This window comes from Streptomyces sp. NPDC005485 (genome assembly GCF_040606085.1).
Taxonomy (GTDB): domain Bacteria; phylum Actinomycetota; class Actinomycetes; order Streptomycetales; family Streptomycetaceae; genus Streptomyces.
This window is the reverse complement of the sequence record NZ_JBEXDZ010000057.1, coordinates 1-51,073: the sequence shown is the minus strand read 5'-3', so window position 1 is coordinate 51,073 and position 51,073 is coordinate 1. Positions and strand designations below refer to the sequence as shown.

At 70.4% G+C, this 51,073-nt stretch carries 55 protein-coding genes and 2 pseudogenes; 39 read left to right on the top strand and 18 right to left on the bottom strand.

What is annotated here, in order from left to right; translation table 11 throughout:
* Positions 1-261: 261 nt before the first annotated feature.
* Positions 262-1,071, top strand: a pseudogene (locus tag ABZS97_RS20680) (IS200/IS605 family accessory protein TnpB-related protein); the annotation flags it as partial.
* 65 nt (positions 1,072-1,136) lie between these two features.
* Positions 1,137-1,397: a DUF3099 domain-containing protein gene (locus ABZS97_RS20675; RefSeq protein ID WP_356139733.1), complete on the top strand. Its 261-nt coding sequence runs from the start codon at positions 1,137-1,139 to the stop codon at positions 1,395-1,397.
* A gap of 57 nt (positions 1,398-1,454) precedes the next feature.
* Here ABZS97_RS20675 and ABZS97_RS20670 read toward each other — a convergent pair whose 3' ends face one another.
* Complete coding sequence (locus tag ABZS97_RS20670) at positions 1,455-1,817, bottom strand: DsrE family protein (RefSeq protein ID WP_356139732.1); 363 nt, start codon at positions 1,815-1,817, stop codon at positions 1,455-1,457.
* Positions 1,818-2,041: 224 nt separating this feature from the next.
* Between ABZS97_RS20670 and ABZS97_RS20665 the strand changes: the two genes are divergently transcribed.
* From ABZS97_RS20665 to ABZS97_RS20635, 7 genes are all read left to right on the top strand, one after another.
* Positions 2,042-2,779 carry a hypothetical protein gene (locus ABZS97_RS20665; protein ID WP_356139731.1) on the top strand — a complete coding sequence of 246 codons (738 nt, stop codon included), beginning with the start codon at positions 2,042-2,044 and terminating at the stop codon, positions 2,777-2,779.
* Positions 2,780-2,856: 77 nt separating this feature from the next.
* Positions 2,857-3,630, top strand: a complete 774-nt coding sequence (locus ABZS97_RS20660) for a hypothetical protein (protein WP_356139730.1) — start codon at positions 2,857-2,859, stop codon at positions 3,628-3,630.
* Positions 3,627-4,484: a hypothetical protein gene (locus ABZS97_RS20655; protein WP_356139729.1), complete on the top strand. Its 858-nt coding sequence runs from the start codon at positions 3,627-3,629 to the stop codon at positions 4,482-4,484. Before ABZS97_RS20660 ends, ABZS97_RS20655 begins: the two co-directional genes overlap by 4 nt.
* Positions 4,485-4,709: 225 nt before the next feature.
* Positions 4,710-5,285, top strand: coding sequence for an FABP family protein (locus ABZS97_RS20650; protein ID WP_356139728.1), 576 nt, complete (start codon positions 4,710-4,712; stop codon positions 5,283-5,285).
* A 101-nt stretch (positions 5,286-5,386) separates the two neighbouring features.
* The gene (locus ABZS97_RS20645; protein WP_356139727.1) at positions 5,387-5,707 is read left to right on the top strand and encodes a response regulator; all 321 of its coding nucleotides are present in this window, start codon (positions 5,387-5,389) and stop codon (positions 5,705-5,707) included.
* 10 nt (positions 5,708-5,717) lie between these two features.
* Positions 5,718-6,167 carry a Fur family transcriptional regulator gene (locus ABZS97_RS20640; RefSeq protein ID WP_356139726.1) on the top strand — a complete coding sequence of 150 codons (450 nt, stop codon included), beginning with the start codon at positions 5,718-5,720 and terminating at the stop codon, positions 6,165-6,167.
* A gap of 10 nt (positions 6,168-6,177) precedes the next feature.
* The gene (locus tag ABZS97_RS20635) at positions 6,178-7,143 is read left to right on the top strand and encodes a folate-binding protein (protein WP_356139725.1); all 966 of its coding nucleotides are present in this window, start codon (positions 6,178-6,180) and stop codon (positions 7,141-7,143) included.
* A gap of 26 nt (positions 7,144-7,169) precedes the next feature.
* Here ABZS97_RS20635 and dtd read toward each other — a convergent pair whose 3' ends face one another.
* The gene (dtd, locus tag ABZS97_RS20630; RefSeq protein ID WP_356139724.1) at positions 7,170-7,595 is read right to left on the bottom strand and encodes a D-aminoacyl-tRNA deacylase; all 426 of its coding nucleotides are present in this window, start codon (positions 7,593-7,595) and stop codon (positions 7,170-7,172) included.
* A 195-nt stretch (positions 7,596-7,790) separates the two neighbouring features.
* Between dtd and ABZS97_RS20625 the strand changes: the two genes are divergently transcribed.
* From ABZS97_RS20625 to ABZS97_RS20615, 3 genes are all read left to right on the top strand, one after another.
* Complete coding sequence (locus ABZS97_RS20625; protein WP_356139723.1) at positions 7,791-8,444, top strand: AmfC protein; 654 nt, start codon at positions 7,791-7,793, stop codon at positions 8,442-8,444.
* Between the two features lie 193 nt (positions 8,445-8,637).
* Positions 8,638-9,621, top strand: coding sequence for an asparaginase (locus ABZS97_RS20620; RefSeq protein ID WP_356139722.1), 984 nt, complete (start codon positions 8,638-8,640; stop codon positions 9,619-9,621).
* Positions 9,622-9,672: 51 nt separating this feature from the next.
* Positions 9,673-10,944 carry a GNAT family N-acetyltransferase gene (locus tag ABZS97_RS20615; RefSeq protein ID WP_356139721.1) on the top strand — a complete coding sequence of 424 codons (1,272 nt, stop codon included), beginning with the start codon at positions 9,673-9,675 and terminating at the stop codon, positions 10,942-10,944.
* Positions 10,945-11,098: 154 nt separating this feature from the next.
* Here the strand turns inward: ABZS97_RS20615 and ABZS97_RS20610 are convergent, their stop codons facing one another.
* Complete coding sequence (locus tag ABZS97_RS20610) at positions 11,099-11,284, bottom strand: hypothetical protein (protein ID WP_356139720.1); 186 nt, start codon at positions 11,282-11,284, stop codon at positions 11,099-11,101.
* A gap of 207 nt (positions 11,285-11,491) precedes the next feature.
* On the opposite strand from ABZS97_RS20610, the gene ABZS97_RS20605 reads away from it, so the two are divergent.
* On the top strand, positions 11,492-12,400 hold the full coding sequence (locus ABZS97_RS20605) for a GntR family transcriptional regulator (RefSeq protein WP_356139719.1): 909 nt from the start codon (positions 11,492-11,494) through the stop codon (positions 12,398-12,400).
* Between the two features lie 78 nt (positions 12,401-12,478).
* On the opposite strand, the gene ABZS97_RS20600 is transcribed toward ABZS97_RS20605, so the two are convergent.
* Complete coding sequence (locus ABZS97_RS20600; protein ID WP_356139718.1) at positions 12,479-12,667, bottom strand: hypothetical protein; 189 nt, start codon at positions 12,665-12,667, stop codon at positions 12,479-12,481.
* Between the two features lie 171 nt (positions 12,668-12,838).
* Between ABZS97_RS20600 and ABZS97_RS20595 the strand changes: the two genes are divergently transcribed.
* Positions 12,839-13,717 (top strand): winged helix-turn-helix domain-containing protein, encoded by an 879-nt coding sequence (locus tag ABZS97_RS20595; RefSeq protein WP_356139717.1) that lies wholly within the window; start codon positions 12,839-12,841, stop codon positions 13,715-13,717.
* A complete protein-coding gene (locus ABZS97_RS20590; RefSeq protein ID WP_356139716.1) occupies positions 13,717-14,469 on the top strand; it encodes an HAD-IA family hydrolase in 753 nt (250 codons plus the stop codon). The genes ABZS97_RS20595 and ABZS97_RS20590 overlap by 1 nt, the downstream gene beginning before the upstream one ends.
* On the opposite strand, the gene ABZS97_RS20585 is transcribed toward ABZS97_RS20590, so the two are convergent.
* On the bottom strand, positions 14,460-14,594 hold the full coding sequence (locus ABZS97_RS20585; RefSeq protein ID WP_356139715.1) for a hypothetical protein: 135 nt from the start codon (positions 14,592-14,594) through the stop codon (positions 14,460-14,462). The genes ABZS97_RS20590 and ABZS97_RS20585 overlap by 10 nt on opposite strands.
* Before the next feature lie 245 nt (positions 14,595-14,839).
* On the opposite strand from ABZS97_RS20585, the gene ABZS97_RS20580 reads away from it, so the two are divergent.
* The 3 genes from ABZS97_RS20580 to ABZS97_RS20570 all read left to right on the top strand — a co-directional run bounded on the left by ABZS97_RS20580 (position 14,840) and on the right by ABZS97_RS20570 (position 19,210).
* Positions 14,840-15,757, top strand: a complete 918-nt coding sequence (locus tag ABZS97_RS20580) for a GntR family transcriptional regulator (RefSeq protein WP_356139714.1) — start codon at positions 14,840-14,842, stop codon at positions 15,755-15,757.
* Between the two features lie 307 nt (positions 15,758-16,064).
* On the top strand, positions 16,065-18,161 hold the full coding sequence (locus ABZS97_RS20575) for an aminoglycoside phosphotransferase family protein (protein WP_356139735.1): 2,097 nt from the start codon (positions 16,065-16,067) through the stop codon (positions 18,159-18,161).
* A 41-nt stretch (positions 18,162-18,202) separates the two neighbouring features.
* On the top strand, positions 18,203-19,210 hold the full coding sequence (locus tag ABZS97_RS20570) for a hypothetical protein (protein WP_356139713.1): 1,008 nt from the start codon (positions 18,203-18,205) through the stop codon (positions 19,208-19,210).
* A gap of 130 nt (positions 19,211-19,340) precedes the next feature.
* Here the strand turns inward: ABZS97_RS20570 and ABZS97_RS20565 are convergent, their stop codons facing one another.
* A complete protein-coding gene (locus ABZS97_RS20565) occupies positions 19,341-20,303 on the bottom strand; it encodes a zinc-binding dehydrogenase (RefSeq protein WP_356139712.1) in 963 nt (320 codons plus the stop codon).
* A 141-nt stretch (positions 20,304-20,444) separates the two neighbouring features.
* On the opposite strand from ABZS97_RS20565, the gene ABZS97_RS20560 reads away from it, so the two are divergent.
* Both ABZS97_RS20560 and ABZS97_RS20555 read left to right on the top strand, forming a co-directional pair.
* A complete protein-coding gene (locus ABZS97_RS20560) occupies positions 20,445-21,050 on the top strand; it encodes a TetR family transcriptional regulator (RefSeq protein ID WP_356139711.1) in 606 nt (201 codons plus the stop codon).
* Between the two features lie 126 nt (positions 21,051-21,176).
* Positions 21,177-23,228, top strand: coding sequence for an AAA family ATPase (locus ABZS97_RS20555; protein WP_356139710.1), 2,052 nt, complete (start codon positions 21,177-21,179; stop codon positions 23,226-23,228).
* A gap of 106 nt (positions 23,229-23,334) precedes the next feature.
* On the opposite strand, the gene ABZS97_RS20550 is transcribed toward ABZS97_RS20555, so the two are convergent.
* Positions 23,335-24,102, bottom strand: coding sequence for an NAD(P)H-binding protein (locus ABZS97_RS20550; RefSeq protein ID WP_356139734.1), 768 nt, complete (start codon positions 24,100-24,102; stop codon positions 23,335-23,337).
* Positions 24,103-24,261: 159 nt separating this feature from the next.
* Here ABZS97_RS20550 and ABZS97_RS20545 point away from each other — a divergent pair, with 159 nt between their 5' ends.
* The 3 genes from ABZS97_RS20545 (at position 24,262) to ABZS97_RS20535 (ending at position 25,962) form a co-directional block, all read left to right on the top strand.
* Positions 24,262-24,759, top strand: a complete 498-nt coding sequence (locus ABZS97_RS20545; protein ID WP_356139709.1) for a helix-turn-helix transcriptional regulator — start codon at positions 24,262-24,264, stop codon at positions 24,757-24,759.
* A gap of 145 nt (positions 24,760-24,904) precedes the next feature.
* Positions 24,905-25,492: a hypothetical protein gene (locus tag ABZS97_RS20540; protein ID WP_356139708.1), complete on the top strand. Its 588-nt coding sequence runs from the start codon at positions 24,905-24,907 to the stop codon at positions 25,490-25,492.
* Between the two features lie 128 nt (positions 25,493-25,620).
* Entirely contained in the window at positions 25,621-25,962 is a 342-nt protein-coding gene (locus ABZS97_RS20535; protein WP_356139707.1) for a DUF2516 family protein, read from the top strand.
* 77 nt (positions 25,963-26,039) lie between these two features.
* On the opposite strand, the gene ABZS97_RS20530 is transcribed toward ABZS97_RS20535, so the two are convergent.
* From ABZS97_RS20530 to ABZS97_RS20520, 3 genes are all read right to left on the bottom strand, one after another.
* Positions 26,040-27,347 carry a SpoIIE family protein phosphatase gene (locus tag ABZS97_RS20530; RefSeq protein ID WP_356139706.1) on the bottom strand — a complete coding sequence of 436 codons (1,308 nt, stop codon included), beginning with the start codon at positions 27,345-27,347 and terminating at the stop codon, positions 26,040-26,042.
* 294 nt (positions 27,348-27,641) lie between these two features.
* On the bottom strand, positions 27,642-28,757 hold the full coding sequence (locus tag ABZS97_RS20525; protein WP_356139705.1) for an NlpC/P60 family protein: 1,116 nt from the start codon (positions 28,755-28,757) through the stop codon (positions 27,642-27,644).
* Between the two features lie 186 nt (positions 28,758-28,943).
* Positions 28,944-29,756 carry a class I SAM-dependent methyltransferase gene (locus ABZS97_RS20520; protein ID WP_356139704.1) on the bottom strand — a complete coding sequence of 271 codons (813 nt, stop codon included), beginning with the start codon at positions 29,754-29,756 and terminating at the stop codon, positions 28,944-28,946.
* Between the two features lie 254 nt (positions 29,757-30,010).
* Between ABZS97_RS20520 and mshA the strand changes: the two genes are divergently transcribed.
* The 3 genes from mshA (at position 30,011) to ABZS97_RS20505 (ending at position 33,785) form a co-directional block, all read left to right on the top strand.
* A complete protein-coding gene (gene mshA, locus ABZS97_RS20515; protein ID WP_356139703.1) occupies positions 30,011-31,357 on the top strand; it encodes a D-inositol-3-phosphate glycosyltransferase in 1,347 nt (448 codons plus the stop codon).
* 62 nt (positions 31,358-31,419) lie between these two features.
* Positions 31,420-31,920 (top strand): YbjN domain-containing protein, encoded by a 501-nt coding sequence (locus ABZS97_RS20510; protein ID WP_356139702.1) that lies wholly within the window; start codon positions 31,420-31,422, stop codon positions 31,918-31,920.
* A 146-nt stretch (positions 31,921-32,066) separates the two neighbouring features.
* Entirely contained in the window at positions 32,067-33,785 is a 1,719-nt protein-coding gene (locus ABZS97_RS20505; RefSeq protein ID WP_356139701.1) for a glycosyl hydrolase family 28-related protein, read from the top strand.
* Here the strand turns inward: ABZS97_RS20505 and ABZS97_RS20500 are convergent.
* Positions 33,764-34,561, bottom strand: coding sequence for an AraC family transcriptional regulator (locus tag ABZS97_RS20500; protein ID WP_356139700.1), 798 nt, complete (start codon positions 34,559-34,561; stop codon positions 33,764-33,766). The two genes, ABZS97_RS20505 and ABZS97_RS20500, sit on opposite strands and share 22 nt — an antisense overlap.
* 49 nt (positions 34,562-34,610) lie before the next feature.
* Here ABZS97_RS20500 and ABZS97_RS20495 point away from each other — a divergent pair, with 49 nt between their 5' ends.
* Positions 34,611-35,045, top strand: a complete 435-nt coding sequence (locus ABZS97_RS20495) for a DUF2000 domain-containing protein (RefSeq protein WP_356139699.1) — start codon at positions 34,611-34,613, stop codon at positions 35,043-35,045.
* Between the two features lie 5 nt (positions 35,046-35,050).
* On the opposite strand, the gene ABZS97_RS20490 is transcribed toward ABZS97_RS20495, so the two are convergent.
* Complete coding sequence (locus tag ABZS97_RS20490; protein ID WP_356139698.1) at positions 35,051-36,304, bottom strand: MFS transporter; 1,254 nt, start codon at positions 36,302-36,304, stop codon at positions 35,051-35,053.
* 161 nt (positions 36,305-36,465) lie between these two features.
* Here ABZS97_RS20490 and ABZS97_RS20485 point away from each other — a divergent pair, with 161 nt between their 5' ends.
* On the top strand, positions 36,466-37,227 hold the full coding sequence (locus ABZS97_RS20485) for a phosphoglyceromutase (protein ID WP_356139697.1): 762 nt from the start codon (positions 36,466-36,468) through the stop codon (positions 37,225-37,227).
* A 59-nt stretch (positions 37,228-37,286) separates the two neighbouring features.
* On the opposite strand, the gene ABZS97_RS20480 is transcribed toward ABZS97_RS20485, so the two are convergent.
* Complete coding sequence (locus tag ABZS97_RS20480; RefSeq protein ID WP_356139696.1) at positions 37,287-37,700, bottom strand: hypothetical protein; 414 nt, start codon at positions 37,698-37,700, stop codon at positions 37,287-37,289.
* A 168-nt stretch (positions 37,701-37,868) separates the two neighbouring features.
* Between ABZS97_RS20480 and ABZS97_RS20475 the strand changes: the two genes are divergently transcribed.
* Positions 37,869-38,201 carry an NIPSNAP family protein gene (locus ABZS97_RS20475; protein WP_356139695.1) on the top strand — a complete coding sequence of 111 codons (333 nt, stop codon included), beginning with the start codon at positions 37,869-37,871 and terminating at the stop codon, positions 38,199-38,201.
* Between the two features lie 90 nt (positions 38,202-38,291).
* Here ABZS97_RS20475 and ABZS97_RS20470 read toward each other — a convergent pair whose 3' ends face one another.
* Complete coding sequence (locus tag ABZS97_RS20470; RefSeq protein WP_356139694.1) at positions 38,292-39,131, bottom strand: patatin-like phospholipase family protein; 840 nt, start codon at positions 39,129-39,131, stop codon at positions 38,292-38,294.
* 94 nt (positions 39,132-39,225) lie between these two features.
* Positions 39,226-39,474 carry an SCO4226 family nickel-binding protein gene (locus tag ABZS97_RS20465; protein ID WP_356139693.1) on the bottom strand — a complete coding sequence of 83 codons (249 nt, stop codon included), beginning with the start codon at positions 39,472-39,474 and terminating at the stop codon, positions 39,226-39,228.
* Between the two features lie 47 nt (positions 39,475-39,521).
* On the opposite strand from ABZS97_RS20465, the gene ABZS97_RS20460 reads away from it, so the two are divergent.
* Positions 39,522-39,680: a hypothetical protein gene (locus ABZS97_RS20460; protein ID WP_356139692.1), complete on the top strand. Its 159-nt coding sequence runs from the start codon at positions 39,522-39,524 to the stop codon at positions 39,678-39,680.
* A 28-nt stretch (positions 39,681-39,708) separates the two neighbouring features.
* Here ABZS97_RS20460 and ABZS97_RS20455 read toward each other — a convergent pair whose 3' ends face one another.
* Positions 39,709-39,861 carry a hypothetical protein gene (locus ABZS97_RS20455; protein WP_356139691.1) on the bottom strand — a complete coding sequence of 51 codons (153 nt, stop codon included), beginning with the start codon at positions 39,859-39,861 and terminating at the stop codon, positions 39,709-39,711.
* Positions 39,862-39,963: 102 nt separating this feature from the next.
* Positions 39,964-40,653 carry a phosphate signaling complex protein PhoU gene (gene phoU, locus ABZS97_RS20450; RefSeq protein WP_356139690.1) on the bottom strand — a complete coding sequence of 230 codons (690 nt, stop codon included), beginning with the start codon at positions 40,651-40,653 and terminating at the stop codon, positions 39,964-39,966.
* 226 nt (positions 40,654-40,879) lie between these two features.
* Here phoU and ABZS97_RS20445 point away from each other — a divergent pair, with 226 nt between their 5' ends.
* Together ABZS97_RS20445 and ABZS97_RS20440 are read left to right on the top strand one after the other, a co-directional pair.
* Positions 40,880-42,166: an ATP-binding protein gene (locus ABZS97_RS20445; RefSeq protein WP_356139689.1), complete on the top strand. Its 1,287-nt coding sequence runs from the start codon at positions 40,880-40,882 to the stop codon at positions 42,164-42,166.
* On the top strand, positions 42,163-42,843 hold the full coding sequence (locus tag ABZS97_RS20440) for a response regulator transcription factor (RefSeq protein WP_009340348.1): 681 nt from the start codon (positions 42,163-42,165) through the stop codon (positions 42,841-42,843). Before ABZS97_RS20445 ends, ABZS97_RS20440 begins: the two co-directional genes overlap by 4 nt.
* A gap of 115 nt (positions 42,844-42,958) precedes the next feature.
* On the opposite strand, the gene ABZS97_RS20435 is transcribed toward ABZS97_RS20440, so the two are convergent.
* The gene (locus ABZS97_RS20435; RefSeq protein WP_356139688.1) at positions 42,959-43,615 is read right to left on the bottom strand and encodes a DUF461 domain-containing protein; all 657 of its coding nucleotides are present in this window, start codon (positions 43,613-43,615) and stop codon (positions 42,959-42,961) included.
* Positions 43,616-44,469: 854 nt separating this feature from the next.
* Between ABZS97_RS20435 and ABZS97_RS20430 the strand changes: the two genes are divergently transcribed.
* The 7 genes and pseudogenes from ABZS97_RS20430 to ABZS97_RS20400 all read left to right on the top strand — a co-directional run bounded on the left by ABZS97_RS20430 (position 44,470) and on the right by ABZS97_RS20400 (position 50,984).
* Positions 44,470-44,952, top strand: coding sequence for a CarD family transcriptional regulator (locus tag ABZS97_RS20430; RefSeq protein WP_003953493.1), 483 nt, complete (start codon positions 44,470-44,472; stop codon positions 44,950-44,952).
* A gap of 277 nt (positions 44,953-45,229) precedes the next feature.
* Positions 45,230-45,982 (top strand): 2-C-methyl-D-erythritol 4-phosphate cytidylyltransferase, encoded by a 753-nt coding sequence (ispD, locus tag ABZS97_RS20425; RefSeq protein WP_356139687.1) that lies wholly within the window; start codon positions 45,230-45,232, stop codon positions 45,980-45,982.
* A complete protein-coding gene (ispF, locus tag ABZS97_RS20420) occupies positions 45,972-46,469 on the top strand; it encodes a 2-C-methyl-D-erythritol 2,4-cyclodiphosphate synthase (RefSeq protein WP_356139686.1) in 498 nt (165 codons plus the stop codon). The genes ispD and ispF overlap by 11 nt, the downstream gene beginning before the upstream one ends.
* 113 nt (positions 46,470-46,582) lie before the next feature.
* Positions 46,583-47,980: a cysteine--tRNA ligase gene (gene cysS / locus ABZS97_RS20415; RefSeq protein ID WP_356139685.1), complete on the top strand. Its 1,398-nt coding sequence runs from the start codon at positions 46,583-46,585 to the stop codon at positions 47,978-47,980.
* 117 nt (positions 47,981-48,097) lie between these two features.
* The gene (gene rlmB / locus ABZS97_RS20410) at positions 48,098-49,039 is read left to right on the top strand and encodes a 23S rRNA (guanosine(2251)-2'-O)-methyltransferase RlmB (RefSeq protein ID WP_356139684.1); all 942 of its coding nucleotides are present in this window, start codon (positions 48,098-48,100) and stop codon (positions 49,037-49,039) included.
* Positions 49,040-49,134: 95 nt separating this feature from the next.
* Positions 49,135-49,239 (top strand): annotated as a pseudogene (locus ABZS97_RS20405) (TrmH family RNA methyltransferase); the annotation flags it as partial.
* A 125-nt stretch (positions 49,240-49,364) separates the two neighbouring features.
* Entirely contained in the window at positions 49,365-50,984 is a 1,620-nt protein-coding gene (locus ABZS97_RS20400) for a DoxX family membrane protein (RefSeq protein WP_356139683.1), read from the top strand.
* Positions 50,985-51,073: the final 89 nt, after the last annotated feature.

Below are 51,073 nucleotides of genomic sequence, written 5' to 3'. Positions count from 1 at the left end.
CGAAGGGCCGCACCCCCGGGGGTGCGGCCCTTCGGCCGATCATGACGATTGAGCGCGTTGTGGGGTGCATGAGTGAGTGCCCCGGCTGCGGCGGGCCCGGGCCGTGGAAGGGAACGGGAGTTCTTGCGTCGAATGCGTGACCTTGCGTGCGGTCGTCGTTGAGCGCGGTGACGGTTCTTCGCGCCGAGTGGGGGTGACGGGGTGGGCGGGTTGCGGGAGGTGGCGGCGCCGTTCGTGGTGCCCGGCCCATCCGGGGTGGCGATCCACGAAGACACCGACCGCGGGCGCTGGTACCTGACCGCTTCCTGGACCATGCTCCCGGTCCAGACCGTGGTGCTGTCCGCCGCCCGCGCGAGCGGTCTGGTCGGCGTGGATACGAACGCGGATCATCTGGCGGCCTGGCGGCTGGATGCGCACGGCAACCCGGTCGGCTCCCCGCGCCGGTTCGACTACGACCTGTCCGGCACCGCCGCGCACCGGGACGCGCAGGTGCGCCACGCCCTGACCCGCCTCCTGCACTGGTCCAGGAGGCACGGCCTGGCGATCGCGGTCGAGGACCTGGACTTCACCTCCGAGACCACCCGAGAAAAGCACGGCCGCCGCAAACGGTTCCGCCACCTCATCTCCGGCATGCCCGTCGCCCGGCTGCGCGCGAGGCTGCTTTCCATGGCCGCCGAATTCGGCATCCCGCTGGTCGCCGTCGACCCGGCCTACACCTCCCGCTGGGGCGCCCAGCACTGGCAAAAGCCCCTGAAGAGCAAGACCAGAAAGACCAGCCGTCACGACGCAGCCGCCGTGGCGATCGGCAGGCGCGCCCTGGGGCACCCGATCCGGCGACGGACGGCACCGCCCCCGCACGACCAGAGTGATCGTGCGGGGCATCGGACCGTCCAGGCGGGATCAGATACCCCGGGACGTGAGGGAAACCGCCCGCGTGTTGTCGGACCACGGACCCGATCCGTGCCGCCCGGACACAGCGAGAACGCGGTGGACCAGAATGCCCAACACCGTTCGGGGCGTTCGGCTGAGCGGGGGTTCTGGCATCAGGACTCACCCCCGCTCAGCCCCTAGGAACGGTTGGACGCTTACCGGATCGGGGTGCGGCCCTTCGGCTGCGTCCGGCATACGCTGGACGTATGTACGCGCGAAGACGACACGTTTACTTCGCCATGATGGGGACGTGCATCGGGCTCTTCGTCCTGGCCTGGGGAGTCGTGCGCATCTGGTCGATTCCGGCGGCCGTCGGGATGTGCGTGGTGGCGATGGTGATTCCGCCGCTCGCAGCGATGGTCGCCAACCGGCGCGGCCCCGAGGACCGCTGGTGGGACGACCCGTCCGGCGACCCGAAGTCCGACGACTGGTGGGACGAGCTGGACGGGAAGAAGCGCCGCCAGTAGGTCTGGGCCGGTGACCAGATCGGTCGTCCGGCCGGGGCTCGGTACCAGTGGACGAGATCAGTAGACGAGTGCCTGCGTCTCGTCCGCCATCGCCTCCTGGACGAACACCTGCGCGCCCGCGATGCGTACGCCGTCGAGGACGTCCTTCTCCGTGATGTCGCGGCGGGCCGCGCACTGCGTGCACAGGGTGACGCGGCCGGCGGCCAGGACCGAATCGATCAGGTCGGGTAGCGGGGCCGCGTGCGGCAGCTCGAACTCGGCGGCGCGGTCCGGCAGCGCGAACCAGGCGGACTCGCCGGTCAGCCAGAGGGAGACGTCGACACCGCTGGCCACGGCGACCGCCGCGACCGTGAACGCCTGGGAGCACCTCTCGGGGGCGTCGGCCCCCGCCGTCACCTTGATCACGAGCTTCTTCGCCATGCCCGAATCGTATGCCCCGAACGGTAGTCCGAATCGTAACCAACGCGCGCGCAACCCCGTGTGTCACCCGTGGGTCTCCTGTGCGCGCGAATACGGAATCCGCGCTTCACGTTCTGTGGGGGGACGTCTTGGAAGTGCCAGAAGTGCCAGAAGTGCCAGAAGTGCAGAAAGTCGCGGAAGTCACGGAAGTCACGGAAAGACCCGAGGCGTCGGAGGCCCCCGGAGTGGCCGAAGTCGCGGCAGGTGCTCCGCGGGTCCGTCGGCGCGGCCGTACGACGCTGCTGATCGCCGGCGCCGCCGTGCTGGGGCTGGTCGCCGGCACGTGCGCCGGCTATCTCGTCCAGGCCGACCGCGAGCCCACCGAGCTGCCGTACCTCTCGCAGCCCGTGGTCAAGCAGGCCAAGGGCGACGGCCCCGAGCCGCTGTCGGCCGCGCAGGACCGCAAGGTGAAGGTCGACGGCGACCTGCGCAGGCTGCTGGTCAAGCGGCCGAAGGGGACGCAGGCGTCCAAGTACCTCATGGGCAAGGACGGCTGGATGGACGTGGCCGACTACGCGGAGTCGTTCAAGAAGCCGGACGTCGGCTTCAAGAACCTCGTCCAGGACGAGTTCCGCCGGGCCGCCGTCACCGGCTGGCAGAGGGGCAGCACGTACAGCGTCGAGATCCGTCTCGTGCAGTACCGCCAGGAGGAGGGCATCGGCGCCTCCGACGAGTTCGACAACGCGCTCTTCTGGGCGGAGAAGGACAGCGGCACCGACAGCTGGTCCATCCCCGGCACGGGGGACGGCATGGCGTACGTCCACGCCGACCCCGACACCAGGCCGGGCTATCTGCCGCTGTACGAGGCCGAAGCGCACGCCTACCGCGGCGACATCGCCATGGAGATCTGGGTCTACGACAGCAAGCCGATCCCCAAGAAGACGATCATGGACCTGGCCGAGCGGCAGATGGGGCGGCTGTGAACGAGAACCCGACCGCGCCCATGGAACCGACGACACCCGTGGAGCCCGTACAGGAAACCCCTGTTCAGGAACCGCCAGTGCGGGCCCCTGTACAGGATCCCGAGCAGGCACCGAAGAAGAAGCGCCTGCGGCCCGGCCGTATCGCCGCCGTCGCCGGTGCCGTCCTCCTGCTGGGAGCCGTCATCGGCGGCGTCGGCTACACCGTCGTGACCGTCCAGGATGCCGACCGTGACGCGGGCGCGCCGCGTTGGCGCCTCCCTGCGGCCGAGCACGGCGTCGTGAAGGTGAAGGAGGGCTCCGGACTGGCAGGCATGCTCGTGCCGTTCGGTCCCGACGGCTGGAACCGGGGCCCGGACATCGCCGAGTTCGGCTCCGACGCCGAGCTGAGTGGACGTCAGGCCACCGCCCTGCGCAAGGAGTCGCTGCGCGACCTGCCCCGCTCCACGCGGCGGCAGCTGGAGAAGGAGATCGACAAGGAGCGCATCAAGGGCATGGCGATGCGCAGCTACTACGACTCGATAAACATCGATCCCCCCACGGTGAGCATCGTGCTCTCCCAGATGGAGAACAAGGCAGCCATACGGGACAGCGTGAGGTTCCAGAACGAGTTTCTCAGCGCCCTCAAGATCTTCCGCAAGGGCCCGGAGATCAAGGGCTACAAGAACGCCCACTGCTTCCTGCCGCCCAAGATCGCGGGCGAGAAGCTCGACACGATGGTCTGCTCCGCCTACCAGGGCGACGTGCTGGTCAGCCTCACCGCGCATGCGGTCAAGTCGATGGACACCACTCTCGTCGCGACGCTGCTGCGCGAACAGCTCGACCGCATCGCAGAACCCGGGGAGGCGGTATGACCGAGCAGATGGAACAGGCCGAGCAGCACCCGCAGACAGTGGTGGTGGCTCCCGACGCGCAGCTCGTGGACGTGGCTCCCGTCAAGGTCAGGAAGGACCGCCGGGTCCTGCGTGCCGTCCTGCGGTGGACCGCCGCCGTCGTGGTCTTCGGGGCAGTCGGTACGTCGGCCGCGTATGGCATCACGCGGATGGAGCGGACGGACGTACCCGGTCTGGCGACCGAGTCGGACGGGCGCTGGGACTACCCGACGATCAGCAAGCCGCCGCTGCCCGCCGGCAGCCCCGGTCCCTTCGCCGACGAGAACGTGGCGGGTGCCCACTACGCGGACCTGCGGAAACTCGTCCTGCCCGCGCCCAAGGGCGCAAAGGCCGACCAGGCGCTGCGCGGCGAGGACGGCTGGCTGAGGACGAAGGACTTCCTGGCGGAGTACGCGGTGTCGGAGGACCGCGAGGAGCTCGGCGGGTTGCTGACCGACAACGGCCTGCGGCACGTCGCGGCGCGTGGCTGGACCACCGGGGACGGCACGCACACGCGGATCTATCTGCTCCAGTTCAATACGGCGGCCGTCGTGGACAGCATCCAGGAGGATGTGTTCGGCTTCGACAGTCCGCGGTACATGGTGCGGGGCGCCTCCGAGGTGCACACCGACGAGGGCTTCCCGGAGAAGGCGACGATCGAGGACGTGCAGCACTACGTGTACGCCGAGGCGAAGCCGTACGGAGCCACGAACGAGCGGCAGGCGTATCTCAAGGCCGGCGACACCCTCGCCCTGATCGTGCAGTCCCGCAAGGGCACCGCGCAGGCCGTGCCGTTCCAGCAGACGGTGGTGCTGCAGAGCCAGCTGCTGAGCTGAGCCTGCATGGCGTACCTCATGGAGAGGGCCGGGCCCCGGGCGACTAGGATTGGGGCTCGGTCCTGTGTACATACGCGCACCCGCTCATCCGAGGAGCACCCGTGGAGATCTTCTTCGAAACCCTGCTGGTCCTGGTCTGCGTCGGCGTTCTCGCCTTCGCCGGTCTGACCGTGAAGAAGCTGTACCAGGGCCAGCGCTGACCCCCATCAAGGAACTGCCGACCTCATGATCGAGATCCCGTCCGACCTCCACAAGGGCCTGGTCCCCCTCGCCTTCCTGCTCGGCGACTGGGCCGGTGCCGGCGTGCACGACTTCCCGGGTTCCGAGAAGTGCAACTTCGGTCAGGAGGTCACCTTCAGCCACGACGGCCGGGACTTCCTGGAGTACCACTCGCGCACCTGGGTGCTCGACGCCGAGGGGAACAAGGTCAGCCCGCTGGAGACCGAGTCCGGCTTCTGGCGCATCGACGACAACCGCAAGGTCGAGGTCGTCATGACCCGCGACGACGGTGTCGTGGAGATCTGGTACGGCGACCTGGCGGACAAGAAGCCGCAGATCGACCTGGTCACGGACGCCGTCGCACGCACGGCGGCCTCGGGCCCGTACACCGGAGGCAAGCGGCTTTACGGGTACGTGAAGAGCGACCTCATGTGGGTCGGCGAGAAGCAGACCCCCGAGGTCGAGCTGCGCCCCTACATGTCGGCGCACCTGAAGAAGGTCGTCACCCCGGAGGATGTCGAGCGCTGGGCCAAGCACCTGCCCGACGACATGCCGGACGACGGGATCGCGTTCTTCAAGTAGGACGCGCACCCCGGACGCCCGCCGTTCGCGTACGGCATCTCTCAAGCCGTATCAAGCGAACGTTCACGCTCCTCTGATGTGGGGCCGGTAACTCTGCTGGAGTGACCGGTCCCACACGTGTTTCCGCCGCCAGCGTCCTCGTCGTCGACGACGAGCCCGCCGTCCGCGAGCTGCTCGCACAGACCTTCGGCCTGGCCGGCTTCGAGGTCATCACCGTCGCCGGCGGGGTCGCCGCGCTGAACACCGTCTACAGCCGGGCCCCGGACGTCGTCGTCCTGGACATGCGGCTCCCGGACCTCGACAGCCGCCAGGTGGTCCGCATCCTGCGCGAGGACGGCCACGACGTCCCGGTCGTCCTCCTCCCCAAGCCCTTCGACCTGGAGAACGTCGTCACGCGCGTGCGACAGATCCTGGGGTCCTAGACTGGGCGGCGTGGTGAGCACCGACTGGAAGAGTGATCTGCGGCAGCGCGGTTACCGGCTGACTCCGCAGCGGCAGCTTGTGCTCGAAGCCGTGGACACGCTGGAGCACGCGACCCCGGACGACATCCTGGTCGAAGTGCGCAGGACGGCGTCGGGCGTGAACATCTCGACGGTCTACCGGACGCTGGAGCTCCTGGAGGAGCTCGGCCTGGTCAGCCATGCCCACCTCGGGCACGGGGCGCCGACGTACCACCTGGCCGACCGGCACCACCACATCCACCTGGTGTGCCGGGACTGCACCAACGTCATCGAGGCCGACGTCGAGGTCGCCGACGACTTCCGGGCGCGGCTGCGCGAGTCGTTCGGCTTCGACACCGACATGAAGCACTTCGCGATCTTCGGGCGGTGCAAGGACTGCACGCGCAAGAGCTCGCTGAAGAATTCAACTACCGAGTCGTAGGCTTAGGCACATGAAGAGCCCCCTGCTGTCCCTGCCCGGCGCCGTCCCCGCCGAGGGCGTGGACGAAGGCGTCGCCGCCCACTACGGCGACCTGTTCCGCGAACAGCGTGCCCTCGCCGACGGAACCGGATTCGTGGACCTCTCGCACCGCGGGGTCCTCACCGTCACCGGCGACGACCGGCTGAGCTGGCTGCACCTGCTGCTCACCCAGCACGTCACCGACCTCCCGGCGGGCCACGCCACCGAGGCGCTGATCCTCTCCGCGCACGGCCACATCGAGCACGCCCTGTACCTCGTCGACGACGGCGCCACGGTGTGGATGCACACCGAACCCGGCACCCAGGACGCGCTGATCGCCTACCTGGAGTCGATGAAGTTCTTCTACCGCGTCGAAGTCGCCGACCGGACGGACGAGTTCGCGGTCGTGCATCTGCCGGCCGGTTCGATCGCCGAGGTCCCGGGCGACGCCGTCGTCCGCGAGACGGCGTACGGGCGTGATCTCTTCCTGCCGCGCGCCGACCTGGAGTCGTACGCGCAGAAGGCCGGTCCCGCGGCCGGGCTCCTCGCCTTCGAGGCGCTGCGCGTCGAGAACCACCAGCCGCGCCTCGGCTTCGAGACCGACCACCGCACCATCCCGCACGAACTGGGCTGGATCGGCACGGCCGTTCACCTCCAGAAGGGCTGCTACCGCGGGCAGGAGACCGTCGCCCGCGTGCAGAACCTCGGCAAGCCGCCGCGTCGTCTCGTCTTCCTCCACCTGGACGGCAGCGAGGTCCATCTCCCGCCGCACGGCACGGAACTGCGCCGCGCGGACGAGGGGCCCGACGGCCGGAAGATCGGCTTCATCACCACGTCCGTACGCCACCACGAACTCGGCCCGATCGCGCTGGCCCTGGTCAAGCGGAACGTGCCCGTGGACGCGCCGCTGCTGGCCGACACGACGGCCGCCGCGCAGGAGACGGTGGTCGAGCCCTAGGGCTCAGCGGCTCAGTGGCTCGGGGCTCACATCTCCAGCAGGACCGTGAACGGGCCGTCGTTCGTCAGCGAGACGCGCATCTGCGCGCCGAACCGTCCCGTCGCCACCGTCGCACCCAGCGAGCGGAGTTGGGCGACCACCTCGTCGACGAGGGGCTCGGCGACATCGCCTGGAGCCGCCGCGTTCCACGTGGGGCGGCGGCCCTTGCGGGCGTCACCGTAGAGGGTGAACTGGCTGATGACCAGCAGCGGGGCGTCGATGTCGCTGCACGACCTCTCGTCGCTCAGCATGCGGATCGACCAGAGCTTGCGGGCCAGTTGGACCGCCTTCTCCTTGGTGTCCTCGTGCGTCACCCCGACGAGGACGCACAGGCCCTCGCCGTCGATCTCGCCGACCGTCGCACCCTCGACGACGACGCTCGCGCCGTCCACTCTCTGCACCACCGCACGCATGACGACCATCATGCCGTGCCCGTCCGGTCCACCCGCCGTGCGGGCCCTTCGCGTGATTTCCGGGGTCTCGAACCCCCCATCTGGGGCCGATCGGGGGCACTCGGTCACATAGCGACCACTTGGGGTGGCACGATGCGGGGTGTTGCGGTGCATCCGCGGGGTGGACCGCGCCGGTCGAGGGGACGGTAGAGGCACATGAGCACACCGAGGTACGGGCAGCAGCCGCCCGGGACCGTGTCACTGACCCGGGCGACTCCACGGGAGCGGAACGGGGGCGCCGCGGGCACCGGCGGGCGGCCGGGCGGCGTCGTGATCCGGCCGCCGGCGCAGCGCACCGACAGCACGCTGCTCGCGCCGCAGCCGCCCGTCCACGACCTCGCCGTGCTGCGGCTGGCCGAGCTGCGCACGCTGCGCCGCGACGCCCAGCGCGACGAGGCCGACCTCAGCTACGTGCGACGGCTCCTCCAGGGGCGCATCGACATCCTGCGGGCCGAGCTGGCGCGCCGCGGCGGCCTGGCGGCGCCTGCCGGGGTCATGGAGCGGCTTTCGGAGATCCTCACGGACGCGCCGGCCCGGCACCGCTCCTCGGCCCGCCATGTGACGGTGGGCACGCCGTACGGCGAGGAGTACCGGCGGCTGGCCGCGGACATGCTCGGCGAGGTCGAGCTGTCGGACCTGGAGGCGCGTACGGACGACGAGCTCGGCGCCGGGATGGGGCGACTGGTCCGCTACGAGCAGCAGGTGTCCCGCAGGCGGCAGGTGCTGCAGCGCACGGCCGACGATTGCAGCGCGGAGATCGCGCGCAGGTACCGTGAAGGGGAAGCACAAGTGGACGACCTCCTCATGTGACGCGGTGGCCCCCGGTGATCCCGGGCGCCCGACGGCCGGCGTGATCCGGGGCCCCGACCGGGGCGCCTTGCGGATGGCGGTTTCGGTCCGTCGCCGCGGACGGGGGTCCCCCGCCGCTCGGCGAAGTCGGGAGTGGGGGTGGTCGTCACCCGCCCGCGTTCCCGCACCGCCCCGTCCCGGAAGGCCACCGCCGATGTCCGCCGCCCTCGCTGACCCCGTCATATCCCCCGTGCCCGCCGCGGCACCCGTTCTTGCCGAGGTCGTACGGTCCGGCTTCGTCGAGGGCCGTCACCGGGGCAGCCTGGTGCTGCTGGCCGCCGACGGATCGGTCGAGCTGGCGCTCGGGGACGTGAGCGCACCGGTGTTCCCGCGCTCCTCCAACAAGCCCATGCAGGCGGCGGGCATCCTGCGGGCCGGGCTGGAGCTGAGCGGGGAGCGGCTGGCCCTCGCCGCCGCCAGCCACTCCGGTGAGACCTTCCACCGCGACCTCGTACAGAAGATGCTGACCGAGCACGGGCTGACGGCCGCGCAGCTCCAGTGCCCGCCCGATCTGCCGCTGGACCCGGTGGAGGCCGAGACGTACCTCGCCGCGGGCGGTGTGCGCGACCGGGTGACCATGAACTGCTCCGGCAAGCACACGGCGATGCTCGCGGTGTGCGCGCAGCGGGGATGGCCGCTGGACTCCTACCTCGACCCCGGGCACCCGCTTCAGCAGCTGATCCGCACCGTGGTCGAGGAGGCGGCGGGGGAGCAGGTCGCGGCGGTCGGTACGGACGGCTGCGGCGCCCCGCTGATGGCGATCACCCTGACGGGCCTGGCCCGCGCCTTCCGCTCCTTCGTCCTGGCCGAGGACGGCTCCGCCGAGCGCCGCGTCGCCGACGCGATGCGCACCCACCCCGAGTACGTCGCCGGCACCCGGCGCCCCGACACCTGGCTCATGCACGAGGTGCCGGGCGCCCTGTCCAAGATGGGCGCGGAGGCCGTCCAGGCCGTCGCCCTCCCCGACGGCCGCGCCCTCGCCTTCAAGATCGACGACGGCGCGGGACGGGCCCTGGGCCCCGTACTGGCCCGCGGCCTCGCCCTGCTGGGCGTGCAGGCACCGGTGGTGACGCGCATCGGACGGGCGCCGTTGGTGGGCGGGGCGCTTGAGGTGGGGGAGATCAGGGCGGCGTTCTGAGGCGGGGAAAACCCCGCGACGCCCCCGTCCCCGTACGCCTAGCGTGGTCCCATGAGCCGCCGCGAGGACGTCAAGGACATCGACGTACGCCCGATCACCGAGGCCGAGATCCCGGACTGGATCAGAGCGCTGAACACCGGGTTCCTGAGGCCCCCCACGGTGTCGGACCGGGAGATCGAGGACCGGAGTTCGTACATCCTGCCGTCACGGACCCTCGGTGCCTTCGACGGCACCCGCTGCGTGGCGACCTTCCGTTCGTTCCCGCAGGAGCTCACCGCGGTCGGCGGCCGCCCCGTCCCCGCGGACGCCATCTCGAACGTCACGGTCACCGCCACGCACCGCCGCCGTGGCCTCCTCAGCCGCATGATGGGCCAGGACCTGGCCGCGGCGAAGGCACGCGGCGACGTCGTCGCGACGCTGATCGCCGCCGAGTACCCGATCTACGGCCGCTTCGGCTTCGGCCCCGTCACGCACGCCACGGAGTGGACCGTCGACGTACCGCGTACGGGCCTGGACCCCCGTTGGTCGGGCCCCGCGGACGGCGGCCGTGTCGACCTCGTGGACGCCGCGGACGTCCGCAAGGTCGGCCCCGAACTGCACGAGCGGCTGCGGAGCGCGCAGCCGGGCGTGGTCAGCCGGGACGAGCGCTGGTGGCAGGTCAGCACGGGTGCGCTGAGGCTGGACCGCGCCCCGTGGGCGGAGCCCTTCTACGCGGTGTACCGCTCGGCGGGCGGAGAGGTGGACGGCCTGGTCGCGTACACGTGCGACGACAACTGGGGCGACGCCAAGCAGCCGTTGAACACGGCGACCGTGAAGGGGCTCATCGCGGTGACCCCGGCTGCCGAACGGGCCCTGTGGCAGTACCTGTGCTCGATCGACTGGATCGTCCGCCTCAAGTCGGGCCGGCGCGCCCCCGACGATCTGCTGCCGCACCTCCTGCCCGATCCGCGCGCCGCCCGGATCACCTCGCAGGCGGACTGGCTGTGGGTGCGGATCCTGGACGTCGTACGGGCGATGGAAGCGCGTACGTACGAGGGGTCGGGGAGTCTCGTCCTGGAGGTGACCGACCGGGACGGGCTGTCCGCCGGGCGGTACCGGCTCGACGCGGCGGGGCCGGACGGTGCCCGGTGTGTGCCGAACACGCAGGACGCCGCCGAACTCAGCCTCGATGTGGGCGAGTTGGCGGCGCTGTGGCTGGGCGACGAGTCGGCGGTGCGGCTTGCGGCGCTCGGCCGGGTGCGGGAAGAACGAGCGGGCGCCGCCTCCGTTGCCGACGCCCTGCTGCGCACGTCCAGGCGGCCTTGGTGCCCGGACATCTTCTGATCTCCTGAACTCTCCTGAGCGGTGCTCCCTCCGTGCGGGTGGGTGGTGCCGTATCCGTAGCGATGAAGTTGTTGTGCGGTGGTGCGGACTGGCCGAGCTCCCGGCTCCCCTCCGGAGGGGAGCCCGGCCAGCCGGACTGCCAGGCGGTGCCCGGTCAGCCGGACTGGGCGAGCAGCATCACGAGGATCACAGCCCCGATGCCGCTGATCACGGTGTTCTTGGCCTTGAGTCCGATGGACAGCGCGACGAACGCGATGATGCCCATCGGCCCGTACTTCCACTGGATGAGCTGCTCGAACCCAATGGCGAGGGCTGCGACGGCGATGGCAATGAGCGGCATGCGGTCCCTCCTTCGGGACGGGGAGGCGGGCCCCCGCTGGGGGCTTGGCTCACCTGGTCGACAAAGTTGTCTACGGTGGCCAACCCCCTTGAAGTTTGACCATGTTGCTGAAGTTGGCGACCAACTTACTCTTACTTATCTCCGCGTTGGGACGACTCATAACCACCTATCCATCAAGTCCCCAAAGATGGCGGGAAGTTGTAGTGTTTGGTTGTGGAGCCGGAACATGCCGCCGTCAACGGGCGGAACAGGTCACCACGGCCGCCGCGGTCGCACCACGAGGTGGCCGACGAGCTGCGCAGCCGTATCAGGTCCGGGCAGCTGCGGCCGGGCGAGCGCATGCCCACGCAGGCCAAGCTGGCCGACGAGTTCGGTGTCGAGCGCGGCGCGGTGCGCCAGGCGCTGCGCATCCTGCAGTCGGAGCATCTGCTCGTGAACGTCTCCAAGGGCAGCCCGGCCACCGTCGCGCAGAGCTGGGGAAGGGCCCTGACCGGGCCGGAAGCCCCGCCGCAGCCCACCACGGTGGCGCTCGGCCCGCGGATCACCGCAGCCTTCGCGAAGCCTCATGTGGAGATCGACGCCCTGTGCCTGACGTGTGTCTCGCTCACGCTCGCGATGGGTGAGCCGTTGCGCCAGATCCACTCGGGGCGAATAAAACCGGCCAGGATCGACGTCCGGGTGCTGCTGCCCAGCCGGGACATCGACCTCGCCTTCCCGGCGCGGGTGGACGACACCGACGACGACCGGCTGCAGCGCCGCTGGCTGGCCCAGCGCAACGCCCAGGGGCAGGTCCTGCAGCACAACCTGCTGGCGCTGCGCTCCACGCACGGCGTCGACGTACGGGTGACGTTCCGCGCGCTGCCGTTCACGCCGCCGGTGAAGTTGTACCTGCTGGGCGAGGCCGAGGCGCTCTTCGCGTACTACACGCTCACGCGGCGGGGCGAGGAGATCGACCACGAGTATCTGGAGATGTACGACGCGGAGGGCACGCAGTCGATGCTGTTCCCCTTCGCGCAGGGGACCGGGCTGCGGGACACCACGTTCGTCGAGCAGTCCCATCTGTGGTTCAACGCACTGTGGGAGACCATCAGCTCGGACCTTGTCCTGACGAGCTGAGGCCTCCCGGGCCGTTCGTGCGCGTGCGGGCGGTTGTGCGACCGTGTCGTTGTGCGGCGGCGTGTGGATCCGTGCAGGTCACAGGGTGGGGCCGGTGACCGTCAGGGCGAGGACGACTGCCCCGATGGAGCTGCACGCGGGGCTCTTGGCCTTGATGCCGATGCTGAGCAGCAGCAGTCCGACGATGCCCGAGGGCCCGTACTGCCATTGGACGATCTGCTCGAAGCCGACGACGAAGACGGCGGAGAGGAGGGCGATGACGGGCATGGTGGTTCCTCCTGCTTCTTCTGTTACATGGGTGGCGTGGTACCTCCGGAGGCAAAACTTCCGCCAACTTGGCTAAGTTGGTAACCAACTCTGATTAAGTTGTCCCCACTTGGCTACCAGTCATAAACAACTTTCAAGCAACTCCCCATAGATGGATGGAAGTTGTAGCGTTTGGTCGTGACCCAGGAGAACGTTGCAGTGAACGGCAGCAGAAGGCTCTCGCCGCAGGAGATCGCCGACGTCCTGCGGGACCGGATCCGGACCGGGGACCTCAGGGCGGGGGACCGCCTGCCCACCCAGGCCGAACTGGCCGACGAGTTCGGCGTGGAACGCGGCACCGTCCGCCAGGCCCTGCGCGCCCTCCAGGACGACGGGCTGCTGAGCAACGTGAGCAAGGGAAGCCCGCCGCGCATCGCCGAGGTGGCGCCCACGCGGGGCGAGCCGCAGCCGACGATGGTCGCGCTGGCGCCCCGGCTGGCCGAGGCGTTCGCGTCCCCGGACGTCCGCGTCGATGCCGCCTGCCTCACCGCCGAGACACTGATGCTGGCCCTCGGCGAGCCGGTCCGCCTGATCCACGAGGGCCGGATCCGCCCCGACTCGATCGACGTACGCATCCTGCTGCCCAGCCGCGAGATCGACCTCGCCTTCCCGGCGCCGGTGGACACCACCGGCGCGGGCGACCCGGTCCACAAACGCTGGCTCGACCAGCGCAACGCCCAGGGGCACGTCCTGCGCCACAACCTCCAGGCGCTGCGCCGCTCGCACGGCATCGACGTCCGCGTGACGTTCCGCGCGCTGCCGTTCACCCCGCCCATGAAGCTGTACCTGCTCAACGAGGCGGAGGCCCTCTTCGCGTACTACATGGTCACGAAGCGCGAGGAGGAGGTGGGCGACGGGACGCTGGAGATGTACGACGCGCTCGGTGGCAAGTCCCTGCTGTTCTCCTTCGAGAAGCGGGCCGGCCAGCGGGACGCCGCGTTTGTGGAGGAATCTCAGAAGTGGTTCAACGCCCTCTGGGAAACCATCACCACTGACCTGACACTCTCCTAGTGACTTCTGATACGGCGCAGACCGAACAGGTGGCTACCGAACAAGTGGCAGCGGAGACAGAGAACCTGCGGAAAGTGATCGAACGCGCTCGCTTCGTGCTCTTCGACTTCGACGGGCCGATCTGCCGGTTGTTCGCGGGGCACTCGGCGGAGGACGTGGCGAAGGATCTGGTGGAGTGGCTCGGGCGGCAGGGACTGCGCGGACTGCTGACCGAGGAGGAGCGCGTCCACCCGGACCCGATGGCCGTCCTGTACGCGGTCAACCGGCGCCATCCGCACAGCGATCTGGTGACCGAGCTGGAGGAGCGGCTCACCCAGCAGGAGCTGAAGGCGGTGCCCTCCGCCTGGCCCACCGCGTACGCGGACCCGCTGATACGAACCTGGAGCGCCGTCGGAGCCCGGCTGGCCATCGCCACCAACAACTCGGCGGGCACCGCTGCCCGTTACCTCGCGACCCGCGGCCTCACCGACTGCTTCGCCCCCAACATCTACGGCCGCACCCAGGAACTGGAACACCTCAAGCCCCACCCCCACTGCCTCAACCGCGCCCTGAACGCCCTGGGTGCCGCCCCCTCCACCGCACTCATGATCGGCGACGCCCCCTCGGACCTGGCCGCGGCCCGGCGCGCCGGCGTTCCGTTCCTCGGCTACGCGCGTAACGCCGATAAGGAGAAGTGGCTGCGGGACGCGGGCGCCGAGGATGTGGTGGGGTCGTTGGAGCCGGTGTTGCGGGTGTTGCGGGGTCAGGCCTGAAGCTGAAGGATCAGCAGCAGGAGCGCGAAGGCCGTCCAGCCGACCAGGCGAGGGTGGCCCGCCCGGATGCCCACCAGCAGCAGGGTCAGCAGGACCAGGCCCACGAGTCCGAGCCTCGTCTGCACCAATTGCGTGGCTGAGAATTCGACAGCCGCACCTAAGAGTTGAAAGAAAACCATGTCCCCCACCTGTCCACTTCAGTGATTCGATCAACTACCCGTCCAATTGGACTGATTGACTTGAGGTTGGTCTGCCCTGCCTGCTAGATCCCTTAACTTCCAGGCCGCTTAGGAATGTGCCGACCGGCAGATCCAGCCACCAATGTGACTGGAAGCGTTTGCCCGAAGGCAGAGCGCGGTACGGTCGCGATGTGAGCGAAGAGCGCGGCGACGGAGGCGGTGGCGGCAGCGGCACGGAGTTCGAGCGTGTCCTGGATGTGCTGCGCACCCGTATCGCCGACGGCACGTACGCGGAGGGCACTCAACTGCCACCGCAACGTGAACTCGCCGATGAGTTGGGGGTGTCGCGCGACACCGTGCAGCGCGTCATGCGCGAGATGAACAGCGAGGGCTGGATCAAGTCCCGTCAGGGCAGCGGATCACGGGTGGTGAAGAGCCCCATTCACCTGCGGGCCTCGGAGCCGGAGGCACCTCGGGTGCGGGCGGCCCTGGGCACCTTCATCGCGCGAGCCTTCGCTCAGCCGACCGTCCAATTGGACGTCTTCACCCTTACGTCCGAGTCCCTGGACGCCCACATCCGGCTGCAGGCGGAGCGGATCCGTCTCGGAGAGATCGCGCCCCAACGTGTGTCGCTGCGCATGCTGTTGCCCTCGGAGTCGTTCGATCACCCGTATCCCCGCGCGCAGCAGCCGAACGGTGAGGAGGGGCCGCGGCAGGACCCCGACCAGCCCAATCGGTTGCAGGAGCGGCTGCGGGGCATCACCCGCCGGCACACGACCTCGTTGCGTACCGCACTGCGCGACCTTCAGGCGGAAGGTCTGGTGCCCCATGCGAGCGTGGAGATCCGGCACGTCCGGCTGACCCCGACGTTCAAGCTGTATCTGCGTCCGGGGGTCGAGGCCCTGTTCGGCCCGTACAAAGTGATCGAGCGCCCCATCCTGCTGGACGACGGCACCGAGGTCGCCGCCCTGGACGTCCTCGGCCTGGGCTCGGCGCTGACCCGCTTCGTCAACGACGAGGGAGACCCGGACGCCCCGGGTTCCGTGTTCATGGGGAGCATGCAGGACTGGTTCGACTCCTGCTGGGAACTCCTCGCCGATCCGGTCTGAAACCCGCTCGGAATTCCAGCGGACTTCGAACGGCGTGAGGCTCACGGGTGGTATCCCTCTCAAGTCGGTATCGAATGCCGGAGTCCTCGCAGCCGTACCTGTGGGTGGGCACTAAGGTGTGCTCACTTCTCTCGCGGCGCATGAACATCAGCGGCGACACACAGTTATTCAGGAGTGACCCGTGGGCGGTCCACCAAGGCCCGGTTTGCCTGCTCTGGAAAGGGCGGCGGACGACGCGTACGCACACTTCGTGCGCTACGCCCGGGCCTTCGGGTCGTTCGGCCGTGGACACCACAACCTGAACTACATGGTGCGGCCGCTCACCGAGGCCCAGTCCCGTCTGGTGGGCGGCGACAGCGGGCAGCCGGTCACCGTGCGGCTGCGGATTCCGTCGGCGCTGCCCGTGGTCATCAGGACCTGGCAGGACGAGGCGGAGATCCTCAACACGATCCGTGCCGTGCTGCCGCATGTCCCGCAATGCCTGGTCAAGCGCCGGGACATGACCATCCTCAGCTATGTCGAGGGTGTGCCGCTGTCCAGAATCTGTCCCGGCGGCAAGCCGGTGGACCCCGATCTGATCCACGCCCTCGCCCACCTCCTCGCGGACATGACCGAGGTGCGCAGGAAGGATCTGCCGCCCTTGCCGATGTCCTGGCCTCGCTCCAGCCGGGACAGCGGCGCTTTCCTGCGTGCGCTGGCGTTCGCGGCCGAGGAACAGATCAGGCAGCGCAACTGGGCCAAGTTCGGTGGACTGTTCGCGATGCTGGGCATCCCCGAGAACGCGATGGTGCGGTTCGCGGAGCGGGTGCCCACGCTCATCAGCCGCCCCTTCAGCCTGCTCCACACCGATCTGCACCGGGACAACGTGATCGTGTCGTATCACGGCTCCCCGCCGCTGATCTGCGTCGACTGGGAACTCGCCACCTACGGCGATCCGCTGCACGACCTCGCGACGCACCTGGTGCGGATGCAGTACCCCGACTACCAGTGGCCCGAGGTGATCGCGGCCTGGCGCGAGGTCATGGGCGAGCGCCGCAGCAAAGCCGTCAACGGACTCGACCGGGATCTGAAGCACTACGTCGCCTTTGAGCGCGCCCAGTCCGTCTACCCGGATGTGATGCGTGCCGCCACCGGGCTCGGGGACTCCTTCGACCAGCGTGAACTTGACGCCGCGACCCAGGCGGTGTTCTACGCGCTGCTCGCCGCGGAGGCACCGCTGCAGCTCAAGAGCGTGCCCGACCAGAGTGAGATCGAGCGCATTCTCTACCGGTGGAACGAGTCCCACGGGGGCCGGGGCAGCCGCCGCAGATCCGTGTCGCAGATCGTCTGGCAGCGCGACCCCCGGGTTCCCGCACACCCGACGTTCACCTTGTCCGCGGTGAGCAACGCGCTGTTCGAGGAGGGCGCCGCTTCCGCGGACCGTGTGTTCAAGGGAACGGCTCACCTCAGTACGGCGGTTCGGGTGCAGGGAGTCGACTTCCCGGTCATGGTTCGCCGGAAGGTGGGGTCGGTGAACCCCCGGGAACGCCGGTTTCTCAACGAGCACGCGGTGCTGCGGGCGATCGAGCGGTCCGGCGTTTCCGTACGGGCGCCGCGGGTGCTGGCCCTGGGCACCAGCGGCCTGCAGGAACCGTTCACGATCCACTCCTATGAAGGGCCCGCGGACGGGAGCCCGCCTGATCACCCCGCGGATGGCCTCCGGCCCCATGAGGCGGACGATCTCGTGGACCAGCTGTGCGCGCTGACCAGAGTGGACTGCGAGAAAGTGGGTCCCGGCAGGGGACTCGACTTCCACCGGGAGCTCCAGGACGAGCTGGTCCGCATGGTGAATGAACTTCCCACAGGGACGCGTGACTTGGCGCGGGAGCTGGGACTGCCCAGCAGCTTCCGGCTGGGGGAGATCCTCGACCGCCATATCCTGACCCCCCGTCGGCCGGTGCTCCTGCACGGTGACCTCAACCCGTGGAACCTCGTCCGCAGGGAACAGGGTGGCCTGACCCTCATCGACTGGGAGATGGCGATGGTCGGCGACCCGCTGTACGACCTGGTCCGCCATATGCACCTCACCCCGACACGGCCTGAGATCCGCGAGCGCCTGTTCGCCCGTTGGGCCGCCCGTCTGCCGGAGGACTGCACCAAGGGCTGGCGCGACGACTGGCAGGTCTACCGGTGGATCGAGGTGGTCCGCTCGGCCTACGTCGACCTCGACCGTCTGGTGACCGGTGACAGCCTGGACGCCCCCAACGTCCGGCGCGCCGTGGACACGTACGCGATGACCCTGGCCTCGGCCACGGCGGCACTCGGGCTGAAGGGCAAGTCGACGGCGAACCCCTATCTTGCCCGTGCGCTGCCGCACGGCGACCATGGAGGTCGATGGACAGCCGGGGTCCCCGCGGACTGCTGAACCACCGCCGGGCGCCTTGGCCTTGGGGGAGGGGTCTGCGGATGTCCGGTGGCGGGAGCAGGACGGTCGACGACACGATGGGCGATCGACTGAAGCGGTTCCAGTCCCGCTACGAGCCGGCGTTCACGCGGTTCCTGCTGATGGCGATCTTCGTCACCGGACTGACGGCCCAGTTCGTGAAGCCCGTGGGAGACGCCCTGCAGGACAAGGCGTTCCTCGGTGGCGCCCTGCTCAGTCTGGTCGGTTACGTGCTGTACGACACGGTGAAGGACCTGGCCGTGTCGATCCGGCTGCCACCGCGCATCCAGGTCGAGTCCCGGGAACTGGGCAGCTTCGTGAACGAGGCGTTCCACGCCCGGGAAGTGGAGATCTCCTTTCTCGGCTACACGGGAGAGACGCTCTGCAACGAGCTCTTTCACCGTCTCGAAGGGCTCCTGGAGGATCCCGGACCGACCCGGCATGTCTCGGTCAGGGTGCTGATCCCGGACTTCGCGCTGCCGATGACCGTGCCCTCGCGCGTCGGCGAGCACGGCGTGCCCGTGGACGACCCGGACTTCCGCAACCGCCTGGAGCTGAAGTGCAAGGAGTACGACGAGACGCTGTCCGGGATCGAGGAGCGCCTCAACGCCCTGGGGCGGGTGAGCGCGGAGTGCGAGTACCGCGTCTATCCCGGCATACCGAGGGAGAAGATCTGCGTCTTCAACCAGGAGCATGTGCTCCACGGTCTCTACAACATGGCGGCGCGCACCATGCTCCGCAGTGCGGGCCCCGAGTTCTACGACCCCAAGGGCTACCGCACCGACCTCAGCGTCTGGTCCCGAGGGGCCGGGGATGACGCCAGGGCCGTGGTCGCCACCTGGAACCAGCATCTCGACGACCTGTGGAAGCTGTCGCTGAAGCCGAGTTGGCGGCGGCCTGCCGGGCCTGCCGGGCCGGACGGATCGGCCGGGTCGGGCAGTGCAGGCAGTGCGGGCAGCGCCGGCAGTACGGCCGGATCCGGTGCGGGCGGATCCGGTGCGGGCGGTTCGGCCGGCTCAGCGGCGGCCTGAGTCCGGCCGGCTCAGCGGCGGCCTGAGTCCGGCCGGCTCGGCGGCGGCCTGAATCCGGCCGTCCCGCCTCCGTTCGCCAACGCCCTTACGGCGTACGGCCCTTCAGGCGATGCCGGTTCGTTCCGTCCCCTCACACCTCCAACACCACCTTCCCCACCGCCCCCCGCCCTTCAATGGCCGCGTGCGCTTCCCCCGCCCGCTCCAGCGGGAACACCTCGCCGATCACCGGGCGCAACCGCCCCGCCGCGGCCTCCGCCAAAGCCTCGGACGTGTAGCGCCGCAGGTCGGCCGGGTCGAACTGGACGTCCGCGATGCCGTAGAGGGTGATGCCCCGGCGGGTGGCCTCCTCCGGGTCCACGGCGGAGAAGCCGCCGGACGGGGCGCCGTGGGCCGAGAAGCGGCCGCCGTCGGAGGTCAACGGGAAGGCGGCGGCGCCGAGTTGGCCGCCGACTCCGTCCAGGACGACGTCGGCGGCGCCGCCGAGGGCCGCGCGGGCGGCGTCCGGCCAGTCGGGTGAGGTGGAGTCGACGGCCGCGTCCGCGCCCAACTCCCGTATGAGGGCGAGCTTTTCGGCGCTCCGGGCCACGCCCACCACCCGTGCGCCGCGGGCGTGTGCAAGTTGGATCAGCAGGGTGCCCATGCCGCCGGAGGCGCCGAGGACCAGGACGCGGTCGGTGGGGCCGATCGCGGTCAGTTCGAGGAGGCCGGTGGCGGTGACGCCGTCGTGGACCAGGGCCGCGGCCGGGAGGAGGTCGAGGTCGTCGGGGACCACCGTGAGGGCCGAGGTCGCGGCCACGGCGCGCTCCGCGTAGCTGCCGGTCACGAACGCGGTGACACGGCGGCCCAGCCACTCGGCCGGTACGTCCGGACCGAGGGCGCCGACCACGCCCGACACGCCGCCCCCGGGGACGTACGGCGGTGTCACCGGGAAGAAGTCGCGGCCCCAGCCCGCCCGGATCTGGGTCTCGACGAAGATCGTGTCGGCGTATGCGACGTCGATCAGGACCTCGCCGGGTCCCGGCTGGGGGTCCGGTACCTCGGCCGGGGCCAGGGCCTCGGGGCCGCCGAATTCCTTCACCTGTGCTGCACGCATGGGATCACTCCGTCGGAGATCAAAGTTCGAAGTTCGAAGTTCGAAGTTCGTGAACGGTGTCGTTGGGGAGTCTTCGACCTCAAGCCGAGTTGAGGTCAAGGGGTGGCAGGGGCGGCGCGGTGCGGTGCGTAGGCTCGGGGCATGGGTGAGAGCGGGCTGCGCGAGCGCAAGAAGCAGCGGATGTACCAGGCCGTGTCCGACATCGCGATCAGGCTCTTCCTGGAGAAGGGGTTCGACGCGGTGTCCGTCGCGGAGGTCGCCGCCGTCGCCGAGATCTCCAAGCCGACCCTCTTCCGGTACTTCCCGTCCAAGGAGGACCTGGTCCTGCACCGGTTCGCCGACCACGAGGACGAGCCGGCCCGCGTCGCGGCGCGCGGCCCCTCCCCGCTGGCGGCGCTGCGGCAGAACTTCCTCGACGGGCTGGAGCGGTGCGACCCGGTCACCGGACTCAACGACGCCCCGGGCGTCCTCGCCTTCCACCGGCTGCTCTACGGGACCCCGTCCCTGGCGGCACGCCTGCACGGCTACCTGGAGCGGTCCGAGGCCGCGCTCGGCGAGGCCCTCGGCGGAGACCTGGACGCGCGGGTCGCCGCCGGGCAGATCATCGCCGTACAGCGGATTCTCGCTCTGGACAACTGGCGGCGGATCGCGGAGGGGGAGAGTGCGGAGCAGGTGCGCGGCGATGCGGTGGAGGCGGCCGAGCGGGCGTTCGCGCAGCTCGCGGCGGGGTTGCCGCGGTTCGCCTGAGAGCGGATCGGGTCAGATCGGATCACATAGATCTCGGGTCAGATCACGCAGATCTCGGGGCAGGTCGCACGGATGAGGCTCGGTACATAATGTTACTCGGTTACGTTTTCCGCTAGGCTTGGTGGAATGACGTCACCCGACCCCGCCCTCGCCGCCTCCCTCGCCCGCGAACGCGTCTACCACGACACCTGTCGTGCCGCCCTCGCGGCCATGGTCGACGGCGCCGAGGAACAGGTCGTCATCGGCGAGGACGTCTCCGCCTCCGGTGCCGATGCCGAAGTGCTCGGCTACCAGTTCCGCAGCCGGGCCAAGGAGATGCGCGAGCTGCCCGAAGGCCCCCTGTTCTTCGGGCGGTTGAACTTCCTGGACCGCGACGAGAACGGCGCGGACCGCGAGCACGCCGGCCAGAGTTACCGCATCGGGCGGCTGCGCATCTCCGAGCACCCCGCCGCCCCGCCCCTCGTCGTCGACTGGCGCGCACCCGTCTCGCGCGCCTTCTACCAGGCGAGCGCCCGCGATCCGCAGGGCGTCGCAGTCCGCCGGCGCTTCGGCTGGGCACCCGGCAGCCGCGGTGACTCCGCCGACCTCACGGGTCTTGAGGACGAGCGCCTGGCAGCGGGCGAGGCGGTGGAGAGCCGGCTCCTCGCGGGCGAGATCGAACGGCCGCGCGTCGGCCCGATGCGGGACATCGCCGCGACCATCCAGCCCGAACAGGACGATCTCGTACGAGGCGAACTCGCCGTCTCCGTCTGCGTGCAGGGCGCACCGGGCACCGGCAAGACGGCCGTCGGCCTGCACCGCGCCGCCTATCTCCTCTACACCTACCCGCAGCGCATCCGCCGCAGCGGCCTCCTCATCCTCGGCCCCAACCGCACCTTTCTCTCCTACATCTCGGAGGTGCTGCCCGCCCTCGGCGAGACCGGCGTACGGCAGTCGACCATCGGGGACGAGATCGCGCGCCACCCGGTGCGCGCCGAGGACGACCCGCGCGCGGCCTGCGTCAAGCACGACGCCCGCATGGCCGAGGTGCTGCGCCGGGCCCTGTACGCGCGGGTCGCGCCGGCGACGGCGGAGGTCAACTCCGTTGTCGTGCCGGATGGTTCGTACCGCTGGCGGGTGCCCGACCGGGAACTGCGGCGGATCGTCGACGACGTACGGGCCGAGGAGCCGCCGTACGCCGTCGGCCGCGAGCGGGTGCGTACCCGGGCGGTCCGGTATCTGCAGGCGCAGGCCGAGTTGCGGGCCGGGCCGTGCACGAACGCCTGGGTGCAGAAGATCGCGCGGTCGCGGCCGGTCGGGGCGTACGTCGACGCGGTCTGGCCCCGGGTCCGGGCCGAGGAGGTGGTGGCCGAGCTGTTCACCGACCCCGAGGCGCTCGCCGCCGCCGCGGACGGCATGCTCGACGCGGACGAGCAGAAGGCGCTGCTCTGGGCGAAGCCGCCGCGTTCGTACAAGTCGGCCCGGTGGTCGGCCGCCGACCTTGTTCTTCTCGACGAGGTCGCCGGTCTGATCGAACACCCCGAGGGTTACGGCCACTTGGTCGTCGACGAGGCGCAGGACCTGTCGCCGATGGAGTGCCGGGCGATCGCGCGCCGGGCGCCGTTCGGTTCGCTGACCGTGCTCGGTGATCTCGCGCAGGGCACGACCCCGTGGGCGGCGCGCGACTGGTCCGAACTCCTCGGCCACCTGGGCAAACCGGATGCCGCGGTGGTGCCGCTGACGATCGGCTTCCGGGTGCCCGGCGCCGTCGTGGAACTCGCCAACCGCCTGCTGGAACAACTGGACGTGGGCGTTCAACCGGCCCGATCCCTGCGCCAGGACGGGGAGTTGAGGATCCGCGAGGTGACCGACCTGCCCGCCGGAACCGTCGACGCCGTGCGCGACGCGCTCGCGCACGAGGGCTCCATCGGGGTCATCGCCGCCGACGAGGATGTCGTACGGCTGCGGGAGGCGCTGCACGCGGCGGACATCGGGACCGTCGGTCCTGACGAACTGGGCGCCCGTGTCACGGTGTTGCCCGCGGCCCTCGCCAAGGGCCTCGAATACGACCATGTCGTGGCCGTCGAACCCGCGACCGTGGTCGAGGCGGAGGAGCGCGGACTGCACCGGCTGTACGTCGTCCTGACGCGGGCGGTGTCCCGGCTGGACGTGGTGCACAGCCGCCCACTGCCCTGGTGAGCCGGCCTGGGTGACCCGCCCGGTCAGGAGACTGACAGGTGACGCTCGGGTGCGACGCATGTGGGAACCGACCCGGGTGTTCGGCGAGGAGCGACGCATGTGGGGGCTATCCCGCGTGCTCGGCGAGGAAGTCCTCCCAGGTCAGCTTGCCCGTGAGGGATCCTTCGAGGGCCAGGTTCTCGCCGGCCCGGTAAGCGCGACCGGTCTTTCCCGGCAGCCGGACCGGCAGCTTCGGCCGGCGCTTGCCGCTCACCTTCAGGTATCCGCGGATCAGCTCGGCCATGTCGTACACCCGCGGTCCGGCGATGTCGGGCACCAGGCCGGCCGCCTCGCCGAGAGTGAGTTCCACGAGCCGGGCCGCCACCTCGCGGGAGTCGACCGGCTCCAGCCGCAGGCCGCCGGGCACCGGTACCACCGGGAGCTTCGCCATGCCCCGCACCATCTTCAGGGTCAGGTCGTGGAACTGGGCGGCACGCAGGGTCGTCCACGGGATCCCGGACTCGCTCACCGCCTGCTCGGCGGCCAGCTTGGACTGCAGCCACTTCACCGGGAGCCGGTCCGCGCCGATCACCGAGATGTAGACGAGGTGCCGGACCCCGGCTCGCGACGCGGCCCGCACCAGGTTGCGGGTCGCCTCGTCGTCGCCCTTCGGGCCGCCCGCGAGGTGCAGGACGGTCTCGACGCCTTCCAGCGCGGCCTCGATCCCCTCGCCCTTGAGCAGATCGGCGGCCACGTACGAGACGCCGTTCTCGGCGGCGCGGCCGTGCCGGCTGAGCACCCTTACCTCGTGTCCCGCGTCCCGCAGCAGCGGGACTGCATGGCTGCCGAGCGTGCCCGTGCCGCCGGTCACCAGGATGGGGGAGGTGGTGGTCATCGTCGTCTCCAGTTCCTTCGTCAATTCCTTGGTTCCTTCGGGGTTCTGCAGTCATGAACCGCGGGGGCGAGGGAATGTGACAGGGAGCCCGAAGTGGCGTGGCACACTTTTGCAAGCAGGTGCTTGCAATAGTTAGCGGCGGTGGTGCAGGGTGGAGCCATGGCATCACTCAACGTCGGCAATCTCGGTGAGTATCTGCGGGAACAGCGGCGCACCGCGCAACTGTCGCTGCGGCAGCTCGCCGACGCCGCCGGGGTGTCGAATCCGTACCTGAGCCAGATCGAGCGCGGGCTGCGCAAGCCGAGCGCGGAGGTGCTGCAGCAGGTCGCCAAGGCCCTGCGGATCTCCGCCGAGACGCTGTACGTGCGGGCCGGCATCCTCGACGCCGAGCGGGACCGGGACGAGGTGGAGACGCGCGCCGTCATCCTCGCCGATCCCACGCTGAACGAGCGGCAGAAGCAGGTGCTGCTCCAGATCTACGAGTCCTTCCGCAAGGAGAACGGGTTCGAGATCACCCAGGCGAGCGAGGACGTGCAGACCGCCGAGCCCGAGCCGGAGCCACCATCGCAATCGAAGTCGACATCGCAGTCGCGGTCGCGGAGGCGCACGCCTCCGGCCGACGGCAGTGATGCCGATCCACAGCAGACCGCCGGCTGACGGGCGACAGACGAGCAGCGGGCGAGCAACACCCACCGTCCTCGGTGGGGCACGACCGGAACAACGGCAGACAGTGCGGTCTCGCCGCGCACACCACGCAGGACCAAAACCCTCAACCGAAAGCGCATCCGGGAGGACCATCACCATGGCCATCACTGACGACATCCGCAAGGCCGCCGCCGACCCGACCCCGCTCTACTTCCTCGCCGGCACCGCCGACCTGGCGGTTCAGCAGGCCAAGAAGGTGCCCGCGATCGTCGAGCAGATCCGTGCCGAGGCGCCGGCGCGCATCGAGAGCGTCCGCAACATCGACCCGACCGCCGTGCAGGAGAAGGCCACCACCCGCGCCAAGGAGGCGCAGGAGACCCTCCAGGCCAAGGTGACGGAGTTCCTCGGCACCCTCGACACCGACCTGAAGAAGATCGGTGAGTCGGCCCAGGACTTCGCCCTGCGTGGTGTCGGTGTCGCCGCCGAGTACGCGGTGAAGGCCCGGGAGACGTACGAGAAGGTCGCCGAGCACGGCGAGGAGACCGTGAAGGCCTGGCGCGGCGAGGCGGCCGAGGAGATCGAGGAGCTGGCCGTCGCCGTCGAGCCGAAGGCGGAGCCCGTCGAGGTCAAGGACGAGGAGAAGCCCGCCGAGACCGCGGCCGACTCCGCGGCGAAGAAGCCGGTGGCGAAGAAGGCTCCGGCCCGCAAGACCACCGCGAAGAAGACCACGCCGCCGGCCAAGTAGTTCCAGCGGGCGGTACGGGCAAGCAGGCGGACCGTATGGGACAGGGCCGGGCACCTCTGGGGTGCCCGGCCCGTTCTACGGGTACGGTGGCCGCAAAGGGAGTCGGGAAGGAACGGGCGGGTGGCAGCATGCTGATGTTGGGCTTCGCGGGATTCTTGGGACTGCTGAAGATCGTCCTCATGGCCCTCGCCGCGTTCGGGCTGTTCGACGCCGCGTTCCGGCGCGAGGACGCCTTCCGCGCCGCGGACAAGCAGAACAAGATCTTCTGGCTGGTCATCCTCGGGATCGCCCTGGTGGTGAGCTACCTGTTCTCGATCCTGTCCTTCCTGCCGATCCTCGGCGTCATCGCCAGCATCGTCTACATCGTCGACGTGCGCCCGGCCCTGCGGCAGGTCTCCGGCGGAGGCCGCGGCGGCCGCCGCGGCTCCAGCAGCGACGGCCCGTACGGCCCGTACAACGGCGGCCGGTAACCCCCCACCCGGCCCGGCAAAGGCTGCCCGGCCCTGCCCAGCCCAGCAAGGGCGACCCCCGCTCAGCCCGGCAAGGGCTATCGCACGCGATCCAGCAGCAGTACCGCCACGTCGTCCGTCAGTTCTCCGCCGTTGAGTTCGCGGACCTCGTTCACCGCGGCGCGCAGCAGGTTCTCGCCCGTCAGGCCCTGGGCGAGCTGGCGGCGGATCATCTCCACCATGCCGTCCTGGCCGAGGCGTTCGCGGCCCTCGCCGATCCGGCCCTCGATCAGGCCGTCGGTGTAGAGCATCAGGCTCCAGGCGCCGCCCAGCTCCACCTGCTGGCGCGGCCAGCGGGCGCCGGGCAGCAGGCCGAGCGCGGGGCCGTTGTTCTGGTACGGCAGCAGCTGGGCGGGCCGGCCGGGGCGGGCGATCAGCGGGGACGGGTGGCCGGCCAGGCAGAGCCCGGCGCGGCGGCCGTCCGGAGCGATGTCGACCGTGCAGAGCGTCGCGAAGATCTCGTCGTCCGCGCGCTCGTGCTCCAGCACCTGCTGAAGCGTGGACAGCAGTTCGTCGCCGCACAGGCCCGCGAGCGTCAGCGCGCGCCAGGCGATGCGCAGCTCCACGCCGAGCGCCGCCTCGTCGGGCCCGTGCCCGCAGACGTCGCCGATCATCGCGTGCACCGTGCCGTCGGGCGTGCGGACCGTGTCGTAGAAGTCGCCGCCGAGCAGCGCGCGGGAGCGGCCGGGGCGGTAGCGGGCGGCGAAGCGCAGCGGGGAGCCCTCCAGGAGGGGCTTGGGCAGCAGGCCGCGCTCCAGACGGGCGTTCTCCTGGGCGCGCAGCCGGGACTCCGTGAGCCGCCGCTCGGCGGTGTCGGAACGTTTCCTCTCCACCGCGTAGCGGATCGCGCGGCTCAGCAGCCGGGCGTCCAGCTCGTCGCGGAACAGATAGTCCTGGGCGCCGACGCGCACCGCTTCGGCGCCCCCCTCGGCGTCGCCGGAGGCGGTGAGCGCGAGGACGGCGTGCCGGGGCGCGAGCCGCAGCACGTGCTTGAGCGCGGCCAGCTCGTCCTGCGCCTCGGCGGTGGCCCGGCCGGGGGCCGGCAGCGTGAGGTCGAGCAGGATGCAGTGGACGTCGTCGGTGAGCAGCCGCTCCGCCTCGGTGAGGTTGCGGGCGGTGCGGATACGGATCGGCTTGCCGGCCGCGTCCAGCATCTCGGGGACGCCGAGCGAGCCGGCCGGGTCGTCCTCGATGACCAGCAGGGTCAGATGGGCGGCGCTGTCGGCGGGGGCCTTGATGGTGCGGGCGGTTCCTTCCGAGGAGGGGCCGCCGGGTGTGAGCGCGGCCTGAGCCTGACCACACTCCACGGCCGGGATCGCTCTCTGCCGCGGTACGGGTACGGGCATCGTCTGGATTTCCTTCCCTCCCCCCGAGGGCGTGGCGGACCGAAGAACCTCGACCTGCCGACGGGGACCATAGCGTTAGCCGGCGCCGCAACGGAATGGTGTGGGACACCAGGTGCGGCAAAGGGCCACCGTCATATGCCGCATCCTGTAACGCACTTGGACATGGCGCGCCTTCCGAGGGGATGACGAACGTCACGTCCACGAGGTTGCGTGGCTCGGGGAACGTGTGCCAGGTCACGTGCGGTGCGTCACGCGCGGTGCGTCACGTGCGTGCCCCGCGCCAGGGGCCCGCCCTCACGCGTCGGGCCGCACGACCCCCAGGATCGGCATGGACCCCGCCCCGGTGATCGTCACCGTCCGCCCGGGCCGGGGCGCGTGCACCACGGCGCCGTCGCCGATGTACATCCCGACATGGCTCGCGTCGTCGAAGTAGATGATCAGGTCGCCGGGGCGCATGTCCTTCACGTCGACGTGGGTGAGCTGCTTCCACTGCTCCTGCGAGGTCCGCGGAATGCCGTGTCCGGCGGTCAGCCAGGCCTGCGAGGTCAGCCCCGAGCAGTCGTACGACCTCGGACCCTCCGCGCCCCACTCGTAGGGCTTGCTGATCTGGTCCGTCGCGAACTTCACGGCCTTCTTGCCCTGTTCGGACGCTTTTGTGTTGATCTCCGCGAGGACGCCGGAGCTCAGCCACGCGGTCTGCGCCTTCTGCGCGGCCTCTTCCTCCAGCTTCGCCAGCCGTGCCTTCTCCTCCTTCTCGAGCTGGGACTCCAGCTTCTCGGCGGCGGCGATCTGCTTCTTGATCTTCTTCTTGGCCTCGGCCTTGGCCTTGCGGTTGGCCTCCAGCTTCTTCCACTGGGCGGAGGCGTCCTTCTGGTACTGCTTCAGGTCCTGCTGCGTGCGCGTCATCTCCGCGAGCAGGCCCTTCGTCGCGTGCTCGCCCTGCCGCACCCGGCCCGCGCCGTCCAGGAACTGCTGGGGGTCGTCGCTCAGCCACAGCCGCGCCTCGGGCGGCAGCCCGCCGCCCCGGTACTGCGCCCGGGCCGCCGCGCCCGCGCGGTCCTTCAACTTGTCCAGCTTGGCCTGGCCCTTGACGATCTCGCGGGCCAGATCGACGATCTCGGCGGACTGCTTGTCGGCCTTCTCCTCCGCGGCGTTGTACGCGTCCGTGGCGACCGCGGCGTCGTGGTAGAGGTCGTCCAGCTTCTTGCGGACCGCCTCAAGATCCTTGGTGCTCTGGGGCGTTGGAGTGGTGCTCGAAGAGGGAGCCGGTGTGGGCGTCGGCGCCGGATTCGGGGTCCGCGCCGCGTGCGACGCAGGATTCGCATACGCCGTGCCCGGTGCCGCCAGCACCGCGCAGGCGCAGGCCAGGGCCATGGCCGCCATGGTCAGGCTCTGCTTGCCGGATCCCATTACTCCGCCCCCAAACTGATTTACCGTCAGTAACTTACGGACGTCTGGGGGATCGTGCCATGCCGTCGCACAATGCGACAGAGGCGGTACAGAGGCGGCCAGGAACTCCCTTCCCCCCTTCGCGCCCCCTCAACGCGATCTCCCCACCTGTGTGACGAAGGACTCACGCGGAACGTTCCCCGCAGGTCAGCCCTTCGGGGCCAACGCCGCCCACGCCACCGTGACTTCGCCCTGCCGCCAGCGCGACACCCCGTCCGCCACCGGCCAGTCGGCCCTCAGGTCACGGACCGCCCTTATCCAGCGCTGCCGTGCGCCGTACGAGGCGTAGGGCGCGGCGGCGGCCCAGGCGCGGTCGAAGTCACGCAGGAACGCGTGCACCGGCTCGCCCGGTATGTTCCGGTGGATCAGCGCCTTCGGCAGGCGTTCGGCCAGGTCGGACGGGCGGTCCAGGGAGCCGAGCCGGGTGGCGAAGGTGACGGTGCGCGGACCCTCCGGGCCGAGCGCGACCCACACGTGCCGACGCCCGATCTCGTCGCAGGTCCCCTCGACGAGCAGTCCGCCCCGACCGCCCGGTCCCGCCGGGGCGAGCCGGGCGCACAGCCGCTCCCAGACCGCGGCCACCTGCTCCTCGTCGTACTGGCGCAGCACGTTCGCCGCGCGGATCAGCGACGGCCGCCCCTGCACCGGGACTTCGAAGCCGCCGTGCCGGAAGACGAGCCCCTCGCGTTCGTACGGCCGCGCGGCGGCGACCCGGGCCGGCTCGATCTCCACGCCGACCACGCGGACGCGGGGTGCCGCCGTCCGCAGCCGCTGGAGCAGCTCGACGGCCGTCCAGGGCGCCGCGCCGTAGCCGAGGTCGACCGCGACCGGGTCGTGCGACCTGCGAAGTTCGGCGCCGTGCACGGCCGTGATCCAGCGGTCCATGCGGCGCAGGCGGTTGGGGTTCGTCGTCCCGCGCGTCACCGTTCCCACGGGCCGGGACGCTGCGCGGGTTGTCATGCGTACGAGAGTAGGCGGCTTCGGCGACGGCCGGTCCGGCCTGTGGACAACCCTCCGGCGGCCGGAGCCGACGGCGACACGAACGCAATCTGACATCGAACAGTTGAGCTACCTGCAGTAATGATTCGGCAAAGACGCGCGAAGGCGCGGCGAGCGGGAAATGGAGCGGAGCGCTCCGGTGTTCCGAGTCTTGGAGGGCGCAGTGCGTCCCCCGACCGGCATGCCCGCAGTAAGGCAGCAAGGAGGAACGCCACGTGAGCCAGTACGTGAGCAGGCTCGGGCGTCGCTCCCCGGCGGCACCCTCACGGCTGAGGCTCCCCGTCGGCCACCGGCGCCCCCGGCGCGTCGCGATGCTCTCCGTGCACACCTCGCCGCTGCACCAGCCCGGCACGGGCGACGCGGGTGGCATGAACGTCTACATCGTGGAGCTCGCCCAGCGGCTCGCCGCCATCAACATCGAGGTGGAGATCTTCACGCGCGCGACGACCGGTGGCCTCCCCCCGACGGTGGAGCTGGCACCCGGAGTCCTCGTACGGCACATCGACGCGGGCCCCTACGAAGGCCTCGCCAAGGAGGAGCTGCCCGCGCAGCTGTGCGCCTTCACCCACGGCGTCATGCAGGCCTGGGCCGGCCATCGCCCCGGCTACTACGACCTGGTGCACTCCCACTACTGGCTCTCCGGCCACGTCGGCTGGCTCGCCGCCGAACGCTGGGGCGCGCCCCTCGTGCACGCCATGCACACCATGGCCAAGGTCAAGAACGCCGCGCTCGCCGACGGTGACACGCCCGAGCCCGCCGCCCGCGTCATCGGCGAGACCCAGATCGTGCGCGCCGCCGACCGCCTCATCGCGAACACCGCCGAAGAGGCCGACGAACTCGTACGCCACTACGAGGCCGACCCCGGCCGGGTCGCCGTCGTCCACCCGGGCGTGAACCTGGAACGCTTCCGCCCGGCCGACGGCCGCGCCGCCGCCCGCGCCCGTCTCGGCCTCCCGCAGGACGCCCTGATCCCGCTCTTCGCCGGCCGCATACAGCCGCTCAAGGCCCCCGACGTGCTGCTGCGCGCGGTAGCCGTCCTCCTCGACGAGCGCCCCGAGCTGCGCTCGCACATCGTCGTCCCTGTCGTCGGCGGACCCAGCGGCAGCGGCCTCGCCAAGCCCGAGGGGCTGCAGAAGCTGGCCGCGCGGCTCGGTATCGCGGACGTCGTGCGCTTTCGGCCGCCGGTCGGGCAGGAGCAGCTCGCGGACTGGTTCCGGGCCGCCTCGGTGCTGGTCATGCCGTCGTACAACGAGTCGTTCGGGCTGGTGGCGATCGAGGCGCAGGCGGCCGGTACGCCGGTGCTCGCCGCCTCCGTCGGCGGCCTCCCCGTCGCCGTACGCGACCGGCAGACCGGGTTCCTGGTGCAGGGGCACGATCCCGCGGCCTACGCGCGCGTGCTGCGTGATTTCGCGGACGACCCGACGCTTCCGGCCCGGATGGGCGACGCCGCCGCCCGGCACGCGGAGTCCTTCGGCTGGGACACGTCCGCGGCCGCGACGGCGGACGTGTACACGGCGGCGATGCAGGCCCACCGCCGCCGGGCCCGCAGTCACCTGGGCTGACCCGGCGCCCGGCCGTACGGGCTGACGTACCGGCACCGTTCGGCCTGACGTACGCTCGCCCCATGGCTGACGTACAGCGGGCCGGACAGGTCATCGAGCAGGTTTTCAAGGAGTCCGAGCTCGACTGGGAGAGCCCGCGGCCCGGTTCGTACGTCGTGAAGCTGCCCGGTACCCGCAAGCTCTCGACGACCGTCTCCCTCATCGTCGGCAGGCACTCGCTCTCGCTGAACGCCTTCGTGATCCGCCACCCCGACGAGAACGAAGAGGGTGTCCAGCGCTGGCTTCTGGAGCGCAATCTCAAGCTCTACGGCGTCAGTTACGCGGTCGACCGGCTCGGAGACGTGTACCTGGTGGGCAAGCTGCCGCTGGTCGCGGTCACCCCGGAGGAGATCGACCGGCTGCTCGGCTCGGTCCTGGAGGCCGCCGACGGCAGTTTCAACACCCTTCTGGAGCTCGGTTTCGCGTCCGCGATCCGCAAGGAGTACGCGTGGCGGGTCTCGCGCGGTGAGTCGACACGCAACCTGGACGCGTTCACGCATCTGACCCAGCGCCCCACTGGCTGACTTCCCAGCCCATATAGGTCCGTACTAAGTAACTGCTGCACGCCCCCTTCCCGGCTCCCGGGCGCCGTGGCATGCTCACCGCCGACGCAGATCTGAACGTCGTTCACATCCATGGAAATACACCTCCTTGGAAAGGGCGTGCGGGCATGACCGGGAAGTACAGACACGGGGACGAGCACCGGGGCGCGGGTATCGGCAGACGCGGCCTGCTCGGCGGCGCCATAGCCGTGGCGGCCGCCGCCGCGACCGGCGGCACGGCGACGGCCGCCACGCGGACCGAGAGACCCGAGCCCGGGGCGGCGGGACAAGTCCCCGCCCTCTGGCACGAGTTCGCCCGCACCCCCTTCACTCACCCGCAGATCCCCTATGTCGGCCGGGCCGGTTACCGCGGCGGGGCGGCGCGCTTCCCCCGCCGCCCCGCCGTCGCCGACGTCCGCGCCCACGGAGCCGTCGCGGACGGCACGACGGACTGCGCCCCCGCGATCAACCGTGCCATCGCTGCCGCCGGAAGGGCCGGCGGTGGCACGGTTCTCATCCCGCCCGGCACCTACCGCATCGACGGCCTGATCCGCATCGGATACGACAACGTCGTCCTGCGCGGCGCCGGAAGCGCCCGCACCACGCTGCACGCGACCCGCAGCCTCACCGAGCTGATCGGCGTCTACGGCTCCCGCTACGGCGGCGACAAGTCCTCCTGGTCCTGGGCGGGCGGCCTCATCTGGCTGGCCCCGAACGCCCGTTGGGACTCCCTGACCACCGCCATCAAGGCGAAGGCATGGCCCTTCGAGGGCTGGACCGGCAACAAGCGCGACGAGTGGGAGACGCTCACGGCACTCGGCCCGGCCACCCGAGGCTCGTGGTCGGTGACCGTCGCCGACGCCTCACGGCTGAAGGCGGGCCGGCTCGTCCTGCTCCGTCTCGCGGACGACGCGGACCACACCCTCCTGGAGCACATGGCGGGCGGCGGCCCGGGCCCCGAGGCGTACTACTGGGACGACAAGACGAAGCTCACGAGTTACGTCCCCTACGAGTGGCCGGTGCGCATCGCGCGCGTGCAGGGCAAAAAGGTCACCCTCGAACGTCCGCTGCCGCTCGACGTGCGCCCCGAGTGGGACCCGCGCCTGACCACCCACGTCGAACCCCTGACCGGCTCCGGCGTCGAGGGCCTCACCCTGGAGGCCGTCGAGACCCCGCAGTCCCCGCACCTCCTCGACAAGGGCTACAACGGAGTCGCGCTCCAGTGCGCGTACGACTGCTGGGTGGACGACGTCACCGTCCGGCACGTCGACAACGGCTTCGGACTCGTGGCCGCCTCCTCCTGCACCCTGCGTCGCACCCGCGTGGCCGGCCGCGGCTCCCACCACCCGTACTTCTGCCGCGAGGGCTCGCACGACAACCTCGTCGAGGACTTCACCATCGAGCAGCGCACGGTCCCCACCCCCGCCGGAACCCAGCTCCACGGCATCAACGTGGAGGGCCTGTCCTCCCACAACGTCTGGTCGCGCGGCGACATGCGGATGGGCACCTTCGACTCGCACCGCGGGATGCCGTTCGCCAACGTCCGCACGGACATCACCGTCGACAACAACGGCCGGCACGGCGGGGACGCCAGCGCGGGGCCGCTGTTCGGCGCCCGCTTCACCCACTGGAACGTCCGTGTCACCAACGGCCGCGCGGGCCTGATGAAGATCGACGGCCTCGCGCCCTGGTCCGCCACCGTCGGCCTCAACGAGGTGACGGAGTTCGACCAGATCGACGTCCCCGACTTCTCCGGCGACCTCCACGCGCGCGTGGAGCTCTACGGCACCACGGACGTCGTACGGCCGCGCAATCTGTACGAGGCTCAGCGGGAGCTGAGCCGGTAGCGCCCGGGGGACACCCCGACCAACCGCTTGAAGTGCCGCGTCAGATGGGACTGGTCGTAGAAACCGGTCGTGGCGGCCACCTCGCCGGGGCGGCCGCCCTCCAGCAGCAGCCGTCGGGCGCGGTCCACCCGCCGTGACATCAGGTACTGGTGCGGCGCGATCCCGAACGCGCCGCTGAACGCCCGCACCAGGTGGGCGGGGTGGGCGTGCAGGAGCAGGGCCGCCTCGTCCAGGCCGATGCCGTCCACGACACGCTCGTCGAGGAGTTCGCGCAGCCGGTGGGCGACGCCGTGGTCGGGGCGCGCGGCCGCGCGGACGGCGCCGGGCCGCAGGTGCCCGCGCAGCCGCTCCCCGATCAGCGTCAGCCTGCTCTCGGCCTCCAGCTCGTCCCCGGGAAGGGCGAGCGCGGTGTGCAACCGGCCGACCCGCTGCCGCAGGACAGGGTCCCGCAGGTCGGGCCCGTCCACGGCGGCTCCGATGAGGTCCTCGCCGAGGTGCGTGCCATCGAGGTAGAGGACCCGCTTGCGGAAGCCGTCCTCGGTCGCCGGGGAGCCGTTGTGCGGCACGTGCGGCGGCAGCAGCGACACCGTGTCGTGCGGCGTGCCGTGCTCATGCCGGTCCAGGTCGTACCGTACGGCGCCGTCGTCGACGATCAGCAGCGTCCACGCCTCGTGGACGTGCATCGGGTACGCGTACTGCGTGAAGTGGGCGTGGAAGACCTCCACGACGCCCGGAACGCGCGGGCGCCAGGCGGAGACCTCGCGCTGAGCGGCCATGCAAAGAACGTACAAGACGGTGTCGTACGACGTTCGGCAGTCTCAGCTCATGAGCACCCCGACGCCCGCACCCCTTCGCTTCGACACCAAGATCGCCGTCCTGCTCCGCGAGGACCTGGAGCCCTGGCAGCGACTCAATGTGACCGCTTTTCTCGTCAGCGGCCTCGGGACAGCCGTCCCCGAGGTGATCGGCGAGCCGTACGAGGACGCCGACGGCGTCTCCTACCTCTCGATGTTCCGCCAGCCGGTCGTCGTCCTGCAGGCCACGAAGGAGACGCTGAAGGCTGCCCACAGCCGGGCCCTGTCCCGGGCCGTGCCGCGCGCCGTGTTCACGTCCGACCTGTTCACCACCGGCAACGACCGCGACAACCGGGCGGCCGTACGGGCCGTCCCGACCGGGGAGCTGGACCTGGTCGGGCTCGCCGTGTACGGGCCGCGGAACGCGGTGGACAAGGTGGTGAAGGGCTCACGGATGCATCCCTGAGCCCGTCAGACGGCGCTGACCTCGGGCTTCGCGGCCGCGGGCGCCTCGACGGCCGGCTCCTCCACCGGCAGCCCCCGCATCAGCAGCCCGTAGCCGAGTCCCGCCGCCGTACCGACGACCGCGCACAGACCCCACAGCCACTCGGCCCCGAACCGGTCGATGACGAGGCCGGACATCAGGGGGGCGACGAGCGCGGCGAGGGACCAGGAGAGGGTGTACATGCCCTGGTAGCGGCCGCGGCCGTGGACGGGGGAGAGGCGGACGACCAGTCCGGTCTGGGTCGGGGCGTTGACGATCTCCGCCAGCGTCCACACGCACACCGTGAGGGCGAAGACGCCGACCGACCCGGCGAAGGCGGTGAGACCGAAGCCGTAGCCCGCGAGGATCGACGAGATCACGAGCAGGCGGCGCGGATCCCGGTGCTCGATGAACCGGGTGACCGGGATCTGCAGGGCGACGATGAGGATGCCGTTCACCGCGATCGCGAGGCCGTAGTCGGCCGGGGTGAAGCCGGCCGTGCCCATGGCGACGGGCAGACCGACCGAGCCCTGCTGGAAGACGACGGCGACCAGGAAGGACAGGCCGACGACGCTCATGAAGCGGCCGTCGCGCAGCACGGTGCCCAGGCCGACCTCTTCGGCGGCCTTCTCCGTCGCCGTGCGCACCGGCCGCGACTCCGGCAGCTTCAGGAAGACGACGACCGCGCAGACCAGGGTCATGCCCGCCTCGATCATGAACCCGGCCAGATAGCTGAACTCGGCGATGAACCCGGCCGCCATGGAGGAGATCGCGAACCCGAGGTTGATCGCCCAGTAGTTGAGGGAGAACGCGCGGACGCGGTCCTCGGGGCGGACGATGTCGGCCATCATCGCCTGCACGGCGGGCCGGGAGGCGTTCGACGCCATGCCCACCACGAAGGCGACGGCCGCGATCGAGACCGGGTCGTGCATGAAGCCGAGCACGGCCACCGAGACGGCGGTGGACGACTGCGCGATGAGCAGCGTCGGCCGCCGGCCGAGCCTGTCGGTCATCACACCCGCGCCGAGCGAGGAGACGACGCCGCCCAGGCCGTGGAGGGAGGCGACGAGGCCGGCGTACGAGGCGGAGTACCCGCGGTCGAGGGTCAGGTAGAGCGCCATGAACGTGGCGACGAACGCGCCCAGCCGGTTGACGAGGGTGCTGGTCCACAGCCACCAGAACTCGCGAGGGAGCCCGGAAACGGTCTCGCGGGCGGCGCGTCTCAGCGAGACGAGTGACATACGGGACCCCCACGGTCAGGCAGTTGTGTAAGTGGCTCAAGCGCTGAGCACAACTTACGAGGGGTCGGTACTGGAGAGCCACTCAATTAACAGATGCCGTCAACTGTCCGGTCCTCGGGCGGACGCGCGAGCGATCAGCGGGGTCCATTACGCTCGACCTCATGGCCGACGCACCGTACAAGCTGATCCTCCTCCGCCACGGCGAGAGCGAATGGAACGCGAAGAACCTGTTCACCGGCTGGGTGGACGTCAATCTCAACGAGAAGGGCGAGAAGGAGGCAGTCCGCGGCGGTGAGCTGCTCAAGGACGCCGGCCTGCTGCCCGACGTGGTCCACACGTCCCTCCAGAAGCGCGCGATCCGCACGGCCCAGCTCTCGCTGGAGTCCGCCGACCGCCACTGGATCCCCGTCCACCGCAGCTGGCGCCTGAACGAGCGCCACTACGGCGCCCTCCAGGGCAAGGACAAGGCGCAGACCCTCGCCGAGTTCGGCGAGGAGCAGTTCATGCTGTGGCGCCGCTCGTACGACACCCCGCCGCCCGCCCTTGAGGACGGCACGGAGTTCTCCCAGTCCGAGGACGCGCGCTACGCGTCGATCCCGCCGGAGCTGCGCCCGCGCACGGAGTGCCTCAAGGACGTCGTCGTCCGCATGCTTCCGTACTGGTACGACGGCATCGTCCCCGACCTCCTGGCCGGCCGTACGGTCCTGGTCGCGGCCCACGGCAACAGCCTCCGCGCCCTCGTCAAGCACCTCGACGGCATCTCCGACGCCGACATCGCGGGCCTGAACATCCCCACCGGCATCCCCCTCTCCTACGAGCTGGACGCCGACTTCAAGCCCCTCAACCCCGGCGGCACCTACCTCGACCCGGACGCCGCGGCGGCGGCGATCGAGGCGGTCAAGAACCAGGGCAAGAAAAAGTAGCCTTTGTGATCATGCCCCCGACCTGCGCTCATGGCGCGGAGCGGGGGCATTTTCGCGGTCTACCAGATTCCGTTGGAGCAGCCCTTCTCGCTGGTGCTCGTGAGGATGACGCAGACGCGGGAACCGGTGTTGGCGCCGTTCCAGTGCCAGCCTGTCTCCCGTTGGTCACCGCTCTGCAGGAAGTAGTAGTCCGAGACCTTCGTCCAGTTGTACTGCAGGCTGCCGTCGTCGTTGTAGCGCTTGCGCTCCAGCCAGGCCTGGCAGGCGCCGCCGTTGGACGCGGTGAACTGTCCCTTGATGTCGGAGTTCGCGCCGCCCTGGCTGAGGGTGTTGGCGCGGCAGAATTCGGCCGTTCCGATGTGAATGGAAACGGCGTAGTCCCCGGCCTTGGTGATGGTCGCGTTCGCCGAGGTGGTCGTCGCGCCCATGAGCAACGCGGCGGTGGCGAGCGTGAACACGATCTGCTTCTTCATGGGCGGTCTCCGACCACAGCTGCTCGAGGGGTGAGGGCGCCCGGGTGGAGGTCCGATCGCTCCTGGGCAATGATCAGGCCTGCACAGAAGCGACATCGTGGCATGCGCTCGAAGCAACGTCCATACCGGGCACGGCTGTTGACGGCCGGCTTGCGGGATCATGGAGGCATGGTCACCATTCATCTCAAGTACGAGATCGACGCCGACAAGGTTGCGGACTTCGAGGAGTACGGGCGGCGGTGGGTGCGGCTCGTGAACCGGTTCGGTGGGACGCACCACGGCTACTTCCTGCCGAGCGAGGGCGACAGTGACATCGCCTACGCGCTGTTCTCGTTTCCCAGCCTGGCCGCGTACGAGCAGTACCGCACGGACAGCATGGCCGACCCGGAGTGCCAGGAAGCGTTCGAGCTGGCTCGCGAGACCCGCTGCATCAAGCGCTACGAACGCCGCTTCCTGCGGCCGCTCGACGTCCCGGCCGAGGCCGGGGAAGGGAACTCGTGAGCCCCTGCTTCGCATTCGCCCAGCTCGTCGACGAGTTGACCGCCACTGCGCCCCCGTGACCGGCCGGACGTAGAGCCGAGTACGGCAGGGTCAGCCGTGCCACACCGTGCGGATGCGGTCGGCGTGTTCGGCCGCCTGGCGCAGGCCCGCGCGGGCCGCGCCGGGGATGCGGGAGGCGTCCAGGGGGTCGCGGCCGAAGGCGCGGCGGGCCTCCCGGTCGGGGGTGAGGGCGGTGGCCAGTGCGCCGCCCGCCGTGAGGGAGGCGACATGGTCGCAGACGTCCGGACTGGCGCCCGGGCTCTTGGGGATCGGGGCCAGTACGACGACCCGGCGGCAGTCGGTCACGAGGTCGGCGTTGGTCGTGGAGCGTGCGCCCCCGTCGATCCAGCGGCCCGCCCCGATCGTGATCGGCGGGTACAGCGGCGGCAGTGCGCAGCTGGCCGCCATCGCCCGCACCAGATCGACCCCGCTGCCGGCGTCGAAGCCGGCCGCCTTGCCGGTGAGCGCGTCCACGGAGAACATCCGTACGGTCCGCTCGGGCCACTCCGGAACCGGCAGTTGGGAGCGCATCGCGTCGAAGACCACCGTCTCCGGCACGCCCCGCATGCTCAGCGCGAGCCTGCCCAGCCGCTTGACCACGGTCTCCGGATCGCGTGAACCGAGCGCCGCCCACAGGTACTTGACCGTCATGGCGAGGGTGAAGTCGACCTCCAGCATGGCGCGCTTCCGGCTGACCTGAACCCCGTACAGGTCAGCCGGTGCCGCTCCGTCGGCCAGTTCCACCGCGAGCAGCGAACCGGCGGAGGTGCCGGCGAGCACGTCCGCGCCGCTGAGGTCCACCCCGGCCTCGGCCAGCCCCGCCAGTACGCCGACCTGCCACGCGTACGCGGTCAGCCCGCCCCCGCCCAACACCAGCGCCGTGTCCGCCATGCCCACCCTCCCCGGTAACGGGGACTGCTCCCCGCTTTCCGGGTCGACGCTACCAGGTAACCGGGGAGCACTCCACGTTTCCGCCCGCTCGGTCTCAGACCGACAGCGGTACCGGGTGGATCTCGTCGGCCTTGTGGCCCGCGCGTTCGTGGATGCGCTGAACCGCTTCGGCCGAGGGCGCCTCGGACAGGCAGTAGACAGTGCCGGAGGCGGGATCCGCCCAGGCCTTCTCGAAGTGCACGCCCTCTTGCTTCTCGATGGCGAGGTCGGCCTGGTGCGCGTGCATGAGCTGCTCGGCCGTGATGCCCGCCATTCCGTGGTGGACGTCCATGAACTGCGTCATGGTCTCCCCACCTCCTTCCGTACGGCCTCGGCTGGTCCGTCCTCTCCATGCTGCGCCCGTACGGCCGTACCGGCGAACGGGAGAACGGGCCGCGCGCCACGAAGGGCCCCGGCGCGGTGCCGGGGCCCTTCGTGGTCGTACGGAACGGGACGTACGAGATGTGGCGTACGAGATGTGGCGTACGAGATGTGACGTACGAGATGTGACGTACGGGGTGTGCGACGGCGTGGGCCGTCAGCCGCACTGGCACGGGTTGCCGGACTGGCAACCGCAGCCGCAGCCCGAGCCGCAGCCGCAGGCGCCGAAGAGCGGGAGGCTCTTGATCTCGGCGGGCTGCTGCGACTCGCGTTCCTGCGTCGGATCGGTCGTGGTGGGGGATTCGGCCATGGGTCCCTCCTCGAAGGCGGATGCCTGCGACCAGTGCATGCCCAGATCCTCGGGCGCATCAACGGCGCACGGAGGCTCGCCCGCGCCCCCGGGGGCGTGCGGTCAGGCCCCCTCCGCCCCCGTCACCGGCTGGATGTCGGGCTGGATGTCGTCCGCGTGCTCACCGGTCACGAGGAAGACGACGCGCTTGGCGACGGACACCGCGTGGTCGGCGAAGCGCTCGTAGTAGCGGCCGAGCAGGGTGACGTCGACCGCCGTCTCGATGCCGTGCTTCCACTTGTCGTCCAGCAGGTGCTGGAAGAGGGTGCGGTGCAGCAGGTCCATCTCGTCGTCGTCCTGCTCCAGCTGGAGAGCGAGGTCGACGTCCTTGGTGATGATGACCTCGGCGGCCTTCGCCATCAGGCGCTGGGCGAGCTGGCCCATCTCCAGGACGGTGGCGTGCAGGTCGTGCGGGATCGCGCGCTCCGGGAAGCGCAGCCGGGCCAGCTTCGCGACGTGCTGGGCCAGGTCGCCCGAACGCTCCAGGTCGGCCGACATGCGCAGCGACGTCACGACGATCCGCAGGTCCGTCGCCACCGGCTGCTGGCGCGCCAGCAGGGCTATCGCCCGGGCCTCCAGGTCGTGCTGAAGGTCGTCGACCTTGTCGTCGGCCGCGATGACGCTCTCGGCCAGCTTCAGGTCGGAGTCGAGGATGGCCGTCGTGGCGCGCCCGATCGCCGACCCGACGAGCCGGGCCATCTCGACCAGGCCCTCGCCGATCGAGTCAAGTTCCTCGTGGTACGCGTCCCGCATCAGGATGTCCCTCTCATACGTGTGCCTCGGGGGGTTCCGGGGAGCCACGGACTGGCGTAAAACCGGCCCTGTGAACCCCACGCTCCCACGTTCCGGCCTGTACGCGTCCGTTTCCGGCATCCCAAATGAACCATCCCTAGCTCCCAGGTGAACTCTGGGCGACGAGTGTTCGAGGTCGCACCCGGATGGCTGTGGCCAGGAGCGACGACATGCCTAACCTGGATGCATGGACGTGAACGCGGCGGTCGCCGCAGCGGCAGCGATCGCCGGAGTGCTCACCGGTGTCATCGCCATGCTGGCGTTCCGCTGGAGCGAACGCGACCAGAAACGCCCCACCCGCACCTCTCTGCACACGGACCCGGTGCTTCCGCCGGGCGTCGACACGGTGCTCTCCGTGCTCCGGTCCTCGGCCGTCGTCCTCGACGAGGCCGACGCCGTGGTCAAGGCCAGCTCCGCCGCGTACGCCCTCGGGCTGGTCCGCGGCGGGAAGCTCGCCGTCGAGCCCATGGTCAAGATGGCCCGCGACACCCGCCGCGACGGGGAGATACGGCAGGTCGAGCTGGACCTGCCGCGGCGCGGCACCGGCCGCGGGGAGGCCCTCGCCGTCTCCGCGCGCGTCGCCCCGCTCGGCTCCCGGCTCGTGCTCCTGCTCGTCGAGGACCTCACCGAGGCCCGGCGCATCGAGGCCGTACGACGCGACTTCGTCGCCAATGTGAGCCACGAGCTGAAGACCCCCGTCGGCGCGCTCTCCCTCCTCTCCGAGGCCGTCATGGACGCCTCGGACGACCCCGAGGCCGTGGAGCGCTTCGCCGGACGCATGCAGATAGAGGCCACCCGGCTCACCAACCTCGTCCAGGAGCTCATCGACCTGTCGAGGGTGCAGAACGACGACCCCCTTGAGGACGCCGAACCGGTGCGCGTCGACGAACTGGTCGCCGAGGCGATCGACCGGTGCCGCCACCAGGCAGGCACCAAGCAGATCACCATGGCCGCCGGAGGCCCCGCCGACCTGAGCCTCTGGGGGAACAGGGGCCAGCTGGCCGCCGCCCTCGGAAACCTCGTCGAGAACGCCGTCAACTACTCGCCCGCCCGCACCAGGGTGGGCATAGCCGCGCGCCGCGTGACGGCGCCCGGCGGAGACCTGATCGAGATCGCCGTGACCGACCAGGGCATCGGCATCTCGGACAAGGACAAGGAGCGCGTCTTCGAGCGCTTCTACCGCGTCGACCCGGCCCGTTCCCGCCAGACCGGCGGTACGGGTCTGGGTCTCGCGATCGTCAAGCACGTGGCCGCCTCGCACGGCGGGGAGGTCACGGTGTGGAGCTCCGAGGGACAGGGCTCCACGTTCACCCTGCGGCTGCCGGAGGCGAGTGCGGCCCGCGACCGCGTGACCGACCACATCCCCGGACTCGACGAAGACGACGAGACCGGGCACCACCTCGCACAGCCCGACGGGACGACCACCGTCACATCCCCGTATGAACCGCTCCCTGCCCCGGAGGTCCTTCCGTGACCCGTGTGCTCGTCGTCGAGGACGAGGAGTCCTTCTCCGACGCCCTGTCGTACATGCTTCGCAAGGAGGGCTTCGAGGTCGCCATCGCGACCACCGGGCCCGACGGGCTGGACGAGTTCGAGCGCAACGGCGCCGACCTCGTCCTGCTCGACCTGATGCTGCCGGGCCTGCCCGGCACGGAGGTCTGCCGCCAGCTGCGCGGCCGCTCCAACGTCCCGGTGATCATGGTGACCGCCAAGGACAGTGAGATCGACAAGGTCGTGGGCCTCGAAATAGGAGCCGACGACTACGTCACCAAGCCCTTCTCCTCGCGCGAACTGGTCGCCCGAATCCGGGCCGTCCTGCGCCGCCGCGGGGAGCCGGAGGAGGTCACCCCGGCCGCGCTGGAGGCCGGCCCGGTCCGTATGGACGTCGACCGTCACGTGGTCACCGTCTCCGGCTCCAAGGTCGACCTTCCCCTCAAGGAGTTCGACCTCCTGGAGATGCTGCTGCGCAACGCGGGCCGCGTGCTCACCCGTATGCAGCTCATCGACCGGGTCTGGGGCGCCGACTACGTCGGTGACACCAAGACCCTCGATGTCCACGTGAAGCGGCTGCGCGCCAAGATCGAGCCGGACCCCGGTGCCCCGCGGTACCTGGTGACGGTGCGTGGTCTCGGATACAAGTTCGAGCCGTAAGCCGGCCCACCAATCCTCACGCGCGCGTGCGGCACGACGGCACGACGAAGGGCGGCACCCCTGGAGGGGTACCGCCCTTCGTGCATGCGTACGTCTGGACTTCTGTACGGCTACGTCACTGAGCGGCGGACTCCGTGGCGGTGGCGGTGGCGGAGGAGGTCGCCGTGGCCGTCGCGCTCGACGACGCCGCGTCGGTCGGCGTACCCGACGCCGAACCCGACGGCTTCGGGCTCGCGGACTCGGACGGCTGCGTCGGCAGCTCGGTCGGGCCCCATGTCTTGAAGTAGCGGTCGGAGGGCACGACGAAGGCCCGCAGGCTCACGTCACCGGCCTCGCTGAAGCCGAAGGTGACCTTCTGCGCGTTGCCGTCCTTGACGGCCTCACGGCTGCTGGGGAGCACCGCGGAGGCGTTGTCCTTGCCACCGATGACGATGGAGCCGCCGGCCGGGACGACCAGCTTGCCCTTGCCCTTGGCGGGGTGGAGCTCGGCGGTCTTGCCGGTGCCGGCGATGGTGATGGAGTCCAGCGTCTGCGCGGTGGTGCCGTTGTTGAACACGGTCGCGGTGATCACGGCCGGGCCCGTCGACTCCAGGTCCGGCTGCGTGATCACGGAGACGTTCTGGAGCTTGATGGCGCCGACGGTGACCGCGGCGTTGTCCGGCTTCACCTCAAGCGTCTGGGCGTCGTTTCCGGCGGCGCACGCGGCGAGCGAGGCGATCGAGAACGCGATGGCGGCGGCGGCGAGAGCGCCGCGTCGAAGGCTGCTGCTCACGGCGGCGGCAACTCCTAGAACGTGGGCGGTACGGGGTCCGGGCGGCCGTACGGCTGTAAAGCCGCCCTAAGGGTCTGTCAGCGGCCTTAGGTTACCGAGCCGTTCCCGCACCGCTGCACCCGACCCGCCCCTAGGGGGCTTCTGACGGATCTTCGCGGCGTCGCGACGCCCGGCACGCACTCTCGCCGCACCGGACGAAAGCCCTAGTGGCTCCGCTACGAGGACATCCGCCCGGCACGCCGAGAGCACGCACCGAACGCCGCTCCTTCTTCCGCGCTGATCCGTCAGAAGCCCCCTGAGCGACCCCGGTGAAGTTCAGGGACGCCTCCACGGGCTCGGACCCGCTTGTACGGACCACGTCGCGCCGTCCCGGTGAAGTGTTCACCGCGCACTTCCCACATCGCCCATCAGCCACTTCGGCCTCTTGTCCGTCCGCCATTCACATAAGCGCCGACAGTCAACTTCGGCCTGCGGATTTTCCGGTAAGGATGCGTAAGGGCGCGTAAGGAATGCATGGCGGTCCGGAAAATTGATCATCAACGGCCGTGATCAATTCCGGATTCGTCTCGTACCCGGCTCCGGTCACCGAACGGAGTAGCGGAAGTCGCACTCCTGGAGTGGGACAAAAGTGGACGTTCAGGCGCTGGTCAGAGGCTTCTGGTGTGTGTAACGTACGCGTTTCTCGTCGCCCGGAGAGCTGCTCCGACCTGCGAATACCCCCTTCCGCTCCCGCTCCGAAGCACGTTCCTGTTGCGGTTGTCAAGCCCCGAGATATGCCCTGACCTGCGAAAACGCCATTCAGAACACGCAGTTTCCGTGTTACCCTGGATAGCCACGGAAGGGGTACCTGTCACATGACGTTCAAGGTTGGCGACACCGTGGTCTATCCCCATCACGGGGCCGCGCTGATCGAGGCCATCGAAACTCGCCAGATCAAAGGCGTGGACAAGACCTACTTGGTGCTGAAGGTCGCCCAGGGCGACCTGACGGTGCGTGTGCCAGCGGACAATGCGGAGTTCGTCGGCGTACGTGATGTGGTCGGTCAGGACGGGCTGGACCGGGTCTTCGAGGTGCTGCGCGCGCCGTACGCCGAGGAGCCCACGAACTGGTCGCGTCGTTACAAGGCAAATCTGGAGAAGCTCGCCTCCGGCGATGTCATCAAGGTCGCGGAAGTCGTGCGTGACCTGTGGCGTCGTGAGCGCGAGCGCGGACTCTCCGCAGGTGAGAAGCGCATGCTGGCCAAGGCGCGCCAGATCCTGGTGAGCGAGCTGGCCCTCGCGGAGAACACGAACGAGGACAAGGCCGAGGCTCTTCTCGACGAGGTTCTCGCGTCCTGACGCAGGCCCACGAGGGTGCGAGCCCACGGAGACCGGCGCGATGACGCAATGAAATGCCGCGGTGCCCGATGACGCATTAGCTGTCGCCGGGCGCTGCGGCATGTTCGTATCCGGAAGTGGCCGGACGCGTACCGGCCCGGATACGTTCGCACACGTACCGGGAGACGGGCGGCTCGGCTTGACCGGATGGTCACGGAAGGGTCCCCGGTCAAGGCCCAGCGCCCGTTCGGTGAGGCCATACCCACGCAGCCCGAGTACACAAACCTGACAGGAACCGATGTCTGACGAATCGCGCCCTTCGCCTGCGGGGGCTCGCACCGCGGCCGTGATTCCGGCCGCCGGACGAGGCGTGCGCCTCGGTCCGGGCGCCCCCAAAGCGCTCCGCGCGCTGAATGGCACCCCCATGCTCATCCACGCGGTGCGCGCCATGGCCGCGTCCCGCGCGGTCTCCCTGGTCGTCGTCGTGGCCCCGCCCGACGGAGCGGCCGAGGTCAAATCACTGCTCGACGCCCACGCGCTGCCCGAGCGCACCGACTTCCTCGTGGTCCCCGGCGGGGAGTCGCGCCAGGAGTCCGTGAAGCTCGGCCTCGACGCACTGCCGCCCGGCCACGACATCGTGCTGGTGCACGACGCCGCCCGGCCGCTGGTGCCGGTCGACACGGTGGACGCCGTCATCGAGGCCGTACGGGACGGGGCACCCGCCGTCGTCCCGGCGCTGCCCCTCGCGGACACCGTCAAGCAGGTCGAGCCCGCGGCGGTCCCGGGCGGGCCCGAGCCCGTCGTGGCGACACCGGAGCGGGCGCGGCTGCGGGCCGTGCAGACCCCGCAGGGCTTCGACCGCGACACGCTCGTGCGCGCCCACGCGACGGTGACCGACAACGTCACCGACGACGCGAGCATGGTCGAGCAGCTCGGCCTCCAGGTCGTCGTCGTGCCCGGGCACGAGGAGGCCTTCAAGGTCACCCGCCCGCTGGACCTCGTCCTCGCGGAGGCGGTCCTCGCCCGCAGGAGGCTCAACGATGGCTTCTGAGCCGCGGGTGGCGTTGCCGCAGGTCGGCATCGGCACCGACATCCACGCCTTCGAGGAGGGCCGCGAGCTGTGGTGCGCGGGCCTGAAGTGGGAGGGCGAGGGACCGGGCCTCGCCGGGCACTCCGACGCGGACGTCGTCGCGCACGCCGCCTGCAACGCGCTGTTCTCCGCCGCCGGACTCGGTGACCTCGGGCAGCACTTCGGCACCGGGCGGCCCGAGTGGGCCGGGGCGCCGGGGGTCGCGCTCCTCGCCGAGGCCGCCCGTATCGTCCGCGAGGCCGGCTTCACCATCGGCAACGTCGCCGTCCAGGTGGTCGGACCCCGCCCCAAGATCGGCAAGCGTCGTGACGAGGCGCAGAAGGTCCTCTCCGATGCGGCCGGGGCGCCGGTCTCGGTCTCCGGCGCCACGACCGACGGGCTCGGTTTCCCGGGGCGCGACGAGGGGTTGATGGCAGTCGCCACGGCGCTGGTGGTGCGGCTCGACTGAGCCTCGGGGTTTCTCGCCCTGAAACGGCGGACGGGCCCACGGCGATCACGAATGCGTTCCTCTTGTACCGGAAGGGGCATGGTGCACTACCCGGGGGCCACTACCCTGGTGTGGTGACCATTCGCCTGTACGACACCAGCGCCCGGCAGATTCGTGACTTCTCCCCGCTCACACCGGGTTGTGTCTCGATCTACCTCTGTGGCGCCACTGTCCAGGCGGCACCGCACATCGGGCACGTCCGCTCGTATCTCAACTTCGACATCCTGCGCCGCTGGTTCACCCACCGCGGCTACGACGTCACGTTCATCCGCAACGTCACGGACATCGACGACAAGATCATCAACAAGTCGACCGAGCAGGGCCGCCCCTGGTGGTCGATCGGCTACGAGAACGAGCGGGCCTTCAACGACGGCTACCACGCCCTCGGATGCCTCCCGCCCACGTACGAACCGCGCGCCACCGGCCACGTCCCCGAGATGATCGAGATGATGCGCGGCCTCATCGAACGCGGTCACGCGTACGAGGCCGACGGCAGCGTCTACTTCGACGTGCGGTCCTTCCCCGGCTACCTCGCGCTGTCCAACCAGGACATCGACGACCTGCGCCAGCCCGACGAGGGCGTCGCAGGCAAGCGCGACCCGCGTGACTTCGCCATGTGGAAGGCGTCCAAGCCCGGCGAGCCCGACTGGGAGACGCCGTGGGGCCGCGGCCGCCCCGGCTGGCACCTCGAATGCTCCGCCATGGCCCACAAGTACCTGGGCAGTGCCTTCGACATCCACGGCGGCGGACTCGACCTGATCTTCCCGCACCACGAGAACGAGATCGCCCAGGCCAAGGCGTACGGCGACGAGTTCGCCAGGTACTGGCTGCACAACGCCTGGGTCACCATGAGCGGCGAGAAGATGTCGAAGTCCCTCGGGAACTCGGTCCTCGTCAGCGAGATGGTCAAGCACTGGCGGCCCATCGTGCTGCGGTACTACCTCGGCACCCCGCACTACCGCTCGATGATCGAGTACAGCGAAGAGGCCCTGCGCGAGGCCGAGTCGGCGTTCGCGCGCATCGAGGGCTTCGTGCAGCGCGTCGTCGAGAAGGCCGGGGGAGCCGTCGAGCCCTCGGCCGAGGTGCCGCCCGCCTTCGCAGAGGCCATGGACGACGACCTGGGCGTCCCGCAGGCGCTCGCCGTCATCCACACCACGGTCCGCCAGGGCAACAGCGCCCTGGCGGCCGACGACAAGGAAGCCGCCGTGGCACGGCTGGCGGAGGTCCGAGCCATGCTCGGCATCCTCGGCCTCGACCCGCTCGACCCCCAGTGGGCCGACGGGAGCGACCGCGGCGAGGACCTGCACGGCGTCGTCGACACCCTCGTACGCCTGGTGCTCCAGCAGCGCGAGGCGGCCCGCGGCCGCAAGGACTGGGCCACCGCCGACGCCATCCGCGACCAGCTCAACCAGTCGGGCCTCGTCATCGAGGACGGCCCGCAGGGACCGCGCTGGACGCTCGGGCCGCGCTAGCGGTTCACCGCCTGATGTGCCGCCCGGCGTTCCGGGCGGCACACTGGCACTGACGTACGTATTCACGCGTGCGTCCGCACAGGTACATATCGACGCTCAACACAGAACAGGTAGGTCATGGCCGCTAACAACCGCCGCATGTCCGGCAAGAAGGGCGCGCAGGTCGGCAGTGGCGGCCAGCGACGCAAGGGCCTGGAGGGCAAGGGCCCGACCCCGCCCGCCGAGATGCGCAAGAAGCACAAGGCGAACCGCATCGCGAACGCCAAGGCGAAGCAGGCCGCGCGCCGCCCCGCGCCCCGCGGCCGCGGCGGCAAGGGCACGTCCGAGATGGTCGTCGGGCGCAACCCCGTCGTCGAGGCGCTGCGCGAGGGCGTGCCCGCGGTGACGCTGTACGTGCAGCAGTTCATCGACAACGACGAGCGGGTGCGCGAGGCGCTCCAGCTCGTCGGCCAGCGCGGCGGCATCCACCTCATGGAGGCCCCGCGCCCCGAGCTGGACCGCATGACCAACGGACTCAACCACCAGGGCCTGGTCCTCCAGGTCCCGCCGTACGAGTACGCGCACCCCGAGGACCTCGTCGCCGCCGCGTTCGACGCGGGCGAGGACCCGCTGATCGTCGCCCTCGACGGGGTGACCGACCCGCGCAACCTCGGCGCCGTCGTCCGCTCCGTCTCCGCGTTCGGCGGCCACGGCGTCGTCGTACCCGAGCGGCGCGCCGCCGGCATGACCGCCGGCGCCTGGAAGTCGTCCGCCGGTACGGCGGCCCGCACGCCCGTCGCACGCTGCACCAACCTCACGCGCGCCCTGGAGGCGTACAAGAAGGCCGGTGTCACCATCGTCGGCCTCGCCGCGGACGGCGAGTCCGAGATCGGCGAACTGGCCGCCCTGGGCGGCCCGGTCGTCATCGTCGTCGGCAGCGAGGGCAAGGGCCTGTCCCGACTCGTGGGCGAAACCTGCGACTTCCGGGTGCGGATTCCGATGCCCGGTGGCGCGGAGTCGCTGAACGCCGGTGTCGCGGCCGGGGTTGTGTTGTACGAGGCGTCGCGTCGTCGCGTCTGAGGTGCTGCGGGCGGCCGCCGGAGGCCGACGGACGGAGTCCGGCGCAGCCGTCCCGAAGCCGCGGAGCGTGCGAGGGCGGCCGGCAGGAGGGGCCCTGCGACTTCCGGGTGCGGATTCCGATGCCCGGTGGCGCGGAGTCGCTGAACGCCGGTGTCGCGGCGGGAGTTGTGCTGTACGAGGCGTCGCGGCGCCGCGTCTGAGCAGGGGTTCAGGGCGTACCCTCGTGGGGCGATCGGGATGTTCGGGATGTTCGGAACGACCTTGACGCGGTCCGGACAGATCCGCCCGGTCAAAGCAGTGTCCTAAACACACGTCACTCGGTTAGATGAGTGTGGACACCAGAACACCCCGCACACCCACGGGGGACCTCTCGTCGGGATTCGACGACGCTCCCGCGCTGAGCATGGTGAAGGTGCCGAGCGATCCGGCGCAGGTCATCGTCAATCATGCGAGCTTCCGCGTGCAGCTAGCCGCCACGCCGCGGAGCCAGTCCCCGCGCATCTCAAGGCACTTGAGCTCCACCGAGGACGCCGCGCGCGTCCCCGTCGCCGGTACGGCCGGCAGAGCGGGCGCCCCCGGTGCCGGTGCGCGGCGGCGCGCACCCGTCGTCTGGAGCGGCAAGTCCGCGCCCGACGACACCGGCGCCCACCGCCTGCTGCAAGCCGTGCGGGGCACCAGCCTGCGCCACGGCGAGCCCCCGACCGGTGACGCCGGGGCGACCCAGGTCATCCCGCGCATCGGCGTCGACGACGTGTCCGACGAGACGGTGGAGACGCCCGTCGTCGGCAGCCAGCGCCCACCCGCCTCCGGCGAGACCCGGCTGCTGCCGCACATGCGCAGCGTGGACAGCACGTACGACGAACCCGGGTTCGTGGACGGGGAGTTCGCGGACGACGACCTCGTCGAGGACGGCGAGGAGGCGCCCGCCAAGCGACACGGCTCGGACCCCGTCCGGCACGCCTACTACCCCGGCCGCCGGATGAACCTCGGCGTCGTCCTGCTCCCGCTGAGGGTCTTCCTCGGCTTCATCTCCATCTACGCCGGCATGGGCAAGCTCTGCGACCCCGTCTACTTCGACGGCGGCAAGCGCGGCTCCATGATGAAGTGGCTCAACACCCTGCACCCGTGGGAAGTCGCCGAGCCACTGCGGCAGTTCGCGCTCCAGCACCCCGTCGGCGCCGGCCTCGTCATCGCCTTCCTCCAGGTCATCGTCGGCGTCCTGACCGTGCTCGGCCTCTGGCAGCGGGTCGCCGCCGTGGTCGGCGCGCTGCTCTCCGCCGCGCTCATCGTCACCGTCAGCTGGAAGACGGTCCCCGCCTACGACGCGCCCGACATCATCTACCTCGCCGCCTGGTCGCCGCTGATCATCGCGGGCGCCCCCGTCTACTCCATCGACGGACGCCTCGCCGGCGAGGCCTGGCGCACCCTCGGACCGCGCGCCGAGATCTGGGAGCTGCGCCGACGCGTACTGCGCCGCGGCGCGCTCGTCGCGGCCATCGTCGTCGGGCTCACGCTGCTCATCGGCTCGCTGCTCGGCGGAGCCGTCCGCGACGCCGACCGGGTCGTCGTCCCGGGACCGGGCGAGGCCCCGCGCAACGAACTGCCGGGCTCCCCGCTGCCGGAGACCCCCGGCAAGCGCCACCACAAGGCCTCCCCGTCGGCCTCCGAGGCGCCCACCCAGGGCAGCACCTCCTCGGCCCCGTCGGACGCGACGACCACACCGGGCGCGGCCCGGGAGACCGGCGGCACGGCCACCAGTGGTCCCAGCCAGACCCAGGGCACCAACCAGGCACCGCCGCAGCAGTCGTCGCCGGCCCAGCAGGCGCCCAGCACGACGGCGGGGCCGACGTCCTCCGGGGGCACGGGTGGCACGTCCACCGGTGGCTCGTCCGGCGGCAGCAGCTCCTCCGGCCAGCCCGGCCTCGTGGGCGGCCTGCTCGGTTAGCCGGCGTCGGGCAGTACGGACCAGCTGACAACGCTGTACTCCAGCATGTACCGGCTGTACCTGTACCCCAACTCGGGCTTCGAGAAGGT

Bases quoted from the DNA above. Each gene is read 5' to 3' on its own strand.
- ABZS97_RS20530 (WP_356139706.1), bottom strand. From the start codon at position 27,347: ATGCCCGTACCCGTACCGCGGCAGAGAGCGATCCCGGCCGTGGAGTGT.
- ABZS97_RS20555 (WP_356139710.1), top strand. From the start codon at position 21,177: ATGACGTCACCCGACCCCGCCCTCGCCGCCTCCCTCGCCCGCGAACGC.
- ABZS97_RS20475 (WP_356139695.1), top strand. From the start codon at position 37,869: ATGGTCACCATTCATCTCAAGTACGAGATCGACGCCGACAAGGTTGCG.
- ispD (WP_356139687.1), top strand. From the start codon at position 45,230: ATGTCTGACGAATCGCGCCCTTCGCCTGCGGGGGCTCGCACCGCGGCC.
- ABZS97_RS20570 (WP_356139713.1), top strand. From the start codon at position 18,203: ATGTCCGGTGGCGGGAGCAGGACGGTCGACGACACGATGGGCGATCGA.
- ABZS97_RS20550 (WP_356139734.1), bottom strand. From the start codon at position 24,102: ATGACCACCACCTCCCCCATCCTGGTGACCGGCGGCACGGGCACGCTC.
- ABZS97_RS20540 (WP_356139708.1), top strand. From the start codon at position 24,905: ATGGCCATCACTGACGACATCCGCAAGGCCGCCGCCGACCCGACCCCG.
- rlmB (WP_356139684.1), top strand. From the start codon at position 48,098: ATGGCCGCTAACAACCGCCGCATGTCCGGCAAGAAGGGCGCGCAGGTC.
- ABZS97_RS20670 (WP_356139732.1), bottom strand. From the start codon at position 1,817: ATGGCGAAGAAGCTCGTGATCAAGGTGACGGCGGGGGCCGACGCCCCC.
- ABZS97_RS20465 (WP_356139693.1), bottom strand. From the start codon at position 39,474: ATGACGCAGTTCATGGACGTCCACCACGGAATGGCGGGCATCACGGCC.
- ABZS97_RS20625 (WP_356139723.1), top strand. From the start codon at position 7,791: ATGAGCACACCGAGGTACGGGCAGCAGCCGCCCGGGACCGTGTCACTG.
- ABZS97_RS20600 (WP_356139718.1), bottom strand. From the start codon at position 12,667: ATGCCCGTCATCGCCCTCCTCTCCGCCGTCTTCGTCGTCGGCTTCGAG.
- ABZS97_RS20500 (WP_356139700.1), bottom strand. From the start codon at position 34,561: ATGGCCGCTCAGCGCGAGGTCTCCGCCTGGCGCCCGCGCGTTCCGGGC.
- ABZS97_RS20560 (WP_356139711.1), top strand. From the start codon at position 20,445: ATGGGTGAGAGCGGGCTGCGCGAGCGCAAGAAGCAGCGGATGTACCAG.
- ABZS97_RS20445 (WP_356139689.1), top strand. From the start codon at position 40,880: ATGGACGTGAACGCGGCGGTCGCCGCAGCGGCAGCGATCGCCGGAGTG.
- ABZS97_RS20400 (WP_356139683.1), top strand. From the start codon at position 49,365: ATGAGTGTGGACACCAGAACACCCCGCACACCCACGGGGGACCTCTCG.
- ABZS97_RS20480 (WP_356139696.1), bottom strand. From the start codon at position 37,700: ATGAAGAAGCAGATCGTGTTCACGCTCGCCACCGCCGCGTTGCTCATG.
- ABZS97_RS20565 (WP_356139712.1), bottom strand. From the start codon at position 20,303: ATGCGTGCAGCACAGGTGAAGGAATTCGGCGGCCCCGAGGCCCTGGCC.
- ABZS97_RS20675 (WP_356139733.1), top strand. From the start codon at position 1,137: ATGTACGCGCGAAGACGACACGTTTACTTCGCCATGATGGGGACGTGC.
- ABZS97_RS20490 (WP_356139698.1), bottom strand. From the start codon at position 36,304: ATGTCACTCGTCTCGCTGAGACGCGCCGCCCGCGAGACCGTTTCCGGG.
- ABZS97_RS20610 (WP_356139720.1), bottom strand. From the start codon at position 11,284: ATGCCGCTCATTGCCATCGCCGTCGCAGCCCTCGCCATTGGGTTCGAG.
- ABZS97_RS20525 (WP_356139705.1), bottom strand. From the start codon at position 28,757: ATGGGATCCGGCAAGCAGAGCCTGACCATGGCGGCCATGGCCCTGGCC.
- ABZS97_RS20470 (WP_356139694.1), bottom strand. From the start codon at position 39,131: ATGGCGGACACGGCGCTGGTGTTGGGCGGGGGCGGGCTGACCGCGTAC.
- ABZS97_RS20495 (WP_356139699.1), top strand. From the start codon at position 34,611: ATGAGCACCCCGACGCCCGCACCCCTTCGCTTCGACACCAAGATCGCC.
- ispF (WP_356139686.1), top strand. From the start codon at position 45,972: ATGGCTTCTGAGCCGCGGGTGGCGTTGCCGCAGGTCGGCATCGGCACC.
- ABZS97_RS20545 (WP_356139709.1), top strand. From the start codon at position 24,262: ATGGCATCACTCAACGTCGGCAATCTCGGTGAGTATCTGCGGGAACAG.
- ABZS97_RS20505 (WP_356139701.1), top strand. From the start codon at position 32,067: ATGACCGGGAAGTACAGACACGGGGACGAGCACCGGGGCGCGGGTATC.
- ABZS97_RS20620 (WP_356139722.1), top strand. From the start codon at position 8,638: ATGTCCGCCGCCCTCGCTGACCCCGTCATATCCCCCGTGCCCGCCGCG.
- ABZS97_RS20635 (WP_356139725.1), top strand. From the start codon at position 6,178: ATGAAGAGCCCCCTGCTGTCCCTGCCCGGCGCCGTCCCCGCCGAGGGC.
- ABZS97_RS20430 (WP_003953493.1), top strand. From the start codon at position 44,470: ATGACGTTCAAGGTTGGCGACACCGTGGTCTATCCCCATCACGGGGCC.
- dtd (WP_356139724.1), bottom strand. From the start codon at position 7,595: ATGCGTGCGGTGGTGCAGAGAGTGGACGGCGCGAGCGTCGTCGTCGAG.
- ABZS97_RS20575 (WP_356139735.1), top strand. From the start codon at position 16,065: ATGGTGCGGCCGCTCACCGAGGCCCAGTCCCGTCTGGTGGGCGGCGAC.
- phoU (WP_356139690.1), bottom strand. From the start codon at position 40,653: ATGCGGGACGCGTACCACGAGGAACTTGACTCGATCGGCGAGGGCCTG.
- ABZS97_RS20615 (WP_356139721.1), top strand. From the start codon at position 9,673: ATGAGCCGCCGCGAGGACGTCAAGGACATCGACGTACGCCCGATCACC.
- ABZS97_RS20520 (WP_356139704.1), bottom strand. From the start codon at position 29,756: ATGACAACCCGCGCAGCGTCCCGGCCCGTGGGAACGGTGACGCGCGGG.
- ABZS97_RS20510 (WP_356139702.1), top strand. From the start codon at position 31,420: ATGGCTGACGTACAGCGGGCCGGACAGGTCATCGAGCAGGTTTTCAAG.
- ABZS97_RS20460 (WP_356139692.1), top strand. From the start codon at position 39,522: ATGCTGCGCCCGTACGGCCGTACCGGCGAACGGGAGAACGGGCCGCGC.
- ABZS97_RS20485 (WP_356139697.1), top strand. From the start codon at position 36,466: ATGGCCGACGCACCGTACAAGCTGATCCTCCTCCGCCACGGCGAGAGC.
- ABZS97_RS20535 (WP_356139707.1), top strand. From the start codon at position 25,621: ATGCTGATGTTGGGCTTCGCGGGATTCTTGGGACTGCTGAAGATCGTC.
- ABZS97_RS20455 (WP_356139691.1), bottom strand. From the start codon at position 39,861: ATGGCCGAATCCCCCACCACGACCGATCCGACGCAGGAACGCGAGTCG.
- ABZS97_RS20655 (WP_356139729.1), top strand. From the start codon at position 3,627: ATGACCGAGCAGATGGAACAGGCCGAGCAGCACCCGCAGACAGTGGTG.
- ABZS97_RS20650 (WP_356139728.1), top strand. From the start codon at position 4,710: ATGATCGAGATCCCGTCCGACCTCCACAAGGGCCTGGTCCCCCTCGCC.